Source organism: Corynebacterium sp. HMSC056E09, from assembly GCF_001813425.1.
Classification (GTDB): Bacteria; Actinomycetota; Actinomycetes; order Mycobacteriales; family Mycobacteriaceae; genus Corynebacterium; species Corynebacterium hesseae.
Genome location: NZ_KV812508.1, coordinates 794 through 41,242, shown reverse-complemented (window position 1 = coordinate 41,242; position 40,449 = coordinate 794). Strand labels below are relative to the sequence as shown.

General features: G+C 61.3%; 36 protein-coding genes and 5 tRNA genes. 15 read left to right on the top strand and 26 right to left on the bottom strand.

Annotated elements, in window-relative coordinates:
* Positions 1-84: 84 nt before the first annotated feature.
* Both murA and ramA read right to left on the bottom strand, forming a co-directional pair.
* The gene (gene murA / locus HMPREF2912_RS08290; RefSeq protein WP_070523021.1) at positions 85-1,353 is read right to left on the bottom strand and encodes a UDP-N-acetylglucosamine 1-carboxyvinyltransferase; all 1,269 of its coding nucleotides are present in this window, start codon (positions 1,351-1,353) and stop codon (positions 85-87) included.
* Between the two features lie 21 nt (positions 1,354-1,374).
* Entirely contained in the window at positions 1,375-2,214 is an 840-nt protein-coding gene (ramA, locus tag HMPREF2912_RS08285; protein ID WP_070522991.1) for an acetate metabolism transcriptional regulator RamA, read from the bottom strand.
* Between the two features lie 256 nt (positions 2,215-2,470).
* On the opposite strand from ramA, the gene cysK reads away from it, so the two are divergent.
* Both cysK and epsC read left to right on the top strand, forming a co-directional pair.
* On the top strand, positions 2,471-3,406 hold the full coding sequence (cysK, locus tag HMPREF2912_RS08280; RefSeq protein WP_070683819.1) for a cysteine synthase A: 936 nt from the start codon (positions 2,471-2,473) through the stop codon (positions 3,404-3,406).
* Between the two features lie 120 nt (positions 3,407-3,526).
* Positions 3,527-4,090 (top strand): serine O-acetyltransferase EpsC, encoded by a 564-nt coding sequence (gene epsC / locus HMPREF2912_RS08275; protein ID WP_070522984.1) that lies wholly within the window; start codon positions 3,527-3,529, stop codon positions 4,088-4,090.
* Between the two features lie 12 nt (positions 4,091-4,102).
* On the opposite strand, the gene HMPREF2912_RS08270 is transcribed toward epsC, so the two are convergent.
* The 5 genes from HMPREF2912_RS08270 to HMPREF2912_RS08250 form a co-directional block, all read right to left on the bottom strand.
* Positions 4,103-4,405, bottom strand: coding sequence for a GNAT family N-acetyltransferase (locus HMPREF2912_RS08270; protein ID WP_070522980.1), 303 nt, complete (start codon positions 4,403-4,405; stop codon positions 4,103-4,105).
* A 52-nt stretch (positions 4,406-4,457) separates the two neighbouring features.
* Positions 4,458-4,530, bottom strand: a tRNA-Phe gene (locus HMPREF2912_RS08265).
* A 20-nt stretch (positions 4,531-4,550) separates the two neighbouring features.
* A tRNA-Asp gene (locus HMPREF2912_RS08260) sits at positions 4,551-4,624 on the bottom strand.
* A gap of 251 nt (positions 4,625-4,875) precedes the next feature.
* Positions 4,876-4,952, bottom strand: a tRNA-Asp gene (locus HMPREF2912_RS08255).
* A 34-nt stretch (positions 4,953-4,986) separates the two neighbouring features.
* Positions 4,987-5,062: transfer RNA gene (locus tag HMPREF2912_RS08250), tRNA-Glu, on the bottom strand.
* An 83-nt stretch (positions 5,063-5,145) separates the two neighbouring features.
* On the opposite strand from HMPREF2912_RS08250, the gene HMPREF2912_RS08245 reads away from it, so the two are divergent.
* Complete coding sequence (locus tag HMPREF2912_RS08245) at positions 5,146-5,478, top strand: metal-sensitive transcriptional regulator (protein WP_070563984.1); 333 nt, start codon at positions 5,146-5,148, stop codon at positions 5,476-5,478.
* Between the two features lie 66 nt (positions 5,479-5,544).
* On the opposite strand, the gene HMPREF2912_RS08240 is transcribed toward HMPREF2912_RS08245, so the two are convergent.
* Positions 5,545-5,617 (bottom strand) — tRNA-Lys (locus HMPREF2912_RS08240).
* 90 nt (positions 5,618-5,707) lie between these two features.
* Positions 5,708-7,210, bottom strand: a complete 1,503-nt coding sequence (locus HMPREF2912_RS08235) for an acetyl-CoA hydrolase/transferase family protein (RefSeq protein ID WP_070522973.1) — start codon at positions 7,208-7,210, stop codon at positions 5,708-5,710.
* Positions 7,211-7,386: 176 nt separating this feature from the next.
* Here HMPREF2912_RS08235 and dusB point away from each other — a divergent pair, with 176 nt between their 5' ends.
* Both dusB and phoU read left to right on the top strand, forming a co-directional pair.
* Positions 7,387-8,532, top strand: a complete 1,146-nt coding sequence (gene dusB / locus HMPREF2912_RS08230) for a tRNA dihydrouridine synthase DusB (protein WP_070522970.1) — start codon at positions 7,387-7,389, stop codon at positions 8,530-8,532.
* 66 nt (positions 8,533-8,598) lie between these two features.
* Positions 8,599-9,327: a phosphate signaling complex protein PhoU gene (phoU, locus tag HMPREF2912_RS08225; RefSeq protein WP_070522967.1), complete on the top strand. Its 729-nt coding sequence runs from the start codon at positions 8,599-8,601 to the stop codon at positions 9,325-9,327.
* A 118-nt stretch (positions 9,328-9,445) separates the two neighbouring features.
* Here the strand turns inward: phoU and pstB are convergent, their stop codons facing one another.
* The 5 genes from pstB to mshD all read right to left on the bottom strand — a co-directional run bounded on the left by pstB (position 9,446) and on the right by mshD (position 14,599).
* The gene (gene pstB / locus HMPREF2912_RS08220; RefSeq protein WP_070522964.1) at positions 9,446-10,219 is read right to left on the bottom strand and encodes a phosphate ABC transporter ATP-binding protein PstB; all 774 of its coding nucleotides are present in this window, start codon (positions 10,217-10,219) and stop codon (positions 9,446-9,448) included.
* 39 nt (positions 10,220-10,258) lie between these two features.
* Positions 10,259-11,176: a phosphate ABC transporter permease PstA gene (gene pstA, locus HMPREF2912_RS08215; protein ID WP_070522961.1), complete on the bottom strand. Its 918-nt coding sequence runs from the start codon at positions 11,174-11,176 to the stop codon at positions 10,259-10,261.
* Positions 11,177-11,189: 13 nt separating this feature from the next.
* The gene (gene pstC, locus HMPREF2912_RS08210; protein WP_070522957.1) at positions 11,190-12,239 is read right to left on the bottom strand and encodes a phosphate ABC transporter permease subunit PstC; all 1,050 of its coding nucleotides are present in this window, start codon (positions 12,237-12,239) and stop codon (positions 11,190-11,192) included.
* Positions 12,240-12,388: 149 nt separating this feature from the next.
* Entirely contained in the window at positions 12,389-13,498 is a 1,110-nt protein-coding gene (gene pstS / locus HMPREF2912_RS08205) for a phosphate ABC transporter substrate-binding protein PstS (protein ID WP_070522954.1), read from the bottom strand.
* Between the two features lie 186 nt (positions 13,499-13,684).
* On the bottom strand, positions 13,685-14,599 hold the full coding sequence (mshD, locus tag HMPREF2912_RS08200) for a mycothiol synthase (protein WP_070522950.1): 915 nt from the start codon (positions 14,597-14,599) through the stop codon (positions 13,685-13,687).
* A 33-nt stretch (positions 14,600-14,632) separates the two neighbouring features.
* On the opposite strand from mshD, the gene HMPREF2912_RS08195 reads away from it, so the two are divergent.
* The gene (locus tag HMPREF2912_RS08195; protein WP_070522947.1) at positions 14,633-15,478 is read left to right on the top strand and encodes an LmeA family phospholipid-binding protein; all 846 of its coding nucleotides are present in this window, start codon (positions 14,633-14,635) and stop codon (positions 15,476-15,478) included.
* A 67-nt stretch (positions 15,479-15,545) separates the two neighbouring features.
* Here HMPREF2912_RS08195 and HMPREF2912_RS08190 read toward each other — a convergent pair whose 3' ends face one another.
* Positions 15,546-16,586 (bottom strand): diacylglycerol/lipid kinase family protein, encoded by a 1,041-nt coding sequence (locus tag HMPREF2912_RS08190; protein ID WP_070522944.1) that lies wholly within the window; start codon positions 16,584-16,586, stop codon positions 15,546-15,548.
* 63 nt (positions 16,587-16,649) lie between these two features.
* On the opposite strand from HMPREF2912_RS08190, the gene HMPREF2912_RS08185 reads away from it, so the two are divergent.
* Complete coding sequence (locus HMPREF2912_RS08185; RefSeq protein ID WP_070522940.1) at positions 16,650-17,324, top strand: heme-binding beta-barrel domain-containing protein; 675 nt, start codon at positions 16,650-16,652, stop codon at positions 17,322-17,324.
* Between the two features lie 17 nt (positions 17,325-17,341).
* On the opposite strand, the gene HMPREF2912_RS08180 is transcribed toward HMPREF2912_RS08185, so the two are convergent.
* On the bottom strand, positions 17,342-18,229 hold the full coding sequence (locus tag HMPREF2912_RS08180) for an aminodeoxychorismate lyase (RefSeq protein WP_070563994.1): 888 nt from the start codon (positions 18,227-18,229) through the stop codon (positions 17,342-17,344).
* 30 nt (positions 18,230-18,259) lie between these two features.
* On the opposite strand from HMPREF2912_RS08180, the gene HMPREF2912_RS08175 reads away from it, so the two are divergent.
* Both HMPREF2912_RS08175 and HMPREF2912_RS08170 read left to right on the top strand, forming a co-directional pair.
* Positions 18,260-19,321 (top strand): CAF17-like 4Fe-4S cluster assembly/insertion protein YgfZ, encoded by a 1,062-nt coding sequence (locus HMPREF2912_RS08175; RefSeq protein WP_070683817.1) that lies wholly within the window; start codon positions 18,260-18,262, stop codon positions 19,319-19,321.
* A 188-nt stretch (positions 19,322-19,509) separates the two neighbouring features.
* Positions 19,510-19,737: a DUF3073 domain-containing protein gene (locus HMPREF2912_RS08170; protein WP_070522931.1), complete on the top strand. Its 228-nt coding sequence runs from the start codon at positions 19,510-19,512 to the stop codon at positions 19,735-19,737.
* A 107-nt stretch (positions 19,738-19,844) separates the two neighbouring features.
* Here HMPREF2912_RS08170 and purM read toward each other — a convergent pair whose 3' ends face one another.
* The 3 genes from purM to HMPREF2912_RS08155 are packed head-to-tail and all read right to left on the bottom strand — an operon-like array spanning position 19,845 to position 22,844.
* Complete coding sequence (gene purM, locus HMPREF2912_RS08165; protein WP_070522927.1) at positions 19,845-20,897, bottom strand: phosphoribosylformylglycinamidine cyclo-ligase; 1,053 nt, start codon at positions 20,895-20,897, stop codon at positions 19,845-19,847.
* 14 nt (positions 20,898-20,911) lie between these two features.
* Positions 20,912-22,405 (bottom strand): amidophosphoribosyltransferase, encoded by a 1,494-nt coding sequence (purF, locus tag HMPREF2912_RS08160; RefSeq protein WP_154736957.1) that lies wholly within the window; start codon positions 22,403-22,405, stop codon positions 20,912-20,914.
* A 34-nt stretch (positions 22,406-22,439) separates the two neighbouring features.
* Complete coding sequence (locus HMPREF2912_RS08155; protein ID WP_070522921.1) at positions 22,440-22,844, bottom strand: sterol carrier family protein; 405 nt, start codon at positions 22,842-22,844, stop codon at positions 22,440-22,442.
* 33 nt (positions 22,845-22,877) lie between these two features.
* Here HMPREF2912_RS08155 and HMPREF2912_RS08150 point away from each other — a divergent pair, with 33 nt between their 5' ends.
* Positions 22,878-23,912: an acyl-CoA thioesterase gene (locus HMPREF2912_RS08150; protein WP_070522918.1), complete on the top strand. Its 1,035-nt coding sequence runs from the start codon at positions 22,878-22,880 to the stop codon at positions 23,910-23,912.
* A 38-nt stretch (positions 23,913-23,950) separates the two neighbouring features.
* On the opposite strand, the gene HMPREF2912_RS08145 is transcribed toward HMPREF2912_RS08150, so the two are convergent.
* Together HMPREF2912_RS08145 and HMPREF2912_RS08140 are read right to left on the bottom strand one after the other, a co-directional pair.
* Positions 23,951-24,880, bottom strand: a complete 930-nt coding sequence (locus tag HMPREF2912_RS08145; RefSeq protein ID WP_070522915.1) for a MaoC/PaaZ C-terminal domain-containing protein — start codon at positions 24,878-24,880, stop codon at positions 23,951-23,953.
* The gene (locus HMPREF2912_RS08140) at positions 24,881-26,221 is read right to left on the bottom strand and encodes a 3-oxoacyl-ACP reductase (RefSeq protein WP_070522912.1); all 1,341 of its coding nucleotides are present in this window, start codon (positions 26,219-26,221) and stop codon (positions 24,881-24,883) included.
* Positions 26,222-26,408: 187 nt separating this feature from the next.
* Here HMPREF2912_RS08140 and HMPREF2912_RS08135 point away from each other — a divergent pair, with 187 nt between their 5' ends.
* The 3 genes from HMPREF2912_RS08135 to HMPREF2912_RS08125 all read left to right on the top strand — a co-directional run bounded on the left by HMPREF2912_RS08135 (position 26,409) and on the right by HMPREF2912_RS08125 (position 30,556).
* On the top strand, positions 26,409-27,707 hold the full coding sequence (locus tag HMPREF2912_RS08135) for an acetyl-CoA C-acetyltransferase (protein WP_070522909.1): 1,299 nt from the start codon (positions 26,409-26,411) through the stop codon (positions 27,705-27,707).
* 26 nt (positions 27,708-27,733) lie between these two features.
* The gene (locus HMPREF2912_RS08130; RefSeq protein WP_070683813.1) at positions 27,734-29,818 is read left to right on the top strand and encodes an acyl-CoA dehydrogenase family protein; all 2,085 of its coding nucleotides are present in this window, start codon (positions 27,734-27,736) and stop codon (positions 29,816-29,818) included.
* 96 nt (positions 29,819-29,914) lie between these two features.
* A complete protein-coding gene (locus HMPREF2912_RS08125; RefSeq protein ID WP_070683811.1) occupies positions 29,915-30,556 on the top strand; it encodes a DUF6891 domain-containing protein in 642 nt (213 codons plus the stop codon).
* Between the two features lie 30 nt (positions 30,557-30,586).
* Here the strand turns inward: HMPREF2912_RS08125 and HMPREF2912_RS08120 are convergent, their stop codons facing one another.
* Positions 30,587-31,240, bottom strand: coding sequence for a PAQR family membrane homeostasis protein TrhA (locus HMPREF2912_RS08120; RefSeq protein ID WP_246816499.1), 654 nt, complete (start codon positions 31,238-31,240; stop codon positions 30,587-30,589).
* 290 nt (positions 31,241-31,530) lie between these two features.
* Between HMPREF2912_RS08120 and HMPREF2912_RS08115 the strand changes: the two genes are divergently transcribed.
* Positions 31,531-32,568 carry an alpha/beta hydrolase gene (locus HMPREF2912_RS08115; RefSeq protein WP_070623087.1) on the top strand — a complete coding sequence of 346 codons (1,038 nt, stop codon included), beginning with the start codon at positions 31,531-31,533 and terminating at the stop codon, positions 32,566-32,568.
* Positions 32,569-32,757: 189 nt separating this feature from the next.
* Here HMPREF2912_RS08115 and HMPREF2912_RS08110 read toward each other — a convergent pair whose 3' ends face one another.
* The 4 genes from HMPREF2912_RS08110 to purS form a co-directional block, all read right to left on the bottom strand.
* Entirely contained in the window at positions 32,758-33,444 is a 687-nt protein-coding gene (locus HMPREF2912_RS08110; RefSeq protein ID WP_070683809.1) for a DUF3800 domain-containing protein, read from the bottom strand.
* A 128-nt stretch (positions 33,445-33,572) separates the two neighbouring features.
* The gene (purL, locus tag HMPREF2912_RS08105) at positions 33,573-35,870 is read right to left on the bottom strand and encodes a phosphoribosylformylglycinamidine synthase subunit PurL (RefSeq protein WP_070683807.1); all 2,298 of its coding nucleotides are present in this window, start codon (positions 35,868-35,870) and stop codon (positions 33,573-33,575) included.
* A 27-nt stretch (positions 35,871-35,897) separates the two neighbouring features.
* Positions 35,898-36,560 carry a phosphoribosylformylglycinamidine synthase subunit PurQ gene (gene purQ, locus HMPREF2912_RS08100; RefSeq protein WP_070522890.1) on the bottom strand — a complete coding sequence of 221 codons (663 nt, stop codon included), beginning with the start codon at positions 36,558-36,560 and terminating at the stop codon, positions 35,898-35,900.
* Entirely contained in the window at positions 36,560-36,790 is a 231-nt protein-coding gene (gene purS, locus HMPREF2912_RS08095; protein WP_070522888.1) for a phosphoribosylformylglycinamidine synthase subunit PurS, read from the bottom strand. The genes purQ and purS overlap by 1 nt, the downstream gene beginning before the upstream one ends.
* Positions 36,791-37,020: 230 nt before the next feature.
* Between purS and HMPREF2912_RS08090 the strand changes: the two genes are divergently transcribed.
* Positions 37,021-40,362 (top strand): ExeM/NucH family extracellular endonuclease, encoded by a 3,342-nt coding sequence (locus tag HMPREF2912_RS08090; protein ID WP_083312492.1) that lies wholly within the window; start codon positions 37,021-37,023, stop codon positions 40,360-40,362.
* The last annotated feature ends 87 nt before the right edge of the window (positions 40,363-40,449 follow it).

Here is a 40,449-nt window from a genome sequence, read left to right as displayed (position 1 = left end):
TACGCACACCCCCAACAAACAACAAATCCCCAGGTGACACACCGAAAAGGTGCGCCACATAGGGACGTCGCCAAGCAATGCTCCTTAGTAGAGCTCCTCCTCTTGAGTGCGCTCGATGGTGGCGCCCAAGGCCTGCAGGTTCTCCACAAAGTTGGGATAGCCGCGGTCGATGTGAAAGACATCGTGCACGGTGGTCGTCTCATCCGCACACAAAGCGGAGAGGACCAATCCGGCACCTGCGCGGATATCGGAGCTCCAGACATGCGTCGAGGACAGGCGCTCTTGACCGCGGATAACTACGTGGTGTCCATCCACCTGGGCATCAGCGCCAAGGCGGAGCATCTCATCGACGAACCGGAAACGAGACTCAAAGACATTTTCCGTGATGATGGATGTACCTTCCGCGACCGCGGAGAGCCCGATGGCAATCGGCTGAAGATCCGTGGGGAAGCCGGGGTACGGCAGCGTTTGGTAGTCCACAGCAGTTGGACGCCGGTCCATGCGCACGCGGAAACCATTGACATAGTCCTCGATATCCGCACCGGCGGACTTAAGCTTCTCCAACGGCAGGTGCAGGTGCTTGGGAGCAATACCGCCCACCGTGATATCCCCGCGAGTCATTACGGCAGCATATGCCCACGTACCCGCAACAATACGGTCACCGATAACCTCGTGCTCCGTCGGTTGCAGCTTGTCCACTCCCCGAATGGTGATGGTGGATGTCCCCTCCCCGGAGATGTCGGCGCCCATTTCCTTGAGCATCGTGCACAGGTCCACAATTTCCGGTTCGCGGGCCGCATTGTGGAGTTGGGTTTCGCCATCCGCAAGGACTGCAGCAGTAAGAATATTTTCGGTAGCGCCTACCGAGGGAAAATCGAGCTTGATGTTCGCGCCATGGAGTTGATCCGCCTCTGCTACAACGGCGCCGTGTTCGATGCGCGTGCTAGCGCCCATCTTCTCTAGCCCAGATTGGTGCATGTCCAGTGGGCGGGAACCAATGGCGTCGCCACCTGGCAAAGCTACCTTTGCGTGACCACAACGCGCCGTCAGCGGCCCCAATACACACACCGACGCGCGAAATTGGCGCACCGCATCGAAGTCTGCATTGGAATGCAACGTGGCCGGCGTGGTGATCTGCACGGTGTGGCCATCGATTTCCACTGAACAGCCAAGGCCTTCAAGGACCTTTCGCATCAGTGGAACATCAAGGATTTTAGGACAGTTGGTCAGCGTGGTGGTGCCCTCCGCCAACAGTGCCGCAGCCATCAGCTTCAGCACACTGTTCTTGGCACCGTCCACCTTGACGGTGCCCTGCAGGCGCGCCCCACCGGAGACAATAAATTGGTCTTTCACGCCCACCCAACTTACCTACGATCAGGGCAACGCGCCTATACGACGGGCCGCATTAACCGCCTCATAGCGAGTATGTGCACCCAGTTTGCGCATGACAGAGCGCAAATAGGACTTCACCGTTTCGGCGCCAATACCCATTTCCTCGGCCGCCTCGACATTGGTATGCCCCAATGCCACGCAGGAAAGAACATCCAGCTCGCGAGCAGAAAGCTTGGTGGACTGCTTAACGCGCACCGGGGAGACCATCTGGTCGCAAAGAGCCTCTAGTTCCTTACGGAGGTCTTCATCGTTGACTCGGTTAGCCAACATGCGGAGCTTGGAGTGCGTTGAGCGCACCTGCTCCCACTCAGCCCCGTTCATCACGTGACCGCGAGCAGCGCCGCCCTTGCCTCCGTCGGCACGACGCAACGCGGAATTAACGGCCAGATCCTGCTCGAGGCACCGAGCAGTCATGGTGACTTCCTCGATTACCTTGTCACCCAAGCGCACCGGCGAATGGACACCAACATAGAGGACACCGCGGATTTCACGCTGAACGGTGACCGGCACCGCCACGATCGAATGCAGTCCCTCATCTTGGATATGGCGATCATTCTCATGGCTAATTGTGGTGGCACGAGTGTAGTCGGACACACCAACCGCGCGGCGAGTGCTGACAACGCGCCCGCCGACGCCCACGTTCGCGTCAATCACCAAATTCTGCAAGGCCGGGGTCCGCAGCCCTACCCACTGGGTAATCTGCAGGCGATTGTCCGGCAGCAAGGTCCCGTACATCGTGACGGGGATTCCCGTTGCGGTCTTTAGTGACGAGAGCGCTGCGCGTACGGCTTCGTCGTCATCCTTGAGTCGGTGCGGCTCCATGAGACTCTCTCTTACTCGGGGGTAACCAGCAGGTGCACCCACATTTCCCGCCTGAAACGGGGGTAGGCGAACACTATTTGCGAAGTATAACCGGCCGACGGGGGTAATTCTAAATCACGCCTCGCCCTCATGAGACGCCTCAAATCCCACATGCCATGCCCGAATGATCTGTTCAGAATCTATATACCACTTGGTCTATTGCCACGGTGTAGAGTGTCTGCTGTACATCAGAACTTATCTTCAAGGAGTCCACATCGTGGCTGTATACAACAATATTCTCGACACCATCGGCGGTACCCCGCTTGTCCGCCTCAACCGCCTGACCGAAGGCCTCGGCGCCGAGGTACTGGTGAAGGTTGAGTCTTTCAACCCCGCTAATTCCGTCAAGGATCGCATTGCCAAGGCAATTGTCGACACCGCCGTAGAATCCGGCGAGCTAAAGCCAGGCGGCACCATCGTTGAGGCCACCTCCGGCAACACCGGCATCGGCTTGGCACTCGTCGGTGCCGCCCAGGGTTACAAGGTCATCCTCACCATGCCGGAGACCATGTCCAACGAGCGCAAGGTTTTGTTGCGCGCTTATGGTGCTGAAATCGTGCTCACCCCGGGCGCTGCCGGCATGAAGGGTGCTGTCGAGAAGGCCAACGAAATTATCGCTGAGACCCCCAACGCCATCCTGGCCTCCCAGTTCGCCAACGAGGCAAACCCGAAGATTCACGAGGCAACCACGGGCCGCGAGATCTGGGACGACGCTGAGGGCAAGGTCGACGCTTTCGTCGCTGGCGTCGGCACCGGCGGCACCGTCACCGGTGTGGGCCGCTACCTGCGTTCCCAGAACCCCGACACCTACCTGGTCGCCGTTGAGCCCGCCGACTCCCCCGTCCTCTCCGAGGGACACGCTGGCCCCCACAAGATCCAGGGCATCGGCGCCAACTTTGTCCCAGAGGTTCTGGACCGCGAGATCCTCAACGAGGTGCTCACCGCAACCACCGAGGAATCCGTCTCCACCGCACGCAAGCTGGCCACCGAAGAAGGACTGCTCGTCGGCATTTCCTCCGGTGCCAACGTCTCTGCGGCACTCAAGCTGGCTGCGCGCGATGAGTTCAAGGGCAAGACCATCGTCGTCGTCGCCCCGGACTTCGGTGAGCGCTATGTCTCCACCATCCTCTTCGAGGACATTCGCGAGGCCTAAGGAAAACGCTAACGTGGCTTTCCACGGGACGTCGCCAAGCACGGCGCCGTGGTGAGCCCTCCGAATAAAAGCGCCCTCTGTGCTAGGGGGCGCTTTTTCTTTCTAGATAGGATGGTTCGCATGCACATCTTGAAGATGATTCGTGAAGACCTCGCCAACGCGCGCGAGCATGATCCGGCCGCGCGCGGCGACGTCGAAAATGCCGTGGTCTACTCCGGCCTTCACGCCATTTGGGCGCACCGAATCGCCCACCGCATGTGGAAACGTGGATGGCGTGGGCCAGCCCGTATTTTGGCGCAGCTTAACCGCTTCTTCACCGGAATCGAGATTCACCCCGGCGCTACCATTGGCCGGCGCTTCTTCATTGACCACGGCATGGGGATCGTCATCGGTGAAACCGCCGAAATTGGCGATGGCGTCATGCTTTACCACGGCGTCACGCTCGGTGGTCAGGTGCTGACACAGACTAAGCGCCACCCAACAATTGAGGACAACGTCACCATTGGCGCGGGCGCTAAAGTGCTCGGCCCGATTACCGTCGGCCACGGCTCCGCTGTGGGTGCCAACGCCGTGGTGACAAAGGACGTGCCACCGGAGCACATTGCCATCGGTATCCCGGCCACCAACCGCCCGCGCAAGAAGGATGAGCGCATCAAGCTGGTGGACCCGGACTACTACATCTAATAGACCGTGCCCTTAAAGGCTGCCTTCACGGGCAGTCAGCCGCTGGTAATCGGGATTCTTCTCAATGAAGCGCGCCACGGCGCTGCACGTTGGAATGACTTGGCGGCCGGCCGTTGAGTCATCATCCAGTGCCGCTTTAATTAGCGGCTTGGACAGTCCTTGGCCCTGAAATGACTCGAAGATTTCCGTGTGCGTGAATTCGCGTGTGGTAGCGGAATCACTGTATTCGGCGAAGCCTGCTTCTTCCCCATCAACGGTGATGACGAAACGGGATTGATCGGTTTGGTGCGCAACTGAAGTAGTCATGCCGCCCATTAAACCAAAAAGAGCAACAAAAAAGCCCCTTCCAATGGAAAGGGCTGTCTTGTGGCCAGAGCCAGGATCGAACTGGCGACCCCACACTTTTCAGGCGTGTGCTCTACCGACTGAGCTATCTGGCCAGAAGCCACGAGGACTTCGGCGACCCTGACGGGACTTGAACCCGCGACCTCCGCCGTGACAGGGCGGCGCGCTAACCAACTGCGCCACAGGGCCATTTTCAATTATCTGTTGTGCGCTGGGCACGAATAAGTACTCTACACAAAGCTAGATAAGCACACCAAATCAGCATGTCATTCACCGTTTTCACGGTGATGCAGCCCCTCAATACACACTGTCACCACAGCGCCTAGACCTATACAGATCTATGCGCCATTTGCGACGTTGCAGGAGCCTCCACACACCACCATAAAACGACACAAGCCCCGAGGCATATGTTCTATAAACAATGCTCCGAGGCTGAAATATGGCGACCCTGACGGGACTTGAACCCGCGACCTCCGCCGTGACAGGGCGGCGCGCTAACCAACTGCGCCACAGGGCCATAAGTATTTTCTTGTGCACCAACACAAAAGTGTTGGTACCCCCAACGGGATTCGAACCCGTGCCGCCGCCGTGAAAGGGCGGTGTCCTAGGCCGCTAGACGATGGGGGCCCGTTGCCTTGAGGCAACTTTGTAAAAATATACTGGAGACATCCTCACTTAACCAAATCGTCCTGGCAGAAAGGCAGAAAACCATGGCTGACCAGCGGGATACCTGTTCCTGTCACGAGCCGGGTGTGCACGGCTACAACTCCAATGATGAGCAGAAAGCAAAGTACTTGGCTCGCCTCAAGCGCATCGAAGGCCAAACCCGAGGCATCCACCGCATGATCGCGGAGGACCAATACTGCATCGACATCATCACGCAGATCTCAGCGGTTACTTCAGCGCTCGAGAACGTTTCCCTAGCACTCTTGGAGGACCACATAGAACACTGTGTGGCGGGAGCAGCCGCCGAAGACGGGCAAGTAGCCACAGAGAAGCTCGAGGAGGCCATGCGGGCCATCAGGAAGCTCGTTAAGAGCTAGCCCTGAACCCAGCCCTGCGCTTGGGCCCCAAAACAAAAAAGAGCCGCCCGAAGGCGGCTCTTTTTGTGGGCCCTGTGGGGATCGAACCCACGACCTGCGGATTAAAAGTCCGTAGCTCTACCAACTGAGCTAAAGGCCCAACGCTCACCTATCCTAGCCGGTGGCACCAAAGAAAAGGAAATGGCCCTCACCTTCAGTGGTAAGGGCCACAACCTTGCGGGTCTAAGACTTAGCCGCGCATGTCACCCTTCTCCATGAAGTTCACCTGGAAATCGAAGGCGGTCTTCAGATCGTGCGGGGTGTGCTGGAACTTGTTAGCCTTGGCGCGCTCGAAGTACTCCTCCAGCATCGGGCGGTAGTCCGGGTGAGCCACGGCGATGACCTTCTCCACGCGCTCCTTCGGGGCCAAACCGCGCAGGTCCGCAACGCCATACTCGGTGATGATGACCATGGTGTCGTGCTCGGTGTGGTCGGTGTGAGAAACGAAAGGCACGATGGCGGAGATAGCGCCGCCCTTGGCCACCGACGGGGAGACGAAGGTGGAGATGTAGGCGTTACGGGTGAAGTCACCCGAGCCGCCAGTACCGTTCATGATGCGGGAGCCGGAGACGTTGGTGGAGTTGATGTTGCCGTAGATATCGCCCTCAATCATGCCGTTGGAAGAAATCAGGCCCACGCGGCGAATAACCTCCGGGTGGTTGGATACCTGCTGCGGGCGCAGGATGATGTGCTTGGCGTAGCGATCAGCCTCAGCGTTCATCTTGTCCGCGTACTCCGGGGACAGGGCGAAGGAGGTTGCGGAGGCGACGGTCATCTTGCCAGCGTCGATAAGATCCAGCATGCCGTCCTGGATAACCTCGGTATAGGCCTGAATGTTTTCGAACTTGGAGTCCAACAGGCCTGCCATCACGGCGTTCGGGACGTTGCCCACACCGGACTGCATGATGAACTTGTCATACTCTAGGCGGCCGGCAGCAACCTCGCCCTCGAGGAACTCGATGAAGTTTGCAGCAATCTTCTCAGAAACCTCATCCGGGGCCTTGAACGGAGCGTTGCGGTCCGGGGCATTGGTCTTGACCACAGCCACGACCTTCTCCTCCGGAATCTCGATGTAGGTGGTACCGACGCGGTCAGCCGGCTTGGTAATCGGGATTGGCTGGCGGTTCGGCAGCTTCTCGATCTTGTAGATATCGTGCATGCCCTCGAGGTTGAGGGACTGCCACTCGTTGATCTCAATGATGATCTTGTCGGCGGCATCGATGTATTCGAGGTTGTTGCCCACGGCGGAGGACGGAACGATATTTCCGTTCTCATCAATACGAACGGCCTCAATAATGGCTACCTGGAAGTCACCGTAGAAGCCCTCTTCCACCTGCTGGCCAGAGTGCGAGAGGTGGATGTCCTGGTACAGGGCGGAGCCGTCGTTGAAGCGGCCGCGCAAAACCGGGTCAGAGTTATACGGAGAGCGGAAGCGGATGGCGTCTGCCTCAGCCAACACACCATCACAGTCCGGAGCGGTAGAGGCACCGGAGAAAACATCGATCTTGAACTCCTCGCCCGCCTCATGAGCTGCCTTCGCCTTCTCCGCGATGGCAGTCGGCAACGCCTTAGGGTAGCCAGCGCCGGTAAAGCCGGAGATTCCCACACGGTCACCGTGGTTGACGAACTTTGCGGCCTCGTCAGCGCTCATCACGAGCTTCTCAAACGGTGCGTATGCAATTCTCTCAGACATTAGTCCTCCTTTTATGTGCAGAAACGACCTACGTTACGGTCCTTTCCTGTTAGTTACATGCACCACACTAGCGAATCGGTGGAGGATTTACCGCACTCTGCCCCAAACTGTGTGCACCCCTCACTTTCCTCGTGAGAATTTGCCACCCCAGGCTCTTTCCGCGCACAATTGGCGGCGTGACTCTTGCTATCGGAAAAATCCAGCTCAACTCCCCCGTTGTCCTCGCCCCCATGGCGGGCGTGACCAACGTGGCCTTTCGCGTGCTGTGTCGCGAGCAAGAGATAGCGAAGACCGGCACCGTCTCCGGCCTTTATGTCTGCGAAATGGTTACCGCCCGCGCCTTGGTAGAGCGAAATCCCAAGACGCTGCACATGACCACTTTCGATCCACAGGAGAATCCGCGCTCGCTGCAGCTGTACACCGTCGATCCGGAGTACACCTACAAGGCGGCGAAGATGATCGTGGATGAGAATCTGGCTGACCACATCGATATGAACTTTGGCTGCCCGGTTCCCAAGGTCACGCGCCGCGGCGGAGGCTCCGCACTCCCCTATAAGCGCCGCCTCTTTGGCAACATCGTCGCCGCAGCGGTCAAGGCCACAGAGGGCACCGATATCCCGGTCACCGTAAAAATGCGCGTGGGCATCGACGAGGATCACCACACGCACCTCGACGCCGGCCGCATTGCGGTGGAAGAAGGGGCGTCGGCAGTCGCGCTCCACGGCCGTACCGCCGCGCAACGCTACTCGGGCCATGCGGACTGGAATGAAATTGCGCGCCTTAAGGAGCACTTGGCCCATACCGGTATCCCTGTCTTGGGTAACGGCGATATCTTCAAGGCCACGGATGCCCGCGCCATGATGGAACAAACGGGCTGCGACGGCGTCGTCGTGGGACGAGGTTGTCTGGGTCGTCCTTGGCTCTTCGCGGAGCTCTCCGCCCACCTTCGTGGCGAGCCGGTGCCGGCCGAGCCCACGTTGGGTGAGGTCACGCAGATTATGATTCGCCACGCAGAACTGCTGGCGCAGCACGAGGGCGAGGACCAGGCCAGCCGCGATATCCGCAAGCACATCGGCTGGTACCTACGCGGTTTTCCCGTGGGAGGTCAGGTCCGTGCTGGCCTGTCCCGCGTGAACTCCCTCGACGCTCTCCGGGAGCTGCTCGAGCCGTGGGCTGATTCGCCTGCGCTTGCCGACGACGCCGATGGCGCCCGCGGACGCCAGGGATCCCCCGCCAAAGTGGTCCTTCCCGAGGGGTGGCTCGACGATCCGGAGGATGCAACCGTGCCGGAAGGCGCGGAGATTATGCATTCCGGCGGCTAGCCACGAAAATTCCCTTTTGTGTCGCTCGACAGGCACTAGACCAATTGTTCAGCTAAAGTACGTGACATGCGCGCTGCCTACCGTGAACAGTTGGACAACTTTGCCCATGACCTCATCATCATGAGCACTGCGGTTCATAAGCTGATGACTCTTGCCTCTCAGGCATTAATCGAATCCTCCCTGCAACCAGCCGAAGAGGCCTTGTCGTTGCGCGATGAGTTGGATGAAGTCCGCTCGCGCTGCGAAGACCGTGCGGTGTCCCTTCTGGCCTTGGAAAACCCGATGGCCAAGGATCTGCGCCAGGTCATAGCTTCCATCTATATTGTGGAAGACTTTTACCGCATGGGCCGCTTGTCTCAGCACATTGCCACCAGCGCCCGCCGCCGCCACCCTGAATCAGTTGTTCCGTCAGACATTATGGGCTATTTCGAGGAATACACACGTCTCGTTCTCGACATGTCCTCAGGCCTCAAAGACATCCTCATCACCCGCGATCCGGAGCTGGCGCTCCGTTTGACCGAGGACGACGACGCCGTCGATGACATCAACCAACACCTGCTTCGTATGTTGACGCAGCGGGAGTGGAAAGGAACGGTGCGCCAGGCCGTGGAAACCTCGCAGCTTTCGCGCTACTACGAGCGTTTCGCCGATCATTGCGCAGCAGCTGCCGGCCGCATCATTTACCTGGCAACGGGCTTGGACCCCGACCGCTACATGCGCAAGCGCGATCAGGAGCAACGAGAGGCTGAGCTGGAGGCCCGCATGGCGGAGCTGGAGCGCCAGTTTCACCGCTAGCCCCCCCTACTGCTCGCCACACCTAGCGCACAGTGCATGCACAAAGCCGGCACCTCTTCTAGACCTTTAGAAGAGGTGCCGGCTTTCGGCGCTGTCAGTGTTTAGCCGAAGCGCATGTTTAGCCGAAGCGGCCAGAGATGTAATCCTCGGTATCCTTCTTGGATGGGTTTTCGAAGATCTTCGTGGTGTCATCGAACTCCACCAGGTGGCCAGGCCGGCCGGTAGCTTCCAGGGAGAAGAAGCCGGTCTTGTCCGACACGCGGGCTGCCTGCTGCATGTTGTGAGTAACAATAACGATAGTGAAGTTTTCCTTCAGCTCATGGATCAGGTCCTCCACGGCCAAGGTGGAAATCGGGTCGAGCGCCGAGCAGGGCTCGTCCATCAGCAGGACTTCCGGCTCCACGGCAATCGCGCGAGCAATGCACAGACGCTGCTGCTGACCGCCGGACAGGCCGCCGCCCGGCTTGTCCAGGCGGTCCTTAACCTCATCCCAAAGGTTGGCGCCGCGCAGGGACTTCTCGGCGACCTCCTTCAACTTCTTCTTGTTCTTTTCGCCGGACAGCTTCAGGCCGGCAACAACGTTATCCTCAATGGACATCGTCGGGAACGGGTTGGCCTTCTGGAAGACCATGCCGATAGTGTTGCGAACGGACACCGGATCGACCTTGGGCCCGTAGATGTTCTGGCCGTCCAGGAGAATCTCACCCTTGACATAAGCACCAGGAATGACCTCGTGCATGCGGTTCAGGGTGCGCAGGACTGTGGACTTACCACAGCCGGAAGGGCCGATGAAGGCAGTCACGGCCTTCGCCGGGATCTGCATGTTGACGTTCTGTACGGCGTGGAAGTCACCGTAGTAGATGTTCACGTCGTTGAGCTCAAGCTTGGACATGAGTAGTGCTCCTATGGGGTAGGTAGAAAGTGAATACGGTTACTTCTTGACGGAGAACTTCGCCGAAACGATGCGCGCGCCAATGTTGAGAATCGCGATGAGGAGAACCAACGTAAGGGCGGCACCCCACAGCTTGTCCAGGACGGCCGGATCAGCGCCGGACTTGTACATATCCAGCATCATCAACGGCAACGAGGACTGCGCACCCTTGAGTGCGTCCCAGTTGATGGAGGAGGTGGAGCCCACCAACACCAGCACCGGCGCGGACTCACCCATGATGCGGGCCACGGCCAGCATGATGCCGGTGACAATGCCGGACAGTGCGGTCGGCAGAACGATGCGCGCGATGGTCTTCCACTTCGGCACACCGAGAGCATAGGAAGCCTCACGCAGATCCATCGGGACCACGCGGAGCATCTCTTCGGTATTGCGGACCACAATCGGAATCATCAGGAGCACAAGCGATAGCGCCACCGCCATACCGGAACGCTTGAAGCCGAACAGAGTAATCCACATGGCGAAGATGAACAGGGCCGCAACAATGGAAGGCACACCGGAGAGGATGTCCACCATGAAAGTAGTAAGACGGCTCAGCGTTCCACCGCGGGAGTACTCCACCAGGTAAATCGCGGTGAAAATGCCGATCGGAACGGAAATGACGGTCGCGATGACGGTCTGCACAAAGGTACCGATAATAGCGTGGAGCGCACCGCCGCCGGCCTCGGTATCAAGGATTCCGCGTTGGGAGTGGGTCCACCATTCGGGGCTCAGGATAGCGCCCGAACCGCGAGAAATGAGCTCGAAGAGAACCCACAGCAGCGGAATCATGGCGATGATCATCGTTGCCCACACGAGAACGGTGGCAACAGTATTGGTGGTCTTTCGGCTCGAGGAGATATCCAGGAAGGTCGGGCCGGAAGATGCCGGGACAGAGTTGGAAGTTGTAGTCGTAGTCATCTCTGAGCCCTCCTTACTTGCTCTTCACGATGGAACGGGCAATAGCGTTGACCAAGAAGGTCAGAAGGAACAGCATGAGGCCAGCGGCGATATACGCACCGGCACGCATCTCATTACCGAACTCAGCAGCCGCCAGGGCAATGGCCGTTGCGAAGGTGGTACCGCCGTCGAACAGCGAGAAGCGGAAGTCCACCAGCGGGGAGACAACCATGTAGAGAGCCATGGTCTCACCCAGCGCGCGGCCCAGACCCAGCATGGAGCCGGCTATGTAGCCGGACATGCCGAAGGGGAGAACCGTCATGCGGATGACTTCCCACCGGGTGGCGCCGAGGGCCAAGGCGGACTCGATTTGACCGGGAGGGGTCTGCACAAAGACTTCGCGGGCGGTGGCAGCGATGATCGGCAGGATCATCACCGCCAGAACAATGCCACCGGTGAGGACGTTGCGGCCCGTCGCAAAGTTCGGGGAGTTGTCGTAGACCTTGAAGAGGAAGAAGCCACCAGCCCAGGAGTGCAGCCAGGTGTAGAAGCCGGACAGCGCAGGGCCGAGCACCTGCCAGCCCCACAGGCCGTACACGATGGATGGCACGGCGGCGAGCATGTCTACCAAGAATCCCAACGGCTTGACCAGCTTGGCCGGCGCGTAGTTGGACAGGAAGATGGCAATACCGAGCGCGACCGGCATCGCAATGATGAGAGCCACGATGGAAATCAAGACGGTGTGGCCGAACATGGTCGGGATACCGAACTTCATAGCATCGGTGTCGTTGGTCTCCCAACGGTCACCGTAGGTGAAGAAGCCCAGAATGCCACCCTCATTGACGGACAGAGAAGGAACCGCACGCCAGATCAGGAAGGCCGCGATGGCAGCGATCATCACCGTGATCAGCGTTGCGGACGCAGTGGACAAGAATTCAAAAATGCGATCACCAGGGCGCTTCACACCGGACTTGACGGCGGGCGTAGAGGTGGCGTCCGCCTCGGACGCATGCGCGCTAGGGCGGGTCGCTGAAACGGCATCCTCCTTCACGGACGACGCTGTGGTGAGATTGTTGTCTGCCATGAGACTAGGGAATCCTTTTCAACGGAAACAATGAAAATACGGGACATGCTGCCGCCCCCAAAGCGCTCGTGAAGGGCGGGTTGGGGGCGGAAGTGTGTGTTCAAACGGACGCTACGGGGGTTCAAAGAAACCCGCGTAGTAACGCGCTCTTACTGGATAGCCTCGACGGCTGCCTTCAGGCGCTCCAGGTGGTCACCGGAAACCGGGATGAAGCCTGCCTTCTCCAGCTCCTCGGACTGATTGTCCAGGACGGTGTTAAAGAAGGCCTTCACCAGAGCGGAGGTCTCCTCGTCGTAGCCAGCGGAGCAGACGATGTTGTAGGTGGTCAGGATGAGCGGGTAAGCGCCCTCATCCTTGGAAGCAAAGAGCTTGTCGGAGTCAACGACCATGTCGTGCTCGGAGTTGGTCTCCTTGAAAGCGAGGTGGTCGAGAGCGACACCGACGGACTCAGAGCTGAGCTCAACCGGGCCGTTGCCGAAGTCAATCTTGGCAATCTTGACGCCATCGGCTTCCTTCTGATGAGCGTAGCCAGCCTCAACGTAGGTGATAGCACCCTCGATGGAGGCAACCTGGTCAGCCACACCGGAGGAACCGTTAGCACCCTCACCAACAGAATCCGGGAACTGCTTGCCTTCGCTGTCCCAGTTGCCGGTAGCGGACTTCAGGAACTTCTGGAAGTTATCGGAGGTACCGGACTCGTCAGAGCGGAAGATGACGGTGATGTTCTTGTCCGGAAGGTCGGTGCCCTCGTTCTCAGCCTTGATGGCGTCATCGTTCCACTTGGTGATCTCGCCCTTGAAGATCTTGGCGAGGGTTTCGGTGGAGAGGTTGACCTCGGTGTCACCCAGGTTGTAGGCGATGGCGACGGGGCCAATGGTCGTCGGCAGGTGCCATGCGTCGTTGCCACCGCAACGCTCCTTGGCGGCCTCAACCTCGCCCTTATCTTCCTTCAGAGCGGAGTCAGAACCGGCGAAGTCAACGGTGCCGCCGTTGAAAGCCTTCACACCAGCGCCGGAGCCGGAAGAAGTGTAGGAGAAGTTAGCATCCGGGTATGCCTCCAGGAATGCCTTCTCAAAGACGGACATAGCGGACTTTTGGGAGGATGCGCCCTCACCAGAGAGGTCGCCGGAAACCTCTGCCCCATCGGAACCGCCTTCAGCGGAGCCAGATTCGTTGGACTCAGAGCAGGCAACGAGAGCAGTGGAGGTGGCGGCGACGATGCCGAAGATAGCGGCGGTGCGCTTGAAGTTGCGGATCACGGGAAACCTTTCCGGTGCGGATACAAGAGAATGATTGTCCGAGCAAATCGCCCTCTACTCTTCTTTGAGCGATCTTCTTGAGACGAGCGCGATTAACTCACGTGTTGTAAAGCTATACAGGGCGGGTTAACCCCACAGGGATCAAGAGATGAACAATCGGTGAACTTGTACCAAAAGCCGGTGAGGCTAGTCACTTTTCGCCCAGACGCAGTGTTCCTCAGCGATGCCAAAGCCCAAACGCTCGTAGGCCTTTACCGCCGGAGCGTTATCAGCCTCGACATACAAGATGACCTTGTCCGCACCTTTAGCCGCCATGCGCTGCAGCCCAGCGCTCAGCAGCGGTCCACCGAGCCCGCGCCCGCGATAGTCCTCACCCAATCCCACAACATAGACCTCACCGAAGGCTGGGGTAGCCTCGTCGTGCCACTTCAGCCAGTGGAAGCCAGCCATTACCGGGTGGCTGTGGGAGTCATTCGGAGAATCCCACAGGAAAAGCACGTCGGCCGGATCGAACCACTCTGCCTCCATCCCGCGGTGCAGGCGCTCCAGATCCCAGCCTCCTTGCTCCGGATGCCAGGAGAAGGCTTCGTTATTGGTGCGTACCCATTCCGCCTCGACGTGCTCGCGCCCGAAGCGCTCCACTGACTCGGCGTAGGTCTGAATCTCTAGGCCATCAACCGTTGCCGGCGCTTCCTCGGCCGCGCGCAAGTCCTTCCCCTCAATCGCCATGACAAGCAGGCGCCTGACGACGTCCATCTCGTTGCGCTTCGCCAGCGCTTGCGCAGCGGGAAGATTGCCATGGGCCCAGATTTGGGGGGAGGTTGGGAGGGCGTCGACAAGCGCCTGCCCTACCCCTCGCCCACGGTGTTCCACGCCAACAAAGAGCTCTACAGTCTGCCCATCGAGGGCAGCCACGCCAGCTACCGCACCATCTTCAATTGCGAGAAGATGATGGTGCCCAAGGCGTTCATCCCTGAGCCCTAAAAGAAACTGCTCGGAGAGGGGCGCAAAGCCGTCGTGAGCTTCAGCAGCAGTGGCCAGCTCCTCCACGCGCTGGGCCACATCTGGGTTCAGTGGCAGAGTCTTGGTCTCAATATTCATGCTTCCCACCCTACGTGCGGTAGTAATAGAGGGGTGACTGTCATCTACCTCAACCGCACTGCCGTACGCCTTGCCGCCGTTGCGGGTGTGGCCCTGACAGCATGGCTGGCGGATTCAGCGGTGGCGATGCACGCGGAACACACCGTGGCCCAGAAAGCCAAAGCCAGCTCCCAATTGGAAAACACCCCGAATGTCTACATCGGCGGCGTCCCCTTCTCCCTTGCCGCGCTAACCAAAGAGATTCCATACCTGGAGGTCAACTCCTCCGACGTGGAAGTTCCGAAACTCGGCATGGTCAATGCCTCCACAACACTGCGCGACATCACAATTAACCCCGAACAACTCTTCAGCGGCGAACTGGAAGGCTCACCGGTATCCACCTATACGCGCAGCATCAGCCTCGACGGAGTGGCCTTGGGCCGCATGCTGGGTATTACTGACCTCTCCATTGCCAACCCCGATAATATGTCCCCCACCGGCGGGCCCTCCGCCGAGGCTGAGCTCACTGGCACGCTGCCGGGGGATACCACCAAGTCCACCGCGACGGTGACGCTGCGCCTCGTCGGCCCAGAGTTTCGCATGAGTGTCTACGGGACTGATGACGAACGCTTGAAAAAGGCCTTCGGCCTGGTCTTGGACACGCGCCAACTCCCGTTGCCTTCTCAAGCCACCTCCGTGAAACTACACGGCGGCTCCATCACCTTCGAGGTACAGCGACGCAATATCACGCTAAAAACAGCACAACTCTCCCCGCTGGAGATCGATGGTTCGGAGGAGAAGGCCGTCGAGGATGCCGCGCAAAAAGCGCAAGACACCGCCAACGAAGTGGGCAGCGCGCCGACGACGCCGCCGAGCTGGCGCCAAAACAGGCAGAACTAAGCCGATGCAAAACTAAGCCGACGGTGCACCAGCGGTACCCGCACCGCAGACTTGTTACTACCGCCGGCTACTTAATACGGATGAGATCTCGCAGGACTCGGCGGAAGCTGCGGTGAATGGGCGGGGCTGGGTCGATGGGAGCAAAGACTTCCAGCGCGTCTGCTTCCGACTCCAAGTGCACCTCCGTAAAGGTGCCTTCCGACTCCCCGTCCGCTTGGAAGCGGTGGGGCTTGGGGCAGACCAGGTCCACCTCAACGGCATCCTCAAAATGCAGCGTGCGGGCATCCGTGACCTTATTCAACCAGTGACGGTGATCCACGCCGAACAGGTGGAGAACGCCCACGAGGCCATCAATCCCGCCGAGGTCCGACACACCAAAAAGGCCAAGCCCCTGATCGAAGGAATTGCGCGGATTGGTCACCACCGGCAGCGGCCCCAGGAAGGTCCACGGGTTGGTGTTGGAGGTGAACATGACGGGAACGTCATCGGCCGCGAAGGTTTCGCCCGAGCTCGAGCGCGCACGCACATTAATGCGCGGTGGGCGGATGCGGGCGCGCTGATAGGCCTGAAAGGCCACCGCCAGGTAGCGCAGCGGGGTGGCTGAAAAGCCCATCTCCCGTGCACGGTCCACGCGAGCCAGCACGTCTGCATCCAGCCCGAAACCAGCATTGACCGCAAACCACCGGTCATTCCACATACCCAACGACACGGTGCGGCGGGTGTTTCGCTCCAGCATCCGGGCCAGCACGTGCGCCGCCTCGACGGGGGTATTGGGGAAACCAAGGGCGCGGACGAAGACGTTTGCTGAACCAGTAGGGATCACCGCTAGCGCCGGGATCTCCTGAGGGCTAGGGCGCTGGGCGAAATTCGCCGGGCCGAGCAACCCGTTGACGATCTCATTGACCGTGCCATCGCCGCCGAAGACCAGGATGACGTCAAAGTCCTCCCGGGTCATACCGCGCACCATGTCTTCTGCGTGGCCCGGGTAGTGCGTGAAGCGAGCAAGCAGCTGCAACCCATCCACCTCCCGAATGACGGGCAAAACCTCTCGGAAGAGAGCCGCATTCTGGCTCGTAGAATTAGGGTTTGAAATCAGCAAAGCGCGCATGGCTCCCTAGACTACTGGAGCCTAGTGGTTTCCGCGGCGCTGCCACGACTACGCTGGGGCAGCATGAGCGAACAGACAAATAGCGAGAAAAACACGGAAAACACCCACCCGGAGAACACCAAGGTAGACGGCAACGCGGCCGTCAACCAGGCAGCGGAGGCATGGAAGGATGCAGCCTCCCGCAACATTCCCACCGTTGATGTAGCAGATAATCCCCTGCCGGATGAGACGGCGAACTTGCGTCAGGGCCCGTCGCTGCACGATGGTCTGCTCGGGCTTCTCCCCCTCGTCGGTGTATGGCAAGGGGAAGGCCAAGCCCACAGCACCGACGGTGAACAGTACGCCTTTGGCCAGCAGCTCATCATCGCCCACGACGGTGAGAACTACCTGACCTATACGTCCCGCACCTGGAAGATTGATTCCGAGGGCAACCCGGTTGGCCCCGATGTCCGCGAGTCCGGGTTCTGGCGCATCTCACTCAAGGACGAGATTGAGATGACCTATACCTCGTCCAACGGCATCAACGAGATCTTCTATGGTTCACTGTTTAACGAGCGCGCCTGGCAGCTCGAGTCTGCGTCCACGATGGTCACCGAAACCGGCCCCGCCAACCTCGGCCCCGGCAAGCGCATGTATGGCCTCATGCCGAACAACAACCTCGGCTGGGTGGATGAGCGGCTTGTCGACGGCGAAATGCGCCCTTACATGTCCGCCGAGCTCACCCGTGTGGCTGGCTAACTAGCAGTGCGGCGAAGTTAGCGTGCCAGGGCGGCGTCGATCAGCGCGCGTATCTTCTCCGCGTTCGCCGGCGCCTTGAGCTTCTTTTCATTCAGGCGCGTCACACGCACCGCAGTGCGCACCGAGGAGACGAGCCACACTGAGTCAGCCTCCTCGAGGTAGCGCAGATTCAGCTCCTTCGCCTTGCAGCGATATCCCTGTTCAGAGGCATACTCAAAGAGCGCAGCTTGCGTGGTGCCAGGCAGTATTCCCTTGCCCGCCGGGGTGCGCAGCTTTGTACCCTTGACCGCCACCACGGTGGAGGTGGCCCCTTCCAAGACCAGCCCCGTATCGGGATCGGTAAAGATCACATCATCAAATCCACGCTCGCGGGCCAGGCGCAGCGTGGCCATCGTGGCCGCATAATTCAGCGTCTTCGCCGGCAGCTCTTCCGCCACCTGCCACAGACGCGGCGTGCTCATCACCTTGACGCCGGTATCACGCTGCGCCACAACGTCATCCGGAATCTCCTGAACCACCACCCATGCCGTGGGCACCCCAGTCGAGGCCCGCCCGCGGGTATAGGTCCACGTGCACTTGGCCTCTCGCGCTAAACCGTCCTCGCCTTCCCCGGCGGCGGGACCACAATAGTCCGCGATGGCCAGCTCGGTGGCTTCTTTCCACTTGTGGATGGGCGGCTCCGGAAGATCGAGAGCACTCGCGGAATGCCGGAAGCGCTCCGCGTGGCGATGAAAGTTGGCCGCCTTACCGTCACGCACGAGGAGGGACTCGAAGATACCGTCACCGCGTGTGACCGCAGCATCGTCCCAATAGACCAACGGTAGGTTCGGCATATGACGCCGCACCGACCCCCCAAACGGTTCCACGACGTAGATGACCGGCTCTTTCCTACGCTGAAGGCTCATAGACCCGATTATGCCCTACCATCGGAGGGCGTGAGTTATACTTCGCCACTTCTTTCCCGGCCCGGGGCCGCTGAGTTCCAGGGCACCACGCTTGTCGACGTCTCCGGTATCCCCTGGCATTACGGCAACCCCCTCGTGGAGCAGCGCGCGGTGGAGACAGGTTCCGCCATCATCGACCGTTCCCAACGCCGGGTCATTGCCGTTTCCGGGCCCGATGCCCGGGCTTTCCTGCACAACCTCCTGAGCCAGAAGCTCGATGACGTGGACGCCGGATTCTCTGCCGGCGCCCTTGATCTAGACATGCAGGGCCACGTCCTACACCATATCGACCTGTCCTTCGACGGGGAAACCTTCTACCTCGATGTGCCACCGGCCCAGTTCGAATCTTTGCGGGACTTCCTCACCGCCATGATTTTCTGGTCCCAGGTCACCGTGGAGGAAGCAGACGCGGCGATCATCACCGTGCTGGGCAAGCCGCTACAGAAGCCTTCCAGCGCCGTGATGGAGCGCTGCGTGCACTGGCCGGGCTGCCCGCGCCAGGATTTCCTCGTGCCGCGGGGTGAGCTGGAGACAGCAGTCGCAGAGTTGGAAAAGCAGGGCGGAAAATTAGCGGGGCTCATGGCCTATACCGCCGAACGAGTGCGCGCACGCGAACCAGAATTGGCCGCTGACCTCGATGCGAAAACCATCGCCCACGAGGTTCCCCAGTGGATCCGACGCAGCGATGATAACCCCGCGTTCGTCCACTTGGAGAAGGGCTGCTATCGCGGGCAGGAGACGGTCGCGCGCGTAGAGAACCTCGGGCGCTCTCCGCGCCTGTTGGTCATGCTGTACCTCGACGGCTCCGCTCCGGAGCTCCCCGTAAGCGGAGCGGATATTTCACTTGGGGGACGGCGCGTCGGCAAGCTCGGCACCGTGGTCGAGGATTGCGATTACGGCCCCATCGCGCTTGGTCTAGTGAAACGCAGCGCCCTCAACCACGGGGATCTGAGCATTGGTCCAGTGGCGGCATCGGTCGAGCCGGACTCCATCCCCGCCGACGAGGGCCCCAAGGCCGGACGCGCCGCTGTGGACCGGCTGCGCGGAAAATAGTGGCGAAATGCACACTGCCCGTTGGCCGCGGGCTAGCGCACTTTTCCACGCACCACTGGGGGGGTAGTTCGGAATTTTTTCTTCACACAGGCTATGGTGTCTTACAGGAACATACACATATCTAACTAAGACGATGGGGCGGCCAAGAATCCCTGGACCGCCCTACACACCTCAAGGGGGTCATGCACATGGGACGCGGACGCGCAAAGGCAAAGCAGACCAAAGTTGCACGCCAGCTGAAGTACAATTCGCCCGAGATGGATCTGGATTCGCTCCAGCGTGAGCTCGCCTCACAGAACTCCAAGCGTTCCCACAACGAGGACGAAGACCCATACTCGGAGTACGCGGATTACGAGGACTACGCAGATCGCTGGGACTCGGATGAGTGGGATGAGGATGATTCCGACGCGCGCTAGGCGCGCGAGTCACTGTCCCACCCTGTACATCACCTAAGCGAAAGGCCGGAGCCGTCTCCCCTCTACTTAAGGGGAAGCGCCTCCGGCCTTGTTCCTTTTCTCAGGACTTAGAACCCTGGGTGCTCGCCGGTCATGACAACGCGCGGCTCGCCCTCTTCGGCAGCACGAACGGTGCCCAGTTCCCACGCCTCCACGTGGCGGGCGGTCATCATAGCCAATGCTCGCTCGCGGTCCTCCGGCGCAACGACGGCGATCATGCCAACGCCCATGTTGAAGGTCTTCTCCATCTCCTCGAGGGCAACCTTGCCCACCGAAGAAATGGTCTTGAAAATCTGGCCCGGAGTCCACGTCGAGCGGCTCACCTCAGCGCTCAGGCCCTCCGGGATGACGCGCTCCAGGTTGCCGGCAAGGCCGCCTCCGGTGACGTGGCAGAAGGTAGACACCGCACACTCCGATGTCAGCGCCAGGCAGTCCTTGGCGTAGATGCGGGTAGGCTCCAGAAGTTCCTCGCCGAGGGTGCGGCCTAGGTCTTCCATGTAGCCGTCGAGCGGCAGACCCGCCTGCTCCAGGAGCACGTAGCGTGCCAAGGAGTAACCGTTGGAGTGCAAGCCGGAGGACTTCATGGCGATGAGAACGTCGCCTTCGCGCACCTTATCCGGGCCGAGCAGCTCATCAGCCTCTACAACGCCAACCGCAGTAGCGGAGACATCGTATTCATCCTTGCCCATCACCCCTGGGTGCTCGGCGGTCTCGCCGCCGAGGAGCGCTGCACCAGCCTGGACGCAGCCCTCAGCAATGCCCTTGACAATCTCTGCTACCTTTTCCGGCACTACCTCGCCCACGGCGATGTAGTCCTGCAGGAAGAGCGGCTCAGCGCCGCACACGACAAGATCATCCACGCACATGGCAACGAGGTCGATGCCGATGGTGTCGTGCTTGTCCATGGCCTGGGCCACAGCCAGCTTGGTGCCTACGCCATCAGAGCCAGCCGCAAGGACCGGTTCCTTGTACTCCCCCAGCTTGAATAGGCCGGCAAATCCGCCGAGCCCGCCCATAACCTCGGGGCGGGTGGCGCGCTTGGCGTGGGGGGTGATTAGCTCTACTGCGCGGTCGCCTTCCTCAATGTTGACGCCGGCGGCAGCATACGTGTTCTCGCTCATGAGTGACTTAGTCCTTATTCGTTAGTTGTCGTCGAGCCCTGCAGGGTGCGCACGGCCTCAGCATTGGGGTTTCCGGCAGGCAGTCCGAGTGGGTACTTACCGTCGAAACATGCGCAGCACAGTTCGTTGCGCGGCTGTTGAGTAGCCGCCACCATCTCATCGGTGGAGACAAATCCCAGCGAATCCGCACCAATCGCGGTGCAGATGGTCTGTGCTACCTCTTCCGGATCATCGGAAGGGTTGGCGTTGGCAATGAGCTCGCCCGGGGAGGCGAAGTCGATGCCGTAGAAGCACGGCCACTTCACCGGCGGGGAGGCGATGCGCACGTGGACTTCGGCAGCACCGGCTTCCCGCAACATCCGGATCAGCGCGCGCTGCGTGTTACCACGCACGATTGAATCATCCACCACGACGATGGACTTGCCTTCAATGACCTCCCGCAGTGGGTTGAGCTTGAGGCGAATGCCCATCTGGCGCTGGGACTGCGTGGGCTGGATGAAGGTGCGGCCCACATAGGAGTTCTTCACCAAGCCGTGCGCGAAGGTCAGCCCGGATTCGCGAGCGTAACCGACGGCAGCCGGGTTGCCAGACTCGGGAACGGGGATCACCATGTCCGCATCAGGCGCCGGGTATTGGCGCGCTAGACGACGCCCAATTTCCACGCGCGTGGCGTTGACAGAACGGCCCTTGATATTCGTATCCGGCCGCGCTAGGTAGACGTATTCGAAGACGCAACCATGGCGCTTGGTCTCGGCGAAGCGCTCGGAGCGGATTCCGGTCTCATCGATGGCAACGAGCTCGCCCGGTTCGATCTCCCGGATAAACTGCGCTCCGACGATGTCGAGCGCACAGGTCTCACTGGCTACCACCCAGCCGGTAGTGAGGCGGCCGAGAGCAAGCGGGCGCACGCCATGCGGATCGCGGGCGGCGTAGAGGGTGTGTCCGTCCGTAAAGGTCAGGCAGAACGCACCTTGTACGGTAGGCAACAAGTGCAGAGCCGAATCAAAGACGGTGTTGTCCTCGTTGACGCCGTCCGCCAACAAGATGGACAGGCACATGGAATCCGAGACGGACTCTTCCTGTGGCTTAATCAGCCCGCGCCGCACGGCCTCTGCGCGCAGCTCCAGGTAATTTACTAGGTTTCCGTTGTGGCCGAGCGCGATGTCAACGCCGCTGGGGGATGTCCCAAACATCGGCTGCACATTCGACCATTCCTTGCCGCCTGCGGTGGAATAACGCGTGTGGCCGACGGCCACGTTTCCATGCAGCGAGCTCAGGATTGATTCATCGAAGACATTGGAGACAAGGCCCATGTCCTTAAAGACGACGATGCGATCATCATCGCCCACCGCGATACCGGCGGCCTCCTGTCCGCGGTGTTGGAGGGCGAAAAGCCCGAAGTAGGTTAGCTTCGAAACCTCTTCTCCTGGTGCCCAAACACCGAAAACTCCGCATTCTTCGCGGGGTTCCGGATCCAGGCTGGGATCCGTCGACAAGGGCTTAGTCATGCTCTGGACGTGTTCAGCTACCACGGCGCCAATCCTAGCTGTTTGGGCCTGTGAAAACTAACGGAATCACGGGCAAACAGGCTGCAATGTCGTGGGAGCGGGATCCGGAGGCGTCCACGCGGCCGGCGTTAAGCGCCTGCTCCCAGCCAATGACTCCCGTGGCCAGCTGCAACCATGTCAGGGGATCCATCTCCACCACATTCGGAGGGGTACCCCGGGTATGGCGGGGACCGGCGATGCACTGGACTGCCACGAATGGGGGGACCCGCAACTCCACGGAATGTCCCGGCGCGTCCGCCTCCACCAGGCGGGCTGTTGTGCGGGTGGCCTTCGCCAGAGCAGAGCGACCTGGTTTTTCGGTCCTCTCAGGGTCACGGATCCACTCCGCCACCGCTTCGACGGCGGCACGGGTGGTGGCGGCATCAACGGCCTTTTTCATACGCTATGCACACTCCCTGATACTTTGTTATCCATGTCACCAACCATGCCACCAAGCTCCTCGGAAGAAAAGAAGCCTGTCCCGACTGGGAAGTCCCCCTCCATCACGCTGCGGTTTATGGCCGCCCCGACAGATCTCACCATCGCCGGCGCCCAAGGCATCGGCGGCGGGCGTGTTTTGGAATGGATCGATAAGGCCGCCTATGCGTGCGCGGTTCAATGGTCCGGTACCTACTGCGTGACGGCCTACGTGGGCCACATTCACTTCACGCGCCCGATCCCTTCGGGCCACTTGGTAGAGGTACGCTCGCGCATCGCGATGACCGGGCGGTCCTCCATGCACATCGTCAACGAAGTGCTCTCCGCTGACCCGCGCGATGGCATCTTCACACGCGCCTGCGACTGCCTCGTCATCTTCGTGGCCAAGGACACTGAGACCGGAAAGTCGATGGCCGTTCCGCCGCTCGTTCCGGATTCCACTGAGCACCAGCGCGTATGGGAGGCTGCAGAGTCCCGCATCGAGCTGCGCAAAGCCATCGAAGCGGAGATGGAAAAGCAGACTTATGACGGCCCGTCCGACGCTCCCCGCATGGTCAACCGCTTCTTGGCCAAGCCCACCGACGTCAACTGGGGCGGCAACGTCCACGGCGGCACCGCCATGGAATGGATTGATGAGGCGGGCGCTGCCTGCACCATGGAGTGGTCCGGCGAGCACACCGTCGCGGTCTATGCCGGCGGAATCCGCTTCTACCGGCCAATCCACATTGGAGATCTCATCGAGGTGGATGCCCGCATGATGCGCACGGATACCCGCTCGATGCAGATGTCCGTCCACGTGCGCTCAGGCAACCCGCGCGGCGGCCGCGAAAAACTGGAGACCGCCATCCACGCCACCGTCTCCTACATGGCGATGGACGCTGACTGGCAGCCGCTAGCTGCCCGCCAATTCACTCCCCGCACCGAGGAAGACAAGCGCCTCTGGGAGCACGCCGGCATCCTTCGCGGACTGCGCGGCAAATACTCCCCGAAGCCACTGGTGGTGGCACCAAAGCACCAGCACGTGGATTAACAAAAGGATGAGCCCGAGGCTCATCCACTGGGCCGCGCCTACTGTAGAGGCTCAACCCGGCACGCCACGTGGAGGGAGCTTGGGTCCTTGGCCTTGCGCAAGGTGACGGTGCGGGCTTCACCACCGCTGTCCGTGGTGCCGCCGGGCGCTACGTAAACTCCCGTGGTCGCCGGAAGGATGACGGGCTTGTAGAAGTCCGCGCTGATGCGCACAGCACCGGGGAGGGTGCCGTCGAGCACCGACAGCATGCGAGCGTGCGTGTACATGCCGTGCGCGATGGGCGCGGGGAATCCGAAGAGTTTGGCACCCACCGCAGACACGTGAATGGGGTTCTTATCCCCCGATGCCGCGGCATAGACGCGGGTACTTTCGGGGCTAAAGCGCAGCGTTGCCGCAGGCGTTCCCGCCTCATCGCCGGGGAAGTCGAGGAAGCGCTCAGCCTCCGGACGTGTTCTCACTTGTCGCGGGGTGTCCTTGGTGAACTTCGCCCCCTGGCCTAGGAAGACTGATGTCTGGCGCCAGATCTCCTCGCCGCCAACGCTGTACGTGGTCACCATATCGATGACCAACCCTTTGCGGTGCGGGCGCAGGTTTTCCGCGTGCACGGCGATGTCACAGCGCTCGTCGACGCGCAGCGGGCGTTTCTGCTCGATGCGGTTGGACAGATGCACCACGCCCACGGCTGGGAACGGAAAGTCCGGTGCTGCCATGACCTTGATGGCAAGCGGGAAGGCCAGCGCGTAGAGATAGGTAGCGGGCAGCTCGTTACTCAGACGCAGGCCCGTGGCCTGGCAGTAGCGAGCCAGGTGCTCGGTGTCGACGCCTACGCTGTCGACGCGGTACGCGGTCTGCGGGTCCTCAACCTTGCGCTTGCCCGCCCCCAGCCCGGGGATGGGGACCGCACCCAGCATGAGGCTGCGGTACAGGGCGGGAAGGTCCGGAATCTCGTTGAGTGTGGTGACGTTCATTTAGGCTCCCATGAGGTTCTGACCGCAGACGCGGACGGTGTTGCCGCTCACCGCCGCGGAGGCCGGCGAGGCGAAGAAGGCGACGGTCTCCGCGACGTCGACAGGCAAACCGCCCTGTTGCAGTGAGTTCAGGCGGCGGCCGATCTCGCGCGGCCCGGTCGGCATCGCCGCGGTCATGGCGGTTTCAATAAAGCCCGGCGCCACGGCGTTGATGGTGGAGCCGTTCTCCGCCAACACTGAGCGCAAGGAATCAACGAGGCCAATGATGCCGGCCTTGGTTGTGGCGTAGTTGGTTTGGCCGCGGTTGCCGGAAATGCCAGCCATGGAGGACACACCAATCACAGCGGCACCCGGGGCGAGGGAACCGGATTCCAAGAGGCTTTCGGTAATGCGAACCGGCGCCAAGAGGTTAACGGCAAGAACAGAGTCCCACTGGCCTTCATTCATGTTGGCCAGCAGCTTGTCACGGGTAATTCCGGCGTTGTGGACGATGACGTCAATGGCTCGGCCGTGGCGCTCCTGCGCGTGCTGGGCAATCTTGTCTGCGGCTTGGGGGTCGGTGACGTCGAGAGGCAGCGCGGTGCCCTTGACCTTGTTCGCGGTCTTGGCCAAGTGCTCGCTGGCCTGCGGGACGTCGATGCAGATGACGCTCGCACCATCGCGCGCCAGCACCTCAGCAATGGTGGCGCCGATGCCACGGGCAGCACCGGTCACCACCGCCAGCCGCCCGTCGAGCGGCTGCTCCCAGTTCTGCGCTTCGCCATTGGCCGCCGGAGAATCGTGTCCCTGGGCACTGACGCGCACAACCTGCCCGTCCACGAAGGCCGACTTCCCAGACAGGAAGAAGCGGAGCGTGGACTCCACCTCTGCGGTGGCAGCGGGGTCTGCCCAGACCAAGTTCACGGTGCCGCCCTTGCGCATTTCCTTGGCCAGGGAACGGGTGAACCCTTCGAGTGCGCGGGCGGCAATGCGGGCGTCGATAGTGTCCGCAGCTTCCGGGGTGGTACCGATGACCACCAAGCGCGCGCACGGCAGAAGGTTGCGCATCTGCGGGTTGAAGAAGTCATAGAGCTCACGCAGCTGCTCTGGGGTCTCCAGGCCGGTGGCGTCGAAGACGAGGGCGGCCCGCTTCGCCTCCGCGGAAGCATTGATGACCTGGTAGTCCACGGCTAGCTGAGAACTCAGAAACTCAGCGATGCGCCCCTGGCCGCCAATGACGATGGGGCCATCGAGCGCTGGTTCCCCAGCCTTGTGGCGGCGCAGGGGATGACCTTGGGGTACTCCTGCTTTGGCGGCGAGCGGTGAGTTGATGAGCTTCTCAGCAATTGTGACGTTCGGCATAGGCTGGCATGTTCCTTTCTCGATTCTTCACAACCTTGCGAGCTTTGTTGAGCTGGTTGCAAGGTTAGTTAATTGAGTGATAGAACTAACAATATCACTTTAGTTGTGACGCGAAACGAACAGCCGGGTTGCTACCCCCCTCCCGCTGGGATGATTCGCACGAGACCACTCGCGAAGGAGCTTTTTAATGACCAACCCCCCGCACCGCGTAGCCATCCTGGGTGGCAACCGCATCCCATTTGCTCGTTCCAATAAGCAGTACGCCCACGCGTCCAACCAAGACATGCTCACCAGTGCGCTGGATGGACTCGTCGCACGCTACGGGCTTCACGACGAACGTCTCGGCCTCGTCGCCGCCGGCGCTGTGCTCAAGCACTCCCGCGATTTCAACCTCACCCGCGAGGTCGTTCTAGGCTCCGCCCTCGACTCCACGACCCCCGCCATCGATGTACAACAGGCCTGCTGCACTTCTCTTGCGGCAGCTATCCACGTCGGTGATGCCATTGCCCAAGGCCGAATCTCCACCGGCATCGCGGGCGGAACGGACACCACCTCGGATGCCCCGCTGGCCGTCAATGACACGCTGCGCCGTACGCTGCTCAACCTCACCCGCGCCAAGACCGCTGCGCAGCGCGCCCAGCTCATCGGCTCTATCCGTCCCTCGCAGCTGGCCCCGGAACAGCCGCAGAACGGTGAGCCGCGCACCGGACTCTCCATGGGTGATCACGCCGCCATCACCGCCCGCGAATTGAACATCAGCCGCGAGGCCCAGGATGAGTTGGCGCTCGCCTCCCACCAGAACCTCCACAAGGCTTGGGAGGAGGGCTTCTTTGATGACCTCACTACGGGCTTCCTCGGCGTCAACCGCGATACCAACCTGCGCCCGGATTCCTCCCTGGAGTCCTTGGCCAAGCTCAAGCCGGTCTTCGGCAAGCGCGATGCCGAGCAACACGGCACGCAGGCCACGATGACCGCAGGCAATTCCACGCCGCTGACCGACGGCGCCTCCGTCGCCCTCCTCAGCTCCGAGGAATGGGCGGCCGAGCACAACATCGAGCCCCGCGCCTTCCTCGTGGACTCAGAGACCGCGGCCGTCGACTTTGTCCACGGCCCCGACGGCCTACTCATGGCCCCCACCTACGCGGTTCCGCGCCTGCTCGAGCGCAACAACTTAAGCCTGCAAGATTTCGATTTCTACGAGGTCCACGAGGCCTTCGCCTCCCAGGTCTTGGCCACCTTGTCCGCATGGGAGGACGAGACCTACTGCCGCGAACGCCTCGGATTGCAGTCCGCACTAGGCCCCATCGACCGCACCAAACTCAACGTCAAGGGCTCCTCCCTGGCCGCCGGCCACCCCTTCGCCGCCACCGGCACCCGAATCCTCGCCACCACCGCCAAGATTCTCGAAGAAAACGGCGGCGGACGGGCCCTCATTTCCATCTGCGCCGCCGGCGGCCAAGGCGTCGCAGCCATCGTCGAACGTTAAGAAAAGCCTCCCAGAAAGGACCACTCATGCCACTGACCAAGTCTTCCGCTGACAAAAAGTCCATCTCCCCGGAGCTCAACAACCAGGCCTCCACCGACGCCCCCAAGGCCGAAGCCCGCAGCCCACACCGCCTGCCGACCACCCCGAAGCCTGCTGTTGCCACCGAACTTGCCGCGCTTCTCGACGGCCCCCACGCCGCCTTCCGCCAGGAGCTGCGCACCTTCCTCAACGATCCTTCGCTCTTCCCGAACCCGGATCTGCCCATGGCGGAGCAGCGCCAACACACCTTTGAGAACCTCTCCAAGGTTCGTGACTTCGGCGGATTCAACCACGGCCTGCGCCGCGCGCACGGCGGTGCCGGCAAGCCAAATCTCTCCACCTTCACCCTCGAAGGCTTGGCGTGGGTCGACGGTTCGCTGGCGATTAAGTCCGGTGTGCAATGGGGCCTGTGGGGTGGAGCGCTGGATCAGCTAGGCACCGAGCGCCACCTCGAGTGGGTTGAGAAGGCCGCCAGCCTGGAGTTGCCGGGCTGTTTCGCCATGACTGAGCGCGGCCATGGTTCCGATGTGCAATCCCTCGAGACCACCGCCACCTTCGACCCGGAGACCGATGAGTTCATCATCAACACCCCCTCCGATTCCGCGGTGAAGAACTACATCGGTAACGCCGCCAAGGATGGCCGCGCCGCAGTCGTCTTCACCCAGCTCATCACCCCGGATAGCGACGGCCGCTCCCACGGCGTCCACGCCATCATCGTCCCCATCCGCGACGAGGAAGGCAACGAACTGCCGGGCGTTGCCTTGGGCGATCATGGCCACAAGGGTGGTTTGGTAGGCGTCGATAATGGCACCCTGCGCTTCGACAACGTCCGCGTGCCGCGCGAGAACCTACTCAACCGCTTCGCCGATGTGGACGAGAAGGGCAAGTACTCCTCCCCCATCGAGTCCAAGAATGCTCGCTTCTTCACCATGCTGGGCACTCTCATCCGCGGCCGCATCGGCGTATCCGGCGCAGCGGGCGCCGCCACCGAGGCATCCCTGGACATTGCGATTCGCTACGCCAACCGCCGCCGTCAGTTCGAGGGCGCGACCGGCGCCGAGAAGCGCCTCATTGAGCACCGCCAGCACCGCCGCCGCCTGCTCATTCCGCTGGCCCGTACATACGCGCTGCACCTGCTCTACAACCAAATTCTGGAGCGCTACCAGGAGCAAACCGATCAGCACGAGGCTGGCACCTGGTCTGTGACGGAGCCGACCGAAGAGCAGAAGTTTGCCTCCCGTGAGATGGAATCCCTGGCAGCTGCCATCAAATCCGCGCAGACCCAGCACGCCACCCGCACTATCCAAGAGTGCCGCGAGGCCTGCGGTGGCGCCGGCTACATGTCCGAGAACCGCCTGACCACCTACCGCGCCGATTCCGATGTCTTCGCTACCTTCGAGGGCGATAACACTGTGCTCATTCAGATGGTGGGCAAGAACCTGCTCACCGCCTATGGTCGCGCGATGAATGACATGAGCCCGTGGGACACCGTGAAGTACGCGGCTACCACCGCCACCGATGTGGTTCGCCGCCGCTACGGGTTCACTACTCGCCTGCAAGGCCTGGTGGACCGCGTGAATCCTTCAGAGGCCTCGCTTTTCGACGCCACCTACCAGGCCAAGCTGATCGACGATCGCGCCCAGTCCATCCTCTTCTCCCTCGTGCGCCGCATCCAGCCGGCTCGCAAGGCCGATAAGGTGCAGGCCGCCGCCATCGTGGATCAGTGCCAGGATCACCTCATCGCCGCCGGCTGGGCCCGCGTGGATACCTTGTTGGTCCAGGCCATGATTGAGGCAGAAGAGCGCCTTGAGGAAGGTTCGCTGGCACGCCAGGTCTTCGAGCAGCTGCGCCACCTCTTCGTCTTCGACACCTTGGTTCAGCACGCGGGCTGGTACCAGGAGCACAACCTGATTCCGGCCGGCCGCATGAAGGCCGCCCGCGCTGCTATCAACGACCTCGTCGATTCGCTCGCACCATGGTCCGTCGTTCTCGTGGATGCCTTCGGCGTTCCGCCTGAGGTACACAACATCCCGATGCTCACCGAGGCCGGTGTGGATCCGCTCCACGTCTAGTCACGCCACGCATCTCGAGGTCACCTCCGCCATCTGGCGGGGTGCCCTCCCTGCTTTTCAGTCACGCGCAGTATCACGCATTTACCATCCACAAGCATGACTACATCACACGCCATGTTCTCCAGTTCCTTCCCGCCCTCCGATGACCTCTTGGTCTCCGGTACCCTCCGCAACGACATCTCGCTTCATCTGTGCCACGGCCACTCACGCCGGGACATTCACAACGACTTCTTCGAGCTTCTCGACGATCCCTCCGAGTGGACCCGCACCCGCAAGGATCCGTTCCCAGAAGATTTCGACGCCATCATCGACGAGGTCGCCGCCGAATACGCTCAGAAGGTCACCGAAAAATCCGCTGACGCCCAGCGCCTCGACGCCCTCCGTGATGAGCTGCAACAGCGCAACCTAGCTTTCAGTTTTGACGAGGGCTGGGACGCCTCCGAAGGAGCAGAGTACGGCGCTGAACAGGCAGAAGACGAGGGTGCTGCAGGCTATGTTTATTGCCACGTGCAGGACGTCGACCGGCTAATCCACACCGGAGACCTCTTCTTCGGCTTCGGCACCATGAAAACCGACGATGAACTCAGCACGGCCGCAGCCGTGGGCGAAAAACTCGTCGAGGCGCTGCGTGCTGTTGGCTTTGCTCCCGATTGGGACGGCAACCCCAATGCGCGTGTACTCTGCCAGGGCCTCGTCGTCGAGTATCCCCTCGCCGAAGATCTCACCGATGCCGAGTAAATAGCCCCACAACGCTAGCCCTGTATAGGGCTAGCCCGCCACAACCATCCAGATGGCTACCATGTGCACCACCGCCGCGGCGATCGTCGCGGTGTGGAAGTGTTCGTGGTAGCCATACCAGCGCGCATTACGCCCCGGCCACTTGAAGCCGTACATCAACGCACCCAGCGAGTACACCACCCCACCTGCGAACAGCAGCCACACTACAGCCGGCCCCGCGGACTGCCACAGGTTTGGCAGCAGCGGCAGAATGAGCCAGCCCAGGACGAGGTAGACCACCACATCCAACCACCGCGGATGATTGATCCACACCAAATTCAAGACCACGCCCATGATGGCGCCCACCCACGCCGCAGTTAGCATCCATAGCGCCTGCGTCGGCTCCAGCACGATGGCGCACAGCGGCGTGTACGTCGCCGCGATAAACACAGAAATCGTCGCGTGGTCAGCACGCCGCCACCATTGCACCGCGCGCAACGATACCCACGGCCAGCGGTGGTACAGGGCTGAGACCGTAAAGAGCCCCACCACTCCCACGCCGTAGACCGTCACCGCGAGACCCTGCCACCACGGCAGCGTCATCCACCCAAAGGTAATCAAAACCGTCGATGCAATCAGGGAGGCAATGGCCGCAAATAAGTGGCCCCAGCCGCGCGTCAGTGGACGCGGACCACGATCCGCCATCCAATACGTGCGCTGGATGAGCTGCTCAATCGTGCTGTTTTCCTGCACGGAGCCTTCTTCAACTGGAAATTCTTGCGGGGACGATTTCTGAGCACTGGGTGCGTTCATAGTGGGGGCCTTGCCTTGCCTGAGATGCGGGTCATGCGTATAACGCATTCACTCCCAAAACTTACGTACCCGTAACTATACGGACGAGCATTGTGGCAGACAAGGGTGGAGCGAGAGTTTTCACTAGGTTTTCTTCCAATATTTGCAGTTCGAGGGCGCTGGACACGTAAACTACCCACATTATGCTTTCCTTTGTCTCACGCTCTCGCCGCACCGCGGCGCTGTTCGCAGCTGCCATGGTGGCGCTGGGGGCAGCGTCGGCAGGCGCCGGCTCCGCTTCCGCACAGTCCAGCACCATCGGCGAGGTTTCCTCGCGCGTGACCAACCCGCAGCCCTGGCTCGGTGACAAGGCCTTCATTACCTCAAAGCGCCACATGGGTGGCAACCACTGGGTGGTAGACGTGTGGTCCCCGGCCAATCGTGCGGTGATTTCTAATAACGTCCTACTCCCCGAGGGCGATAAGCCGCGCCCATCCTTCTACCTGTTGCCCGGTGTAGAGGGCGGCCAGGCGGGCATGAACTGGATGACCCACTCTGATATCCGTAATTGGGCCGTGGGCAAGAACGTCAACGTCGTTATGCCGCTCGGCGGCGCCTATTCCCTCTACACCGATTGGAATGCCGAGGATCCCATCCTGGGAGTCAACAAGTGGAACACCTATATGACCGCTGAGTTGCCCCCGCTGATCGACGCCGAATTCCACGGCACCGGCCGCGATGCCATCGGCGGCATTTCTTCCACGGGCGGCGCCGCACTCGACATCGCCGGCCACGCCCCACAGCGTTACAAAGCAGCGGCCTCCTACTCCGGCTGCCCGGTGCGCTCCGGTGCGATTGGCTTCCCCACCTCCACCGCGATGATCGCCTATGGCGGCGGTTCCTCCTTCAATGCGTGGGGCCTGCCGGGCTCCCCGCAGTGGTTCGAGCACGACCCCAACGCCAACCCTGGGCGCCTGCGCGACGTCGAGGTCTTCGTGGGCTCGGCCTCCGGCACCCCGGGTCCCATCGATGGGACCAATAACCCCGGCCAATGGCTCGGACCCCGCGCGGTAGAGACGGTTGCTAACCAGTGCTCAGAGGAATTCACCCGCAACGCCCGCAGTGCCGGGGTGCGAGTGAACCGTTACTTCAGCCCCCAGGGCTCGCACACTTTCAACCTCTTCTCCCACCAGATGAAGCTGAGCTGGGACCAGACCATCGCCCGCACCATCGGCGCTTAATTGGTTGGTTCCTAGGAGGTTGCCGCCTCACGGCGGGCGGGGCCGGCCCCTCGCTCCTACCTTCGGCATTTCCTAATAGCTCCCTTGCCTCCCCACACGATGAAGGTCTAAACTCAAGGCGAAAGGTTCCGCCCCACTGAAAGAGCCCCTGAAGGCTTTCCGGCTTACGCCGGTAGGTGGGGCGGTCGCTTATTTTCGGACCGGGCCACTCCAGTAATAGGTCTTTCCCGCCGAAAACATATTGAATTGATCCCAATTGTGCCGCTGCGAAAGTGCTTGAACGTACTGTCCCTTGCCTCGTTCCATTTTCTGAAACCAGGACCAAGAAAAGTAGTCAGCAATCTGACCGTTCAAATCCTGTTTTACTGGATGAAAGAGCACACGGAACTTTAGCTGTAGACCTTTCAACAGAGGCTTTATCCTCTTTTCAAATGCCGATCTTTCCTTGCCAGTAAGAACCGAGTCGAAAATTAAAATTACGTCGCTTACCTCTGAGTCTCCCCACACCGCATTAATCCACTTCCCCATTGCACCTGCAAAGAGCCCTAAAAGCTGCGGTGGAGACTGGTAAGTCGGATGCGTCATTCGCTTATCCACCCAGATCGTGTGGACACGGCACCGATCAAGCTCATTAATTCGGTCTATTACCCGCTTTCGCGTTCCCTTCGAATTTTCTGTTGCATGAAACTCAAGGTCTTTACTCCCCGCTGCCATAAGTTCATACTTCAGCGCTTGCAGTCCTATCGCAGTGCCTGCTGGATCGAAAGTGCAAAATGCTGTGATTAGGAAGTGCGTGGAGGCTTTTACACCAAACTGCATATCCCCCGACTCATCGAGAAAAACATACAAAGTTCTTTTTCTCTTCACGTCTTCCATCTCTGTTCCCCGGCCCCCGTACGCAGCTATTACTAATAGTCTACAACGCTGACTGGAGCAATTAGACAGTGCGGGCAGGGCCTCGCCTTGGCGAGAACCCTGCCCGGTTGCAGTTCTGTGCGTGAGGTCTACTCCACGACGGAGTTGGCGCCCACCGCGTGGCCGAAGAGGTCCGGCAGGGTTGCTGCCCAGGCCTCACGAAGCTCGGAGACAGCAATGGACTCGCCGCCGAGCTCAAACTCGCCGTTATCGGTGGTCTGGCCGATGACGACGGCCGGCACACCGCACTCCTCAGCGCGGTGCAGCAGCATGTCGACGCGGTCAGCGGTCGTTGCCACGAGCACGCGGGAGGCGGACTCGGAGAAGGCAGCCACGAAGGCGTCCTCGTGGACCTTGGACAGATCCAGGTTCAGGCCCACGCCGCTGCGCTTGGCCATCTCGAATGCGGTGACGGCGAGGCCGCCTTCGGAGATATCGTGGGCAGCGGTCAGGCCTTCGTTGCCCACGAAGAAATCAGCGAGGCGCTGCTCATTAGCCAGGTCGACCTGCGGCGGCAAGCCGTTGAGACCGTTCTTTGCCTCACTGCCCTGCTCGTGGGCGCTCACCTGCTGCCAGATGGAACCGCCGAACTCATCCTTAGTCTCACCCAGCAGCACGAGAACCTCCGGCTCCTCCACGAGGCCGAGCTCGTTGCCAATGGACGCGTGGACGTCATCGATGACACCCAGGACGCCCACGACGGGCGTCGGCAAGATCGGCTCCTCGCCGGTCTGGTTGTAGAAGGAGACGTTGCCGCCGGAGACGGGGATGCCGAGTTCCACGGCGCCGTCGGCAAGCCCGTGCACGGACTCGCGGAACTGCCACATGACGTCCGGGTTTTCCGGGGAGCCATAGTTGAGGCAGTTGGTGATGGCGACCGGGCGGGCGCCGGTGACGGCGACGTTGCGGTAGGCCTCCGCCAGAGCCAGGCGTGCGCCCATGTTCGGGTCCAGCTTGGTGTAGCGGCCAGACGCGTCAGCCGACACCGCGATACCGCGGCCGGTCTCCTCATCAATGCGCAGAACACCAGCGTTCGCGTGGTGGGACTGCACGGTGTTGCCGCGCACGTAGCGGTCATACTGCTCAGTGATGAAATCACGTGAACACAGTGCCGGGGAGGCCACGAGCTTCTTGAGCGCCACAGTGATGTCCTGCTTCTCGACGCCCTCGAATTCCTGCAGCGCATCCTGCCACTCCGGGCGTGCGTACGGGCGGTCGTACACCGGGCCCTCGTTGGCGATGGTGTGTGCCGGGGCATCGACGACGACCTCGCCCTGGTGGCGAATGATGAGGTGCTTGCCGGTGGTGACCTCACCGATCTCGGCGCAGGTGACGTCCCAGTGCGCGCAGATCTCCTTGAACCTCTCCACGTTCTCCGGGGTCACCACGGCGCACATGCGCTCCTGGGACTCGGATGCGAGGATCTCTGCGGCGGTCATGTTCTTCGCACGCAGCGGGACGTTGTCCAGGTTGATCTCCATGCCGCCGTCGCCGGACGCAGCCAGCTCGGAGGTGGCGCAGGCCAAGCCCGCACCGCCCAAATCCTGGATGCCCACCACGATGCCGGACTTGTACAGCTCCAGGCAGCACTCGATGAGAACCTTCTCCGCGAACGGGTCACCCACCTGGACGGCCGGCAGCTTGCGCTCCGCGCCATCCTCGAAGGTGTCAGACGCCAGCACGGACACGCCACCGATGCCGTCGAGGCCGGTGCGCGAGCCAAAGAGCATCACCTTGTTTCCGGTACCAGAAGCGAAGGCCAGCTTGAGGTCCTCGACCTTCAGCGTGCCCACGCACAGCGCGTTGACCAGCGGGTTACCAGCATAAGATTCATCAAAAACGGTTTCGCCGCCAATGTTGGGCAAGCCCAAGCAGTTGCCGTAGTGCGAAATGCCGTCGACAACACCGGGCAGAACGCGCTTGGTGTCGGGCGCATCAGCCGGGCCGAAGCGCAGCTGATCCATCACGGCAATCGGGCGCGCGCCCATCGCCATGATGTCGCGGACGATGCCGCCCACGCCCGTCGCGGCACCCTGATGCGGCTCCACGTAGGAGGGGTGGTTGTGGCTTTCCACGCGGAAGGTCACGGCGTTGCCGTCTCCGATGTCCACCACGCCGGCGTTCTCACCAATGCCGGCGAGGATCTTGGAGCCCATCTCCTCCGTCATGGTCTCGCCAAAGTAGCGCAGGTGCGCCTTAGAGGACTTATAAGAACAGTGCTCCGACCACATCACCGAGTACATCGTCAGCTCGGCATCGGTCGGGCGGCGACCCAGGATCTCGCGGATGTGCGCGTATTCGTCATCCTTCAGGCCCAATTCGCGGTAGGGCTGGTCCAGTTCAGGCTGCGCTGATGCCTGCTCGACGGTGTCGTTGTGTACGGTCATTGTTTCTCCTTTAACCGTCGGCGCGGGTTAAGCGACGACCTTGAGGGCGGACACAAACAAACCCAGACCGTCGGTGGACGGGCCGGTGAGAAGATCGATGGCATGCTCTGGGTGCGGCATCAGCCCCACCACGTTGCCGGCCTCGTTGGTGATGCCGGCAATGCCATTGATGGAGCCGTTGAAGTTATCGGTATAGCGGAAGACCACGCGGCCCTCGCCCTCCAAGCGCTCCACGGTCTCCGCATCCGCCTGGAAACGGCCTTCACCGTGCTTCGCCGGGATGAGGATGCGCTGCCCCTGCTCAAACTCGCTGGTCCAGGAGGTCTGTGCGTTCTCCACCTCGAGGTAGGTATCCACGCAGTGGAAATGCAGGCCCTGGTTGCGGGTCAGGGCGCCGGGCAACAAGCCAGCTTCCGTCAGAATCTGGAAGCCGTTGCAGATACCGAGCACCGGCATGCCCTTGTTAGCGGCATCGACGACCGCGCGCATCACCGGGGCGAGCGCCGAAATCGCGCCGGAGCGCAGGTAGTCACCGTAGGAAAAACCGCCGGGAACCACGACGGCATCGACGCCGCGTAGGTCCTCGTCCGCATGCCACAGGGACACGACTTCGGCGCCGGCGGTGCGGGCGGCGCGGGCCGCGTCGACGTCGTCAAGCGTGCCGGGGAAGGTAATAACGCCGATCTTCATTACTGGATGACCTCGTAGTCCTCGATCACGGTGTTGGCCAGCAGGGTGGAAGCAACCTTCTCCAGCTCCTCGGTGCTGACCGAATCATCGACTTCAATTTCAAAGCGCTTGCCCTGGCGCACGTCGCTGACACCAGCAACCCCCAGGCGGCCCAGCGCGCGAACAACGGCCTGACCTTGCGGGTCCAAAATCTCGGCCTTGGGCATGACATTGACAACTACACGAGCCATGAAAATTTTTGCCTTACTGTGCGTGAGTATAGGTGCCCCGCCAGTCTATCCCGCCGGCAAGGAAGATTCGGAATCTTTGGGGGTGATGAATTCAAACCAAACGGCTGAAGAATTCTTGGGGAATCCCACCTTAACCCCCAGCTCACCTAGTGCGCTCCGGTATCACTCGGTGCGAAACCCGGGTAGAACGAGATGCATTGTCCTGTTCTCACCTATCCAAGGAACCTCTCATGCATCTCACACGCATTGGCTCACTCGCCATCGCTGCTCTTGTCTCTACCTGCATCGTCGCACCTCAGGCCGGTGCGGCAGCGGACGGCTCCAACGCCGTTATCTCTGAGGTCTACGGTGGCGGTGGCAACAAGGGGGCGGCGTTTACTAACGATTTCATCGAGCTTTATAACCCCACCTCCGCTGACCTCGACCTCACTGGCTGGTCCGTGGAGTACCTATCCGCTTCTGGCAACTCAGGCGGAAAGCACGAGCTATCCGGCTCCCTCCCGGCTGGGGGATACTTCCTCATCCAGGAAGGTGGCGGCGACACCGGGGAGCCGCTCCCTTCCCCTGATGCAGAGGGGAACCTGAACCTGTCCGGCTCCAAAGGCTCGGTCAAGCTTTACGACGCCTCCGGGGCCGAGGTGGACATCGTGGGGTACGGGGAGGCGTCGATAAGCGAGGGCTCCCCCGCCCAGGCACTGGACAACTCCACCTCCGCGCAGCGCGACGCCGAGGGCTCCGACACCGACGACAATGCCGCAGACTTCAGCGCTGCAGCGCCGACGCCGAAGTCTGCCGGCCGCGCAAATGTGTCGGACCCAGACCCCACCCCAGCCGAGCCGGGTTCCGCCGTCACCATCCCGGAGATCCAGGGCACTGGCGCGGAGTCCCCGCTCAAGGGCCAGAACGTCACCACCCAAGGTGTGGTTACCGCGGTGTGGCAGGGTGAGAAGTCCCTCAACGGCTTCACCATCCAGACCCCGGGCACGGGCCAGACCGCGCCGACCGAGGCCTCCGAGGCCGTCTTCGTCTACACCGGTGGCACCGGCTTCTACCCGGCCATCGGGGATTCCGTCGAGGTCACCGGCACCGTTGATGAGTACTTTGGGCAGACCCAGATTGCCCTGAGCGCCGGCTCCACGCTTGACGACGCCCTCCCCGCCGTCACCCCGCTCGCCATCGATGCCCTTCCGGAAGGCGATGAGGAGCGGGAGAAGCTCGAGTCCATGCTGCTCAAGCCTGGCGTGCACACCGTGACCGACAATTACGGTCTCAACCGCTACGGCGAGCTCGGCTTGGCTCCAGGCACCGAGGCTCTGCGTCAGCCCACCGACATCGTCTCCCCGGGCAGCCAGGAACAAAAGGACATGGAAGCCGCTAACGCGGCAAAGTACGTCATTTTGGACGACGGCTCCACCCGCGACTTCTCCCGTGATGGCGCCTCGACGAAGCTGCCCTACATCATGCAGAACGGCTCGGAGGTCAAGACCATCCGCACCACCAACCAGGTAGAGTTCGCGGACTCCGGCGTCATCCTGGGCTACGGTCACGAGCAGTGGCGCTTCCAACCCACCGCGATGATTACCGGTGACTCTGCCGCCGCGGACCTGCCGATTACGTGGGACCCGGCCCGTCCGGAGGCCCCGCAGGTGGACGGCGATTACACCGTGGCGGCGTTTAACGTGCTCAACTTCTTCATCAACTTGGGCGAGGACAACGGCGCGAAGGCGTATAAGGACCGTTTTGGCAACGGCGTGGGCTCCGATAGCGGGACCTTCCGCGGTGCGTGGTCCGAGTCCGCGTTCAATGACCAGAAGGGCAAGATCCTCACCGCGCTGGAGGGCCTTGATGCCGATGTCATTGGCCTGTCTGAGATCGAGAACGCCGCGAATACCGTGGGGGGCTCCTACGATGACGCCGTGAAGTACCTCGTGGGTGAGCTCAACTCCCGCGCGGGTTCTGAGAAATGGGACTACGTCAAGGCCCCGGCGAACGCGTCAGCCGATACGGACGTCATCCGCACCGCGATCATCTACAAGAAGGACCGCGTTAAGCCGGTGGGTGAGGCCACCTTGCTTGAGGACGCCCGCTTCAAGGGCACCGCCCGCACCCCGCTCGCCGCGGAGTTCCAGCCTGTTTCCGATAGGTGCGCTGTTGAAGGTCCCGATTCCTTCGTGGTGGTGACCAACCATTTCAAATCCAAGGGATCGGTAGCGAACGGTGATGCCGATACCGGCGACGGCCAAGGCAACAACCCCAACGTGCGCAACGCCCACGCCCAGGCCGTCCTCGACGGGCTGGCCAAGCAACCGCAGTGGCAGAAGAAGGCCACCTTTGTCATGGGTGATTTGAACACCTACTCCAAGGAAGATGCCATCTCCGTCTTCCGCAACGCCGGCTACACCATCCCGGTGGAAGAGCTCAACGCGCAAGAGGACTGGCAGAACGTGGCCTCCTACCAGTTCTCCGGCCGCCTCGGCTCACTGGACCACATCCTGGCCAACGAGCACGTAGATGCTCAGGCCGCGCAGACCTGGAACATCAACTCCGATGAGCCCATCGCCATGGAATACTCCCGCCGCAACTACACCGGCGGCGATGTCTTTGAGGCCGATAACCCCTACCGCTCCTCCGACCACGACCCGGTCAAGGTGGGCTTTAACCTTGCGACGGTGAAACGTTCTGCGGACGAGCTCAAGGATTGCGAGACCTCCGAAGAGCCGGACCCGTCGGAGGAGCCAGATCCGGCTGAGGATGCCCGCAACATCGAGTCTGTCACCATTGATGACAACGGCCACCTCATCATCACCTATACCGACGGCGCCACTGAGGACGCTGGCAAGGTCGTCGGTGCCGATGGCAAAGACGGTGAAACGGGCCCCAAGGGTGACACCGGTAAGGACGGCGCCGATGGCAAAGATGGAGCTAACGGCGAGGACGGCGCTAAGGGACCGAAGGGAGATGAAGGCAAGCCAGGCAAAGACGGCGCTGATGGAAGCGAAGGCAAAGATGGCCGCGGTATTAAATCCGTGACTACCAACCACAAGGGTGAAGTCGTCGTTACCTACACCGACGGCAAGACCGTCAACCTCGGTGCCCTTGCCGGACCGAAGGGCGACCAAGGCGCACCGGGTCACGATGGCGAAGACGGCGCCCCAGGACGCAACGGCGAAGATGGAGAAGACGGCAACCACGGCACCGATGGCAAGGACGGCCGCGGCATCAAGTCCGTGACCACCGACGCCGCGGGAAACTTTGTTGTGAAGTACACCGACGGCACCTCCGAAACCGTCAAGGTAGCCAACAATCCTGCCACCCGTACCGGTTCTTCTGCCGGCGAGCGCTGCCTGCCGACCGCCCTCGGTCTCGCCATCCCCGCAGCCCTTGCCATTCCGCTGGCTTTCTTGGGGATTGCCAACACGCAGTTCAATATCCCAGGCTTCGAACCTGTCCGGAAGCAGATTGAGTCGATGACCCGCAACATCCCGCGCGAAGCTCAGTACGCTGCCGGTGGTCTCGGCCTGCTAGCTGTGCTTGGCATCATCGGCGCGGCCTGCGCCCCCGACCGAGTCTGAGTAAAGCGCTCTGCTGAGCGTATTAGTTCAGTCTCGTTAAGCCCCTCACCTGAGGGGTTTTCTCGTACCAGCCCCATTAACCAGGAA

Bases quoted from the DNA above. Each gene is read 5' to 3' on its own strand.
- ramA (WP_070522991.1), bottom strand. From the start codon at position 2,214: ATGGAGCCGCACCGACTCAAGGATGACGACGAAGCCGTACGCGCAGCG.
- epsC (WP_070522984.1), top strand. From the start codon at position 3,527: ATGCACATCTTGAAGATGATTCGTGAAGACCTCGCCAACGCGCGCGAG.
- HMPREF2912_RS08270 (WP_070522980.1), bottom strand. From the start codon at position 4,405: ATGGGCGGCATGACTACTTCAGTTGCGCACCAAACCGATCAATCCCGT.
- HMPREF2912_RS08245 (WP_070563984.1), top strand. From the start codon at position 5,146: ATGGCTGACCAGCGGGATACCTGTTCCTGTCACGAGCCGGGTGTGCAC.
- HMPREF2912_RS08235 (WP_070522973.1), bottom strand. From the start codon at position 7,210: ATGTCTGAGAGAATTGCATACGCACCGTTTGAGAAGCTCGTGATGAGC.
- phoU (WP_070522967.1), top strand. From the start codon at position 8,599: ATGCGCGCTGCCTACCGTGAACAGTTGGACAACTTTGCCCATGACCTC.
- pstB (WP_070522964.1), bottom strand. From the start codon at position 10,219: ATGTCCAAGCTTGAGCTCAACGACGTGAACATCTACTACGGTGACTTC.
- pstA (WP_070522961.1), bottom strand. From the start codon at position 11,176: ATGACTACGACTACAACTTCCAACTCTGTCCCGGCATCTTCCGGCCCG.
- pstC (WP_070522957.1), bottom strand. From the start codon at position 12,239: ATGGCAGACAACAATCTCACCACAGCGTCGTCCGTGAAGGAGGATGCC.
- mshD (WP_070522950.1), bottom strand. From the start codon at position 14,599: ATGAATATTGAGACCAAGACTCTGCCACTGAACCCAGATGTGGCCCAG.
- HMPREF2912_RS08190 (WP_070522944.1), bottom strand. From the start codon at position 16,586: ATGCGCGCTTTGCTGATTTCAAACCCTAATTCTACGAGCCAGAATGCG.
- HMPREF2912_RS08185 (WP_070522940.1), top strand. From the start codon at position 16,650: ATGAGCGAACAGACAAATAGCGAGAAAAACACGGAAAACACCCACCCG.
- HMPREF2912_RS08180 (WP_070563994.1), bottom strand. From the start codon at position 18,229: ATGAGCCTTCAGCGTAGGAAAGAGCCGGTCATCTACGTCGTGGAACCG.
- HMPREF2912_RS08170 (WP_070522931.1), top strand. From the start codon at position 19,510: ATGGGACGCGGACGCGCAAAGGCAAAGCAGACCAAAGTTGCACGCCAG.
- purM (WP_070522927.1), bottom strand. From the start codon at position 20,897: ATGAGCGAGAACACGTATGCTGCCGCCGGCGTCAACATTGAGGAAGGC.
- purF (WP_154736957.1), bottom strand. From the start codon at position 22,405: ATGACTAAGCCCTTGTCGACGGATCCCAGCCTGGATCCGGAACCCCGC.
- HMPREF2912_RS08155 (WP_070522921.1), bottom strand. From the start codon at position 22,844: ATGAAAAAGGCCGTTGATGCCGCCACCACCCGTGCCGCCGTCGAAGCG.
- HMPREF2912_RS08150 (WP_070522918.1), top strand. From the start codon at position 22,878: ATGTCACCAACCATGCCACCAAGCTCCTCGGAAGAAAAGAAGCCTGTC.
- HMPREF2912_RS08145 (WP_070522915.1), bottom strand. From the start codon at position 24,880: ATGAACGTCACCACACTCAACGAGATTCCGGACCTTCCCGCCCTGTAC.
- HMPREF2912_RS08140 (WP_070522912.1), bottom strand. From the start codon at position 26,221: ATGCCGAACGTCACAATTGCTGAGAAGCTCATCAACTCACCGCTCGCC.
- HMPREF2912_RS08135 (WP_070522909.1), top strand. From the start codon at position 26,409: ATGACCAACCCCCCGCACCGCGTAGCCATCCTGGGTGGCAACCGCATC.
- HMPREF2912_RS08130 (WP_070683813.1), top strand. From the start codon at position 27,734: ATGCCACTGACCAAGTCTTCCGCTGACAAAAAGTCCATCTCCCCGGAG.
- HMPREF2912_RS08125 (WP_070683811.1), top strand. From the start codon at position 29,915: ATGACTACATCACACGCCATGTTCTCCAGTTCCTTCCCGCCCTCCGAT.
- HMPREF2912_RS08120 (WP_246816499.1), bottom strand. From the start codon at position 31,240: ATGGCGGATCGTGGTCCGCGTCCACTGACGCGCGGCTGGGGCCACTTA.
- HMPREF2912_RS08115 (WP_070623087.1), top strand. From the start codon at position 31,531: ATGCTTTCCTTTGTCTCACGCTCTCGCCGCACCGCGGCGCTGTTCGCA.
- HMPREF2912_RS08110 (WP_070683809.1), bottom strand. From the start codon at position 33,444: ATGGAAGACGTGAAGAGAAAAAGAACTTTGTATGTTTTTCTCGATGAG.
- purL (WP_070683807.1), bottom strand. From the start codon at position 35,870: ATGACCGTACACAACGACACCGTCGAGCAGGCATCAGCGCAGCCTGAA.
- purQ (WP_070522890.1), bottom strand. From the start codon at position 36,560: ATGAAGATCGGCGTTATTACCTTCCCCGGCACGCTTGACGACGTCGAC.
- purS (WP_070522888.1), bottom strand. From the start codon at position 36,790: ATGGCTCGTGTAGTTGTCAATGTCATGCCCAAGGCCGAGATTTTGGAC.
- HMPREF2912_RS08090 (WP_083312492.1), top strand. From the start codon at position 37,021: ATGCATCTCACACGCATTGGCTCACTCGCCATCGCTGCTCTTGTCTCT.